Raw genomic sequence first — 42,500 nt, 5'->3', positions numbered from 1 at the left:
CGCGTCAGCCTGCCCAACGTGCCGGGCGGCGTACAGCTCCCGCCGGACGGACGGCCCATCCTGCTGCTGCCGGACGCCGGAACCCACGGCGGATACCCCACGCCGTTGGTGGTGGCGAGCGCGGACCTGCCCGTCCTCGGGCAACTGCGGGCCGGGGACCGCGTGACCTTTCGGGAGGTGACGCTGAGGCAGGCGCACGCGGCGCTGAGGCAGCAGGAACGGGACGTGCGTCAGGCAGAGGCGGCCCTGCGCCGGTGGTACGCCAAGCACACGGAGCCCTACACTGAAAGGACATGACCCCGCCGAGGAGGACGAGGTGACGCGCCGCCAGAAACGCCCTGACAGCCCCGAGGAGGAGACGAGCCGCCTGCGCTCGGCAGCGCAGCGACTGACCGAGGCGGTGCGGCGTGACCCGCGCGTGCAGGACGCGGCGGAGAGTTTGCGGGAACGCGCCCGGATGTGGCGTGAGACGGCCCGCAGCCGCGCCGACCTCCACCTTGAAGAGTTGGTGGAGCGCCGCTACCGGGGACAGCCGCCCGAGGCCCTCGGTGCGCTGCTCGCCCAGCGCCGCCGCGAACGGGAGGACCGCGCTGCTCGGCTGCGAGCTCGGCGGGCGCTGCTGGCCCTGGCCGAAACGCCCGAGCAGCGCCGAGTCCTGACCCGCGTGGCGGAGGCCACCCCGTGGGCAGGCGGGGAGGAGGCGGAGGTGCGCTATACCCTGCTGCTCGACGAGCTCGCCCCGTCAGGGAACGCAGAGGCGGAGATGGCCGTGCACCGCGCCATCTGGACGCTCGCCGAGCGCCGCGTGCTCGCCGTCTCCCCGCACGGGGTGGTCACCGCCTGCCCGCTACGGGTGTTGCCCGAGCGCGCGAGCTAAAGCCAGCTTGAACGCCTATCCTGCCCCCATGCACCGCATCGACCTCAATGCCGACCTCGGCGAGGGCAGCCCGCACGAGCCCGCCATCATGCCGTACGTCTCCAGCGCGAACATCGCCTGCGGAGGCCACGCCGGGGACACGGAAACCATGCGGGACAGCCTGCGTCTCGCCGCCCGGCACGGAGTGGCGGCGGGCGCTCACCCCAGTTTTCCCGACCGTGAGGGCTTCGGGCGCAGAGCCATGCACTTTCCCCCCGCTGAGGTCACCGCCTTTGTCCGCGAGCAGATCGAGACGCTCAAGGCGGTCGCGGCCCGCGCGGGCGTCCGCCTGCACCACGTGAAGCCCCACGGCATGCTCTACAACATGGCTGCACAGGACGCGGCGCTGGCGGGAGCGATTGCGCGGGCCGCCGCCGCTTCCGGCCTGCCCCTCTTCTTCGGGCTGGCGGGCGAGGCGTCGGTGATGCTGCGCGAGGCGCAGGCGCTGGGGCTGACGCCCGTGGGCGAGGGCTTTGCGGACCGGGGCTACGCGCCGGACGGTACGCTGTGGCCGCGCGGCCAGGCGGGCGCCCTGCTGCCGCACGCCCAGGCCGCCTTGCAGGGGGTGCGGCTGGCCCGCGAGGGCGTGGTCACGGCGGTTACGGGGGAAGAGGTGCGGGTCCCTGCCCAGACCCTCTGCCTGCACGGGGACGGGCCAGAAGCGGCCAACCTCGCCCGGAGCCTGCGGCGGGCGCTGGAGGCGGCGGGGGTGCGGGTGGTGGCTCCGGGCCTTTAGCCCGGCCAGCTCACGGTGGTGGGCGGCGGCACGAGGGCCGCGTGCATCTCCGTCGCATAGCGGTCGGTCATTCCGGCGATGAAGTCGCAGACGGCGCGGGGCAGGCCGTCCACCTCAGCGCGGGCACGGACCACGGGCGGCAGCATGGACGGGCGGGCGAGAAAGGCGGCAAAGAGCGTCTGGAGGAGCCGGCTGGCCTGCTCCACCTGCATCTCGACGCGCCAATGACGGTACAGGTTCTCGCGCAGAAAGGCACTCGTCTCCCGCAGCCGCTCGCGCATGGGGGCACTGTAGGTGATCAGACGTTCGGGGTGGGCGCGCACCGCGGCCGCGCTGGTCACGCCGCTGGCCCGAATCGCAGCGTCGCTGGCCGCCGTGAGATCCTGAATCAGCCACCCCAGCAGTTCACGGTGTAGGGTACGGCGGTCACGCTCCGTGAGCTGCGGCGACTGCGGCGGCACGCGGGCGAGCAGTTCCTGCCACAGCGGCAGCTCGGCAAGGTGTTCGGGGCTCAGCAGCCCGCTGCGCAGCCCGTCGTCCAGGTCGTGGGCCGTGTAGGCCAGGGCGTCGGCGGCGTCTACAAGCTGCGCTTCCAGGCTGGGCGGCCCCAGCCCCGACCGCTCGTGCTTGTTCAGGCCGTCCAGCGTGTCGAGCGTGAGGTTGAGTCCCGGAAAGTCGGGGTAACGGTCTTCCAGCCGGGTCACGATGCGCCGCGCCTGCGTGTTGTGATCGAAACCGCCCTCCTCCTCCATCAGCGCGTTCAGCACTCGCTCGCCCGCGTGTCCGAAGGGGGGGTGTCCCAGGTCGTGTCCCAGGGCGATGGCCTCCGCCAGCGTCTCGTTCAGGCCGAGCGTCAGCGCGACCGAACGGGCCACCTGACCCACCTCCAGGGTGTGGGTCAGGCGGGTGCGGTAATGGTCCCTCGGCGCATTCAGGAACACCTGCGTCTTGTATTCCAACCGGCGAAATGCCGTGGTGTGCAGAATACGGTCACGGTCTTTCTGAAAGGCGGTGCGCGTCGCGCTTTCGGGCTCCGGATACGCCCGCCCACGCGAATGCGCGCTCAGGGTGGCATAGGGCGCGAGCGTGGCGGCTTCACGTGCCTCCAGGTCGGCGCGGGTGAACATGGGGGGATTCTCGCAGAGCGCCGCGCAGGAGGGCAGAGAGCGAAAGCTTAACGTGCCCCCCTACCCCGCCCGCTTCAGCTTCCCGTTGCGTTTGGCCCAGCTCTCGGCGCGTCCGAACACGAACAGGCCCAGCGGAATGGTGATCAGGCCGAACAGCAGCAGGATGCCCAGTTCCGGCAGCACGCCCGCCAGGGTCACGCCGGGCTGGATCTCATCCCCGGTCCCGTTCACACCCAGAATCTTGCGGCAGGCGTTCAGGGCGTAGGTGGCGGGCGAGAGGGCGCTCACCGGCTGGAGCCAGGCGGGCAGCACGCTGACGGGGTAGTACACACCGGAAATCAGCAGGAACACGGCCTGGATGATGTTGGTGGCCTGCGCGCCGTTCTCGGTGCTCATGACCGGCAGCACCGCCGCCATCAGGCCGATCCCCATAAAGCCCAGGCTGGCGACCATGAACACGGCCAGGCACTCCAACACCTGCGTGAAGCTGGCTCCGATGTCCACGAACAGGCCCATGAACAGGAACACCAGCACGCCGCGCAGCAGCGCGTAGGCCCCCGCGAAGAGGCTCACGCCGACCAGATGCGTCAGGCGGCTGACCGGGGCCATAAAGGTGTATTCGATGGTGCCTTCCCAGCGTTCATAGCTGATGCTGTTGGCGATCTCGCCAAAGAGGCGGCCCAGGAAAGACCACATCACCGCCCCCAGCAGGAGCGTGAGGGTCAGGCGGGGGCTGCCCGCCGCCACGCCGATCAGCATGATGCTGGCCGCCGACACCATGTCGTAGAAGGTAAAGACCAGCACCCACGACCAGTAGCGCCGGGTGAGGTGAAAATCGCGGAACACAAAGGCCCAGGCCGCGCGGAGCTGGTGGGCGAGGGTGCCGGGCGTGGTACGCGCCGGATCGGGGACGGGGGTGGGGGGCATGGTCACGGTTTCTCCTCGCTTTGTTCTGCCAGGTTCTCGCCAGTGAGCTCGATAAAGGCGTCCTCCAGGCTCTTGCCCGGCCCGGCCAGGGCGCGCAGCTCATCGGGCGTGCCCTCGGCCACGAACCGGCCACCCGAGAGAAAGGCGATGCGGTCACACAGCCGCTCGGCTTCCGGCATGTCGTGGGTGGTCAGGATGATGGTGGCGTCGTGAACGTCGCGCAGTTCCAGCACGAATTCCTGCACGTCGCGCCGACTCTTGGGATCGAGGCCGGTGGTGGGCTCGTCCAGCAGCACAACCACCGGGCTGGTCAGAAATGCACGGGCGATGGCGACCTTCTGCTGCATCCCGCGGCTCATCTCCTCCAGCGGCTCGTAAAAGGCTTTCTCCTTCAGGCCCAGGCGCCTCAGGGTGCTCAGCGCGCGTTCCTCCGCCACGTGGGGTGCCAGGCCGTAGAGCTGCGCGGAGTACAGCAGGTTCTCGCGGGGCGAGAGCTTCTTGTAGAAGGCGGCGTCCACCGACACGCGGTTGAGCAGTCGCCGCACCTGCGCCTCATCGCGCACCACGTCCAACCCGAAGATGGTGACGCGGCCCGCATCGGGAATCAGGAGGGTGCTCATCGCGCGGATCAGGGTGCTCTTGCCGCTGCCGTTGGGGCCCAGCACGCCGTAGATCTCGCCGCGGCGCACCCCGAAGGTCACGCCGTCTACCGCCCGACTCTCGCTGAAGCGGGGGCGCAGCAGGGTGCCGCCCACCCTCTTGCGAAATCCCTTGACAAGCTGCTGCACGTCGATGGCGAGGGGGCGCCCGGTCAGGTCGCGGGGCACGGAGGACGGGGCGGCTTCCGCCGCAGGCGGGACGTTCAGGGTCACAGGAACCTCCGGGTTGGGGGCAGGCGAGGAGGCGGGCCCCCGCAACGTGGGGGCGCGTGGCGGACGAACTCAGCGCCGCTTCGTCATGCTCCAGTGCCTCGCATCACCCTCACCCTACCCCCACCCAGACGGGGAGGCGATACGCCGAACGGCGGAGGCGGGAGGTTCCGTTCTCGCCCCGCAACAGCGCTACAGTGCCTGCATGGGCAAGACCAACCCCGACACCCAGGTGATCTATGACGGGCACGTCGTGCGGCTAGAAAAGCTGGAGGGCAAGTGGGAAGTGGTGCGTCACGCGGACGCAGTCGCGATTCTGGCCCTGAACGAGGCGGGCGAAATGCTGCTCGTGCGCCAGCGGCGCCGGGCGATCGGGGGAGTGACGCTGGAGGCCCCGGCGGGCCTGATCGACCCGGGCGAGACTCCTGAGGCCGCCGCCCGGCGCGAGCTTCAGGAGGAAGTGGGCTTGGACGGCGACATGACGCTGCTGACCCGCTTCTACTCCAGCCCCGGCTTCTGCGACGAGGAACTGTACGTCTTCGAGGCGCGCAACCTGCGCGAGAGCCGGCTTCCCCACGACGAGGATGAGGAGATCGAGGTGACGTGGCTGCCGCCCGAGCAGGTGCTGGGCGGCCTGCGAGACGGCACCCTGCAAGGCAGCGCGAGCACCGTGACCGCCGCGCTCTTCGGCGTGCGCCGCCTGGCGGGGGACAGGCAGTGAAAACCTACGTCTCTCCCAGCCAGCGCCCGGACACGGAGACGGTGGTCGCCGTGGGCTCCTTTGATGGGGTGCACCTGGGGCATCAGGCACTTCTTGCGCAGCTCAAGGCCAAGGGCCGCGAGCACAAGGTGCCGACCGTCGTCTATACCTTCGACCCGCCCACGCGCGTGCTGACGCAAGGCGCCCAGTTCCTGTCCACCCTGCCCGAGAAGCTGGAGCTGCTCGCCCACTACGGCATCGACGAGACGGTCGCTGTGCCCTTTACCACCGAATTTGCCGCCCGTCCCAAGGAAGCCTTTCTGGAAGACCTGCGTGCCCTGCGCCCCCGCGCGCTTGTGGTGGGAGAAGACTTTCACTTCGGCCGGGGGCGAGCAGGGGGAGTCGCCGACCTGCGCGAGGTGGCGCGCGAGGTGGTGGCCCTCCCCATGCACCAGCTTGGCGGTGAGGACATCAAGAGCACGCGAATTCGCGAGTACCTGAAAGCGGGTGACGTGGAGGGCGCCGCGCGGCTGCTGGGCCGCTCCTACGGCGCGCAGGGCGTGGTGGTGCCAGGGGACCGCCTGGGCCGCCGCCTGGGCTGGCCGACCGCCAACCTCCGGGTGCCGGAAGGCAAAGCCCTTCCGCTGGGTGTGTTTGCGGTCATTGCCCGCACTGAGCGGGGACCACACAACGTCCAGCGCTGGCACGGCATGGCCAACGTGGGGTTTCGCCCCACCGTGGACGGTACCGAGCGCCGCTTTGAGGTTCACCTCTTTGACTTCGAGGGTGACCTCTACGGTGAGGAACTGGACGTCCAGTTCTTCGCCCGGCTGCGCGGCGAGCAGAAGTTCAGCGGCCTGGACGAACTCAGGGCGCAGCTCGCGCGGGACGCCGAGGCAGCGCGAGCCGCCCTGCGGGACGTGCGGTAGGGCGTCCTGCCGCCAGAGGAGGCCGGGCTGGGGCATGTGACCACCCACGCCAGGACTACCCTGAGCGCATGACCGGCACAGTCTCTGCCCTCGAGCTGGGCTATTCCTTCTGCCCGAACGACACCTTTATCTTCTACGCACTGCACGCCGGGCGGGTGCCCGCACCTCTACCGGTGCGCGAGGTGCTGGAGGACGTGCAGACGCTGAACGAATGGGCGGCAGCGGGCCGCCTCCCCATCACCAAGATCAGCTACCGAGCGTACTTTGAGGTGATGGACCGCTACGTCGCCCTGCGCTCGGGGGGCGCGCTGGGCCGCGGCGTGGGGCCACTGGTGGTGGCGCGGGAGGCCCTGGGTGACCTGAATGGGCGCCGGGTGGCCTCACCGGGGGCGCTCACGACCGCCGAACTGCTGCTGCGCCTCGTCTCCCCCGGGGTGCGGCCGGTCCGCATGCGCTACGACGAGGTGATGCCCGCCGTCGCGCGTGGGGAGGTGGACGCTGGACTCATCATCCACGAGTCGCGCTTCACGTACCCGCAATACGGCCTGATGCGGCTCCTGGACCTTGGCGCGTGGTGGGAAGGCGAGACGGGGTTGCCCCTCCCGCTGGGCGCGATTCTGGTGCGGCGCGACCTGCCGCAAGACGTGCAGCGCGGCCTGAATGCCGCCGTTCGGGCCAGCCTGGAGTACGCGTATGCCCATCCGCAGGAACCGATGAACTACATCCGCCGGCATGCCCTGGAGATGAGTGATGACGTGATGCGCGCGCATATTGATCTGTACGTCAATGGCTTGAGCCTGGACGTGGGCGCGGAGGGCGAGCGGGCCGTGCGCGAACTGCACCGCCGGGCGGTGGAGGTGGGCGCCGCACCGCCCTCGAACCTGCCACCCTTTGTGGATTTGGCCTAAAGCCTACCCGTTAAGAAAAAGCTGAGAAGGTAAGCGGGAGAAAGGTCAGCCCTTTTTCGGGCATGTGATGCTGCCCGGCGGAGGACTAGACCCCATGCGTGGATCCCTGCTTGTTGCCCTGACGGCGGCGCTGGCTGGCCTGGGGGCCGTGCTGGCCCAAGGCTCAGCGCCCCCGACCGGCCCCGCTCAGACGACCATTCCCACCCCGCGCCCGCTCCCTGCTCCCGAGCCGCCCGTCAGTGCCACGGTCACCCGCAATGAACCGCGCGCCCTGGGCTTTACCCCCGACAAGCTGGCCCGACTGAAGGTTCCGGCGGGCTTTCAGATCAAGGTGATGGCGACGGGCCTCGGCAACGCGCGGATGCTGCACGTGATGCCTGACGGCGGGATCTACCTCACCCGGCGTGCCCAGAACGACATCTGGTACCTCAAGGACGTGAACAAAGACGGCCTCTTTGACGCGGGTGAGCGCCGGATGGTCGCGCAAAACCTCCGGCTGGTGCACGGGCTGGACGTCAAGGACCGCAAGCTCTACGCCGTGGGCGAAAAGACGATCTGGGTGATGGACATGGCGCAGGACGGCAGCCTGGGCGTGCCGCGCGTCTTTGCCGACGGCTTTCCCGACGCCGGGCAGCACCCCGCGCGGGGACTGAAGTGGGGGCCAGACGGCTACCTCTACGCGTCTTTCGGCTCCACCAACAATGACACGCCCACCCAGAACCCGGAGGAGGCGAGCATCCTGCGCATTCGCCCGGACGGGCAGTGGCGCGAAGTGTACGCGCGGGGCCTGCGCCACACCATCGGCTTTGGGTGGCATCCGGTCACTGGGGTCTTCTACGGGATGGACCAGGGCAGCGACTGGCACGGTGACAACCTGCCGCCCGAAGAGTTGAACGTGCTTCAGCGCGGGCGCAACTACGGCTGGCCCTTCTGCTACGGTGACCGCCGACCCGATCCCTACACCAACTCCAGCCAGCTTCCCGGCCGGATCACCAAGGCCGAGTACTGTTCCCTCACCCAAGGGAGCCTGCTCAACTACACGGCACACGCTGCGGCCATCGGCCTGACCTTCTACACCGGCACCCAGTTCCCCGCCGAATACCGCAATGACGCCTTTGTCGCCTTCCGGGGGTCCTGGAACCGCTCGGCCCCCAGCGGCTACGAGATCGGCCGTATCAACTTTGACGCGGGGAACCGCCCCACCGCCATCGAGCCCTTTGTCACCGGCTTCGTGTACCAGGAGGGCGGCGAGTGGAAGCAGTTCGGGCGAGTGGCGGGCGTGGCGACGTACACGGATGGCAGCCTGCTCTTTACGGACGACCAGAGCGGCGTGATCTACCGCGTGCTGTACACCGGAGGCCAGCAATGAAGCTTCAGACCAAGCGTTCCCTCGCCCTGGCGACACTCGCCCTGGGCGCAGCGGTGGCGGGCGGGGCCGGTGCCCCCATGACGATGGCCCCGGCGAGCACCCCCCTCAGCGCGACAGCCACCCTGCGGGACCCCGCCGGACAGGTGCTGGGCACCGCCCGCTTCGTCCCGCAGGGGATGGGAGTACAGGTCACCGTGGAGGTGCGCGGTCTGACGCCGGGCCAGCACGGGATGCACGTCCACGAGTACGGGCGCTGCACCCCCGGCGTGGACGAGGCGACGAATACCGTCGTGCCCTTTGGCGGAGCGGGCGGGCACTTTGACCCCGGCATGAGCAAAAACCACGACGACCCGCAGGCAGACAACACGTACGGGCACGGCGGCGACCTGCCCATGCTGAACGTGGACGAGGGCGGGGTGGGCCGCGCCAGCTTCACCACCGACAAGATCAGCCTGAGTGGGATGAACGGTGTCCTGAACCGCACCCTGGTGGTCCACGCCCGTCCCGACGACTACAAGACCGACCCGGCGGGGATGTCGGGCGCCCGTGAGCGCTGCGGCGTGATCGTGCGTGACACCTTGAGGGCGACCGACTACACCCTGCCCGGTGCCCAGGACTTCCCGGAGGGCGTGGCCTACGACGCCCGCCGGGGCGTGATCTACACCGGCAGCGCGGTGAACGGCACCATCTACGCGATCAACGCGGCAACCGGGGCCGTCCGCAAGTTCCAGGAGGGCGGGGCGCTGGGCCGTCAGGCCGCGCTGGGGCTGAAGGTGGACGGGCAGGGCCGCCTGTGGGTCGCGGGTGGGGCACAGGGCACGGTGAGCGTCCTCACGCCGGACGGGATGACCCTGAAGGTCCTCCAGACGCCCCCGTCACCCAGTCCCTACATCAACGACCTCACGCCCGCGCCCGACGGCAACGTGTACGTGACCGACTCCACCCGTCCGGTCATCTTCCGGGTAGACCGCAACCTCAACCTGACCGCGTGGCTCGACCTCGCCGGGACGCCGGTCAAGTACGGCCCCGGCATCAACCTCAACGGAATCACGGCGACCCCGGACGGGCGCTCGCTGCTGGTGGTGCAGACGAACACGGGCGAGCTGTGGCGCATCGACCTGCGCACCAAAGCCGTGCGCCGGGTGATGACGGGCCTGATGAGCGGCGACGGCCTGCTTCTCGACGGCCGCACCCTCTACGTGGCCCGCAACAGGGATGGGGTCGTGAGCAAGGTGAGCCTCTCGGCGGATTACGGAACGGGACAGCTCGTCGCAGAAGAACCCGTGCGCGGCCTGCGCTTTCCGGCCACGCTGGCGCTGGTCGGCGGTGACCTCGTGGTGACGCAGGCGCAGCTCGACCGGCTGATGGCGGGGACCCCCCCGGAAACTCCTTTCCGGCTGACAAGGTTCCGAAAGTTCTAGGCGCGTGGTCAACAACCGGCGCGCGGAAAGAGCCCCGAAGACATTTTCGGGGCTTTTTCTCCTGGCCGCTCCTTATGGGGAGCCCCCACGCGCTGCGTTTACTTGTTTTGTGACAGCCGGTCCAACACCAGGCGGCTCACACTCTTGAGCGTCTCAAAGACGCCGTTTCCGGTGTGGGCGGTCGCCTCAAACAGCTGCAGTTCCTTTTTGGGGTCAACCACAGCGCGGATCATCTCGACGGGCAGCGCGCCCTCGATATCGCGCTTGTTGACCTGGAGAACGATGGGCACGTCACGGACGTCAATGCCGTACTCCGCAAGGTTCTCGCGCAGGTTGCGCATGCTTTCGGCGTTGGCGCGCAAGCGGTTGGGCGCAGAGTCGGCCACAAAGACGATCCCGTCTACGCCGCGCAGAATGAGCTTGCGGCTGGCGTTATAGAACACCTGGCCCGGCACGGTGTAGAGATGAAAACGGGTCTTGAAGCCCTGCACGGTGCCGAGGTCAAGCGGCAGAAAGTCGAAAAACAGGGTGCGCTCGTCTTCGGTCGCGAGGCTGACCATCTCGCCGCGCAGATGGGGAGGCACCTTGGAAAAGACGTGCTTGAGGTTGGTGGTCTTACCGGACATGCCGGGGCCGTAGTAGACGATCTTGCAGTTGATCTCGCGCGCCGCGAAGTTGATGGTGCTCATCTCTTTTCTCCCCCTTTAGCCCAGCAGGTCGTCCAGCAGGGCACTGGCGCCCTTGGAGAAGTCCTCGCTGAACTGCATGGGCGGCGCGTCCTGAAGCTCCTGAAGGATCGCGGCAACCTGCGCGATGGTCTTTTTGGTGTGGACTTTCACCCGGCCCAGCGGCACCGAGACGTCAAAGATCAGGGTGAGGAGGGCCTGGTCACCCACCGACTCCACGTATAGGGTGCCGTTCTCTCCCTGATGAATCTGCTCACTAAAGGTGCGCTCACCCAGCATGTTGGCAAGCGCTGCTGTCGCCGCAGCGTTGCTGGCCACAAGGGTCGCCACGCTGTCGAGGGCGGGCGGCCGAGGCGCCCAGAGGGCTTCTTTGTGCGAGAGCACAAACCCCTTGCGGTCGACGAGCAGGCAGTAGCGAACGCCGGTGGCCGCCAGCAGTTCTTCCAGGTGGCGGTCAACCCGGTCAAAGGCGTCGCCATACAGCGCGAGGGAAGGTTCAATCATGGCCAGGGCAGTATAGAAGCGGGTTTCACACGGCAATCTGACAAGCGAAGGGCCCTCACCCGGCAGCGGCCGAATGCGGGGTAAACTCCCGCGCGTGAACTCCGGACGGCTGGTATGGACGGCAGTGCTGGCGCTGCTCGCGGGGGCGGGGGCGCGTTCGGTCGCGATCGGCGGCGTGGTGCAGGCGGCAGCGGTGGAATCCAAAGTGCTTGGCGGCAGCGAGGCGCTGGCCGTCTGGACCCTTCCCCGCCTGGGGGTGGCCGTGCGCAACGACCCCCAGGACGTGCGTCTGTTGTACGGCGGGCGGGAACTGCGCTTTACGCCGGGCCGGGGCTGGCGGGCCGTAGGCTTCACTCTGCCCGCAGAGACCCGCCTCGGCACTCCAGAACTGGTGGGCGGCAGCCTGTATGTGCCGCTTGCAGCAGTCCGGCTGCTGGGCGTGCGGGTGGTGGTGGACGCACCGGACCTGCTGGATTTTGCCGCGCCTGCCGCCATCCCCCCCGAAACGCTGCCGCCCTCACCGGACGCTCCAAGCACCGGGAGCGCGTCTGCGCCTCCCCCGGTTGCGTTCCCCAGTGCCCATCTCGACACGGTACGGGTCAGCCGCACGATGTACCGCACGGTGGAGGTGCAGCGGGTGGTCTTGGAACTCAGCGGCCAGGTTCCGCACGAGGTGGTGCGCGAGTCGGGCGGCCTCCGGGTGATTCTGCCGGGCGTTCGCGCGACCCCTTCCCGGCAGACGCTGGCGAGCGGCGACATCCTCAGCATCGAGGCGGGGGGGCAGCAAAACCGCCCGCAGACCACCGTGCAGCTGTACACCGGCGGCGGCACCAGCGAGATTTTCACCCTGGAAAACCCCTACCGGGTGGTGATCGACACCACGACGCTGCTGAGCCGCAGCGTACCCCCGCCCATCAACACCGAGGCGCTGCCGGAGGGCGTCAGCTACCGCGTGCAGGGCGGACTGCACCTGCTGAGTTTTGACCCGGCCCGCTTTCAGCCGCGGGTCGTTACCGCACCCCTCGGAACGGCGCGGGATGTGGCTTCCCTGGTGCGGGAAGCGGGCGGTGTCGCGGGCGTCAACGGCGGGTACTTCGATCCGGTCAGCCGCCTCCCGGTTGACCTCGTCGCGGTCGGCGGCTTGATGACCGCGCCCAGTCTGGAAAAACGCGCGACGATCGGCTTCACGGCGCAGGGAAGCACGGTGTTCGGCTATCCTCGGCCCCGCTACGTGCTCCAGGGCTCTTTCGGCAGCGTCACGGTGAATACCGTGGGAACCAGGGTGCGGCGTGAGCTTCTGACCGCCTTTGTGGGGGACGGCCGCAACGCGGTGGGCGACACCGGGCTCACGACGCTGTACCTCACCCCGGGTGCGTCCACGGTCAGCCGCGTCACCACCGGACGGAACGTGCCGCCCCCCGGTACGCTCGCCCTCACCTTTGATCCGGCCCGCTTTCCGCAGCTGCCGCGAACCGCCGGAGCCCCCCTCACGACCACGCTGAACTGGCAGGCGGAGGACGCGCCCTGGAACGAGGTGCAGGATGCCCTGAGCGCCGGGCCGCTGCTGGTGCAGGGTGGGCGAGTCGCGCTGAATCCCCGCCGCGAAGCTTTTAACACCCTGTCGAGCGTCTGGCGGCCCACACGGCAGGTCGCTTTTGGGATGCTGGGCGAAAAACCCACCATCGCCTATCTGGAACACGGTACCCCGGAAGCTTTTGCCGCCGCACTCGCCGCCGCCGGAGTGCGTGACGCCGTGCGGCTCGACAGCGGTTCCAGCGCCACCGCCTACCTCACGGCCGGGTATGGGGACCTGGGCGGTTACCTGAATACCGTCTGGGGTCAACCGGTGCCCAACGCCATCGTGTTGGTGCCCAAGGTGCTGGGCGCCAGAAAATAGGCGCCGCTAACCGCGGACCTGGAGCCGCTCCATCAGCCGCACAAAGGCTTCCGCCGTCACCCGCACGTCGCCCAGCGAGCGGTGACGGCCCCCAGGCGCGAAGCTGAGGCCCAAGCGCCCGGCCAGCACGTCGAGGTTGTGGGTCCGCTCCTGGGGAAAGGCCCGGCGAGAAAGCTGCACGGTGCAGTACTCGGCGGGCGGCGCCCACACCAGGCCGTGCCGCCGAGCAGCGACGCGCATAAAGCTCCCGTCAAAGCCGATGTTGTGGGCGGCCACCGCCGAGTCACCCACAAAGTCCAGAAACTCGGGCAGCACCCGCGAGAGGTCCGGCGCGTCCTGCACCATCGCGTCGCTGATCCCGTGGACGCGCTGCGCTCGCCAGGGAATAGACAGCAGCTCGCCTGCCCCGTTCACCGGCCGCACCAGCGTCTCGAAGCGCTCGGCCTCCACCACCCGCCCGTCCACGACCCGCAGCGCGCCGATCTCCACAATGGCGTCCCGCTCGGGAGACAGGCCGGTGGTTTCCAGGTCGAACACGACGACATTCACGGACCCCAGGGTAACAGGCGCAGCGCCGGGGATGAGCCGTGCGGACCAACCAACCCCAGGTCTCCCGGGCTAGCCGGCCTCACCCGTCCCCTTCATCAACGCCGCAAGCGCCTCCTCCTTCCCCTTGGCTTCGACCTCGATCCAGGGCACGTCCCAGTAGGCACGGGGCACATGCGCGATCAGGTAGCTGTGCCGGCGGTCCTGGGGGCCCTGTAGACCGTTGGAGAGGTGAACCACCTGCCACTCAGGGGGGTGCCAGGTCCGGCGGGCCTGGAGCACCCACGCGCGCACACTGGGGTCTTCCTGATCGGGTAAGCCCTCGCGAACCACGTGATGGTGGGCGTCAAAGACAAAGGGCACGCCGGCCTGCTCACAGACGGGGAGGAGCTCGGCGGGGCCGTAGGCGCGCTCGTCGTTTTCCAGTCCCAGGCGCAGGCGGACAGCGTCGGGCAGGTCGGGAATCAAGGCGGCGAGGTCGGCTCCGCGCCCGCCCTTGCCACCGTGCAGAAGCAGGAGATTCCAGGTGGTGCGCTCAAAACCGAAGCGGTCGAGGGTCTCGGCATGCGCGGCAAGGGTGCGGAGGCTAGAGCGGCGCACCTCGGGCCGGTCACTGTTGAGCACGATGAACTGCTCGGGATGCATGAGCACACGAATCCCGGCCTCGCGGAAGGCCTGCCCGGCGGCCCGCAGCTGCGGCGCGAGGTGGTCCAGCACGGCCCGCCCGGTGTCATCCCCCTCCAGGTCGAACATCGGAAAGAGGCTGGAACTCAGGCGGTAGAGCCGAATGCCCCGGGCGGCACAGAAGGCGGCCGCCCGCTGCACCCGCGCCACGTTGTCGGCGTAGAGGTCAAGCAGTTTCGCCTCCCGCTCCGCAGGGGACAACACCTGATAGCGCGACAGGGTGATGGTGCGGAAGCGGATCTCTGGCCCGACCGTCAGGCAAACCAGGCCGTAGGCGGGGGCCCTCAAGCGCCTTCCCTTCCTGTCTCTCCCCAGCACATGGCTCACAGTCTGCGGCAGCGCTGGGGGCAAACCGTGGGAACAAGCGCAGTTTGCCTTTACCCTCGAAGGACTCCTGCTGGGGCTTTAGCTTGGGTGCCCCTCGAGCGCCGCGTGTGCCCAGAGCAGCAGCGCCTCTGTCTCGTCCCAGCCCACGCAGGCGTCGGTCACGCTCACGCCGGGCTGAAGCTGCGTGAGGTCGGCAGGGATGGGCTGCTTGCCGGGGCGCAGGTTGCTCTCCAGCATCAGCCCCTTCAGGGCCGTTTGCCCAGCAAGGCGCTGACCCAGCACGTCGCGCCAGACGAGGGCCTGGCGGGTGTGGTCCGAGCCGCTGTTGGCGTGCGAGCAGTCCACCATCACGGCGGGGATCAGACCGGCGGCGCGCATCAGCTCGGCAGCCTCCTGCACGAATGGAGGCGCGTAGTTGGGCCCCGATCGCCCGCCGCGCAGGATCACGTGCCCGTCGGGATTGCCCTTGGTGTGCACGATGCAGGCCCGCCCGTCATCGTCCACAGTGAAAAAGGCGTGGGGGTGACTCGCGGCCACAATGGCATCCACCGCGAGCTTGAGGCCGCCGCCGGTGCCGTTCTTGAAGCCCATCGGGGCGCTTACCGCGCTCGCCATCACGCGGTGGGTCTGTGACTCGGCCGTCCGTGCCCCCAGGCAGGCCCACGCCACCGCGTCAAAGAGGTACTGCGGCGCGAAGGGGTCGAGCAGCTCGGTGGCAACCGGCAGGCCCAGTTCGCAGACGCGGATCATCAGCTCGCGAGTGCGGCGCAGCCCCGCGTTCATGTCATTCGCGCCGGTCATGTCCGGGTCGATCAGGGCCCCGCGCCACCCCACGGTGGTCCGCGGCTTGTCCACGTACACGCGCATCTGGACTTCCAGACGGTTTTGCACCCGTGCCCGCAGACGGGCCAGGCGCTCGGCATACTCGGCGGCCTGCCCGAAATCATGAACCGAACAGGGGCCGACCACCACCAGCAACCGGTCGTCACGCCCGTGCAGGATGTCCTGTGCGGCCCGGCGCCCGGCCAACACGGTGCGCTCGGCCGCCGGGGTGAGGGGCAGAGCCCTTTTCAGCTCGCGGGGTGTCACCAGGGGCGTAAAGCCCGTGACGTTCAGATTCTCGGTGCGACCAGTCGGCAGGGGAAAATGGGTCATCACACACCTCAAAGAACAGGCCCGGAGGGTCGATTTCCTCCGGGCGGCTCGTGCTGGATAGCGCTCGCCTCAGACCCGGGGACACCCGAACCAAAAGAACAACGCGGCGCCAGGGAACATGGCAGGGAGTGTACGCCCGCTCCCCCCCGCGGTGGGGCAGGCCGTCTAGCCGGGGAACCGGCTCCTCTCCCAGCGCGTAACGGCTGCCATGAAACGCCTCCTCGCCCTGATGCTCACTGCCCTCGCGCTCGCGGCGGGTGTGGCGGACGCCCAGCGCCGCAGCGGCGGCAGCTTTGGCGGCAGCCGCGGTTCCGGCGGGTTCAGAGCTCCCCGCTCCCTACCTCCCGCCCACACGTCCACCCGCACCCCTAGCAGCGTGCAGCAGAGCGCCGCGAACCGGGCAGCGGTCCGTGTGACGCCCGCACAACGAGCAGCCTGGAACAACGTCAAGCTTCCGGCGGGAGTGCCGCGCCGCGCCCTCACCTACAGCACCACGAGAAGCGCCCAGTACCCCTACGAGCTCGCGCCGGGTCGGTACTTCCCGTATCCCCAGAGCGACTACCGCAGCTGGGGAATCGGTTCTGACCTCCTCAAGTACGCCCTGGTGTTGACTGCGGTGAGCAGCGCAGCGGACGCGCTCGACGGGCCGGACGTGGTGGGCCATCCGGTGCCCACCCCTGGAGACGCGAGTTCAAAACAGGAACCGAACCTGTGGACCTTTGCGGGCGTGGGGTTCTTGGCCGCTGCCGCCGCATGGTGTTGGGTGGGCCGTCGCCGCTAAGAGGCCGCGTTCGCTAGACTGGCCCCCGGTCGGCGGCACAACCGTGCTGGCCGAGGATGGAGGGCTGGAGGGGGACAGCCCACAGGCTGACGCTCGGCACCGCACCGTCCTCTTGGGGACGGAGGTGGTGTCCTGGAGGTGACCATGACCAAACAGCTCATCCCAGAGGGGGGTACAGGATGACGCTCGCCGTCTTCCTCCCCTTTCTGCTTTCTGCTCTGGCGGCCTGGCTGGGGCCACGCCTGGGCCGCCGCACCGGATACGTTGCGGCGCTCGCCTTCCTGCCTGCGCTGCTGCTGGCCGCGCCGCTTGTCCGGCAGCCGGGAGTTGAGCCCGCGCTGGAAGTGACACGCTGGGTCCCTGATCTGGGCCTCGAGCTCGCCTTTCGGGGAGACGGCTTCTCGCTGCTGTTCGCGGTCCTGATCGGCGTGATCGGCACGCTGGCGAGCCTGTACTCGGTGGCGTACCTGTCGGAGTGGGAGCGCTTTGGACGCTTCTACGCCTACCTGCTCCTCTTTGGCGGCTCGATGCTCGGGCTGGTGCTGAGTGACAACCTGCTGGCCCTGTTCGGCTTCTGGGAGATGACCAGCGTGACGAGCTTTCTGCTGATCGGGCTGTGGCATACCCGTTCTGCCGCGCGTGACGGAGCGGTCAAGGCGTTTTTGGTGAGTGCGCTGGGTGGGCTGGGACTGCTCGCGGCAGTGGCCCTCCTGAGCATTGCGGGCGGAAGTTCCTCTCTGTCCGGGCTGGACGTGGAGGCGCTGCGGGCTTCGCCCCTCTTTGTCCCCGCGCTGCTGCTCACGCTGCTGGCGGCCTTCACCAAAAGCGCGCAGCTTCCGTTTCACCTGTGGCTTCCCACCGCGATGGAAGCGCCTACGCCCGTCTCCGCCTTCCTGCACTCCGCCACGATGGTGAAAGCGGGTGTGGTGCTCGTCGCCAAGCTGGGGCTGCTCTTTGGCACCTCGCCGCTGTGGCCAGGCATCACCGTGCCCCTCGGGCTGGCCACGCTGGTGTGGGGGGCCTGGCTCGCGCTGCGGCAAACCGACCTCAAGGCGCTGCTGGCCTATTCCACCGTCTCGCAGCTCGGCCTGCTGATGAGCCTGTATGGGCTCGCGAACCCAGCGGGCAACTTTGCCGCGACCGCACACCTGCTCAACCACGCGGCCTTTAAGGCGGCCCTCTTTTTCGTGGTGGGCATCATCGACCACGAGACGGGCACGCGTGAGCTTCCCCAATTGGGCGGCCTGCGCAGACAACTGCCCGTCACCTTTGCCGTGACCCTCCTCGCGGCCCTGAGCATGGCAGGTCTGCCGCCCCTGGGGGGCTTTGTCAGCAAGGAGCTGTTTTTTGAGGCGATGCTGAAGCAAGGGCCCGCCTGGATCGCGGTCGCGGTCCTCGGCAGCGCGCTGACCTTTGCCTACACCTTCCGGCTGCTGCGGGTGTTCCTGGGAGCACCCCGCGCTCCGGCAGGTGCCCAGCCCCACGAAGCCCCGCTTGGCCTGACCCTGCCTGCCGCGGGGCTAGCGGCCACCGCGCTGACCTTTGGACTGCTGCCGAGCAGCGCCGAGGCCCTGACCCGCACGGCACAACACGCCCTGAACTTCGCCACCTTTTCCGGGCACCTCCGCTTGTGGCACGGCGTGACGCCCGCGCTGCTGGCGACACTGCTCACCTGGGGGCTGGGGGGCCTGCTGGTGTGGCAGGCGCGCCGCCTTGAGTCCTGGCAACGGCGGCTCACCCCGCGCTGGAACGCCAACAGCGTGTACTACAGCCTGCTTGAGGCGGTCAATGTCCTCTCCTCGCGGCTGATCGCACGCACCCAGGGGCTGGCGCTCCCCGACCAGTTGAGAATCATGCTGACCGCTGCGGCCCTCATCGCGGGCGTGGGCGTACTGCGCGCCCCGCAGGTGTTTCACCCCATCGGCACCCTCCCGCTGGGCGTGCTGCCGGTCGCCGCCCTGCTTGTCACCGGGGCCATCGGCGTGCTGCTGGCCCGCAACCGGCTGACCGCCGTGGTGGTCACCGGCCTGACGGGGTTCGGAAGCGCCGCCGCTTTCCTGGCCTTCCGCGCGCCCGACCTGGCCCTCACACAACTGCTGGTGGAGGCCGTGACGGTCATTCTGTTCCTGCTGGCTTTTCGCTACCTGCCGGGCGGGCGCGACCTGCCGCGCAGCCCCCTGCGGTACGGGATAGACCTGCTGCTGGCGGGGCTGGCCGGGGTGGGGGCAACGCTGCTGGTGCTGTCCAGCGTGCGCTTTCTTGCGCCGCCCATCTCGCCGTACTACCTGGTCAACAGCTACACGGGAGGCGGCGGCAAGAACGTCGTCAACGTGCTCTTGGTGGATTTCCGCGGCTTTGACACCCTGGGTGAAATCACCGTGGTCGGCATCGTTGCCCTGGCCATCCTCAGCCTGGTTCGTCTGGGAAAACGCGGCCACACCCCCTCCGACCGCCTTCCGCCCGAGGGGGAACGCCCATGAGCCCAAAACGCAAGCACTCGGCTGCGCCCTCCACCGCCCCCCTGACCAACGATCCGGTGCTGCGCAGCGTAAGCCGCGCCGTGTTCGCGCTGGTGCTCCTGTTCGCCCTGCTGCTGTTGTGGCGCGGTCACAACGCGCCTGGGGGCGGCTTCATCGCCGGACTGATGACCGCCTGCGCACTCATTCTGCACCGCATGGCCACGGGTGAAAGCGCCCTGCGCCTCGACCCCATCCGCCTGCTGCCCTGGGGCCTGGCCCTCTCCTTTGGTACGGGCTTGGTGCCCTACCTGCTGGGCAAACCCTACCTCAAGAGCGACTACGGCTACATCAAGACGCCGCTGACCGGCGAGTTCGAATGGGCGACCGCGCTGCTCTTTGACCTCGGCGTGTACCTCCTGGTGGTGGGAAGTAGCCTCGCTATCGCCTACGCCCTGACCGAGGTCAACCCGCAGGAGACGGTGGAGGGGGACGAATGAGACGGCTGGCTGCTTTTCCGGGGGTCCGCTGATGGAAACCCTTTTTGCCCTGCTCATTGGCCTGCTGGTCGCGGCGGGCGTGTTTCTGCTGCTGTCCCGCAAGATTGTGCGGGTGGTGCTGGGGCTCTCCTTTATCGCCTACGCGGGAAATCTGGCGATCCTGACCGTGGCGGGGCTGGGCGAGAAGAGCCCCCCCCTGCTCACGTTGCCGGGACCGTACATGGACCCCCTCCCCCAGGCGCTCATCCTGACCGCCATCGTGATCGGCTTTGCCACGACGGCGCTGCTGCTCACGGTGGCGCTGCGGGCCTATCAGGTGGCCGGGCATGACGACGTCGCCGCCTTTGGGGACAATCTGGCCCGCGAACCGCAGGCCCACGACGGAATGACCGCCGATCCCGAGCACCAGGGACCGGACCTCCCCGACGTGCTGCAGGCCGACCCCGAAGACACGCCGCCGGGGAGGTCCGGATGAGTGACCTGTCCTGGCTCCCCCTCGCGCCGGTTCTCACCCCGCTGGGGACTGGGCTCATGCTGTTGTGGCCCTGGGCCCGGCGGGTGCGCGTCACCCTCTCGCTGCTGGGGACGCTGGCCACGCTCGCTTTTGCCGCCGCGCTGCTACTCGCCACCGCAGACGGTCAGGTGCTCGTCAGCGCTCTGGGGGGCTGGCCCGCGCCCTTTGGCATCGTGATGACCGCCGACCGCCTCGCCGCCTGGATGAGCCTGCTGGGCGCGGTGACGGCGGTGCTCACCGTGTGGCAGGCGGGCGCCGAACCCGACCCGGTGCGTGAAAAGCACCACCTCTTCGCCCTCCTCCAGTTTCTGTTTGCGGGCGTGCAGCTCTCCTTCCTGACCGGCGACCTCTTCAACCTCTTCGTGGCCTTTGAAGTCATGCTGGTTGCCTCCTACGCCCTGGCCGTGCTGGGCTCCACCCGCGAGGGGCTGCGCGAGGGCTTTCGCTACATCGTGATGAACCTGGCGGCGTCGGCGCTGCTGGTCGTGACCTGCGGCCTGGCCTACGGGGTGCTGGGAACGCTGAACTTCGCGCATCTGGCCCAGCGGTCCACAGCACTCGGACCCAACGCCACCGTGACAAGCGTGGGCGTGCTGCTGCTCATCGTGTTTGCGGCCAAAGGTGCCCTCTTTCCGCTGGGGTTCTGGCTGCCGGGCACCTATCCGGCGCTGCCGCCCGCCGTGGGGACCTTCTTCGCGGCGGTGCTCACCAAAGTGGGGGTGTACGCGCTGCTGCGGGTCTTTACAACGGTGTTCACCCAGGAGGCGGGGGTCACGAATCCCCTGCTGCTGCTCCTCGGCACCGTCACCATGCTGTACGGGGCGTTGGGCGCCGCCTCACAGCACGAGTGGCGGCGCGTCCTGTCCTTTGTCGTCATCAGCTCGGTGGGCTACCTCGCCTTCGGGCTGGGGGTGGGAACGCCCGAAAGTGTGCGGGCCACCGTGGCCTACCTCGCGGTGAGCGTGCTTGTGACCGCCGCGCTGTTCACCATCGCTGCTGTGGCAGAACGCGCGAGCGGCACCCGGCGGGTGCGGGTACGGGGCATGCTGGAATTTCTGCCCCTGCTTGCCGGGTGCTTCCTGCTGTGCGCGCTCACGGCCGCCGGCTTGCCGCCAAGCGGGGGCTTTCTGGCCAAGTACGCGCTGGTGCGCGCGGCCCTCGCCCAAGGATCCGCCCTCGCCGTCTTGGCGGTGGCCAGCGCGCTCCTGAGCAGCCTGATCACGCTCTACGCGCTGCTCAGCGTATGGCGCGGCTTTTTTTGGGGGAGGCATCCGGCTGCGCTGCCGGTTCTGCCCGTATCGCCGCTTTTGCGCTCGGTCGCCTATGCCGCCACAGGCCTGGTCGCGGGGCTGACCCTCTTGGCCGGGCCGCTCTTCGGCTGGGCACAGGCCACCGCTGCCGAGCTCAGCCGCCCCGAGGGGTACATCCAGGGCGTGCTGGGTGATGAGCCCGTCGTGATTCCCCCACCACCCACCGAACAGGAGAACGCACCATGAAGGGCTTCACGCTGAACCTCCTGCTGGCCGCCGTGTGGGCCCTGTTTGCCGGCGAGGTCAGCACGCGGGAGCTGGCCGCCGGATTCGTGCTGGGGTTTGGCATCCTGGCCCTCTTCCCGCAGGCGCTGGGCACGCGGGGCTACGTGCGGCGGACGCTGGCTGCCCTGGGCTTCACGCTGTTTTTCCTGCGTGAACTCACGCTGGCCAACGTGCAGGTGGCCCTCTTCGCCCTCCAGCGCCGCCCGCGCCTCAACCCCATGATTGTGGCTGTCCCGCTACGGGTGTCGGGTGACCACGCGCAAACGCTGCTGGCCGCGGCGATCACCCTGATGCCCGGCACCGTCGCCCTGGGCTTCAGCGCGGACCGCCGCCTGCTGTACGCGCACGCCATCGGGGCAGAAAGCGCCCAGGCCGCACGCGCCAGCATTCTCAAGGTCGAAGCCCACCTGCTGCGCTGTCTTACGCCTGTCCCCCAAGGAGCTGCCCTATGATCATCCATCTCGCCCTGGGCATCGTCACCCTGTCGGTCCTGCTGGTCACGTACCGTGTGCTGCGCGGTCCCTCGTGGGGGGACCGTATCATGGCCTTTGATTTCCTCAGCGTAAACCTGGTGGTGCTCTTTGCGCTGATCGCCGTCAAAACCCGCCTGCTCGTGATGCTCGATGCCGCGCTCGTCCTCAGCCTGCTGGGCTTCCTGTCCACGGTGGCCCTCACGCGGTACCTGCTGCTTGGAAGGGTGATGAAGTGAAACAGCTTTCGGTGGAACCAGGACGCCATCCTTGTCAAACCCGACCGAAGGGAGAAGAAAAAAGGACGGATTCCAGAAGGGTGTTCGCCTTTGGCGCTTTGCTGCAGGCTACGGCTGGAGCTGGAATCCGTATGCAGCGCCCCGCCAGCGGCTGGCCCGGGTTTGCGGGAGCGCGTCATGGCTGACGTTCATCCGCTGCGGGATATTCCCATCCTGATCGGGGCGTTTTTCGTGTTGACGGCGGCGATTGGGGTGCTGCGTTTTCCCGACCTGTACTCGCGGCTGCATGCGAGCAGCAAGCTGGTCACCCTGGGCTCGGCGGGCATCTTCCTGGGGGTAGCGCTCGAACTCCGTGACACGGCGGCCTTTACGCGGCTGGCCGCCGTGCTGCTGTTTCAGTTTCTGACCACGCCGCTCACCGCCTACCTGATCGCGCAGGCCGCCTACCTGCGGGGTCTTCCGCCCGCCCTAGGAAACGGCAGCAGGCGGGGCATCGACGAGTGGGGCGCGCTCGGCCAAGCGCCCCACGTCGCCCAGGCCGACCGCAACGCGCAACAGGCGATGACGGCGGAGGGAGAATAGGGCGGTTTCTTCCGCCAGGGCCGCAGGCCGAGCACTGGGCGGCTGGGCTCCGGCCCTCTCTGCTAGGCCCCGATCTGCCGCAGCTTCTCCACCCGTTCCGCAAGGTCGGCCAGCCCCAGGCCGCGCAGAGCCTTGGCCGCCCGCCCCACGCCCGCCGCGTCCACCCGGCTTTCGTTCCAGCCCGCGATCAGCATCGCGCAACCCTGAAGCGCCTCCGCAACCTGCTCCTTGTGAAACATCGCAGCGAGGTTGCCGGGCCGCTCGGGTCGCGTCTGCTGCACCTGGGCCTGAACGTCGAGCACGACCTGCATAAACACCTGATCGAGCCGTGCGCGGTCCTCGCGCGAAATGGTCTGGTCCTGAGCGTCCGGTTCCTGCGTCATGGCTGCAGTCTAGAGGACCTCCCTCCCCGGCCGCTTAGCCCCGTACGAAGGGCGCAAGAATGAGCGCGGCAAGGAAGGCGCCGACCACCCAGTACGCCACGCCGGACAGCAGCAACGTCACGGCGGCACTCACGCTGTCGCGGAGGTTCATGCTGGACTGCACGGCCAGGTAGCCAAAAAAGATCAGCAGAGCGGCGATCACCACGCCAACAATCCAGCCCAGGATGGGGATGATGCCCAGCAGGGTTCCCAGAATGCTCAAGGGCACAAAAAACAGGGCAAAGGTATAGGCCACCTCGGGATAGGTTCCGGTACCGCGGAACAGCGAGCGCCCGATGAGATAGACCGCTCCGGTAAAGATCACGAACTGGAGGGGAATCAGGATCAGGCGCGTGACGAACTGGCCCAGAAAGGTCACGCCCTCGTGAAAGGGCGCGAACAGGGCACCGATCACGGCGGACACCAGGGCGGCAAGCAGGACGTAGGTCAAGGCCTGCCCCACCCCGCCCCGGCGCTCAAACAGTTCGAAGGTGGCGGGCGCAGGACGGGTCAGGACCGCAAGGCTCTGGCGGAACATGTCTCCAAGACTGGCCTGCAAGCGGGTCGGGGTCGTCATGCTTTAGGGTACGGGCGAGTGGGCCCGGCCGTTCCCGGAGGCCAGCACCCTAAAGAGAAGGTGAAGCGGCAGCTCGGCTGGGGAAGGGTGAACGGCCCTTGCGTCCTGCCCGTGAGACAATTGTCAGCATGACGGATCAGATGCCCTCCCCCGAATCCGGCGAGACGCCGACCCCCAGCGAGACGCACAGCGGGTTCGTCGCCATCGTCGGCAAGCCGAACGTCGGCAAGAGCACGCTGCTCAACAGCTTCCTGAACACCAAGGTCGCGCCGACCAGCCCGCGCCCGCAGACCACCCGCCGGGGCGTGCGCGGCATCTACTCCACCGACACGCACCAGATCGTCTTTGTGGACACGCCGGGCCTGCACAAGCCCAAGGACGCGCTGGGCAAGTACATGAACCAGGAAGTGCAGAGTGCCCTCGCGGACGTGGACGCGATCCTCTGGGTGGTGGACCTGCGCCACCCGCCGACCGAGGAGGACGAGCTGGTGGCCCGCCAGGTGCGCGACCTCCCCAAGCCGCTCTTTTTGATCGGCAACAAGACCGACGCCGCCAAGTACCCCGACGAGGCGATGAAGCTCTACCGCGCCCTGCTGGAGGGCCGCACGGGCGAGACGCAGGACGTGATGCTCAGCGCGCAGAACAACCCGCAGGCGGTGGCGACCCTGCGGGAACAGGTGCTCGACACGCTCCCCGAAAACCCCTTCTTCTTCCCGCGCGGCGCGGCCTCGGACCAGACCCGCGAGCAGTGGGCCGCCGAGATCATCCGCGAGGAGGCGATGAAGCGGCTGCGCGAGGAGCTGCCCTACGCCGTCGCCACCCGCGTCACGAGCTGGACCGAGCGCGAGGACGGCCTTCAGCGCATCGAAGCCGAGCTGATCGTGGAGAAGAACGCCCACAAGGGCATGGTGATCGGCGCGGGCGGCAAGATGCTGCGCGAGATCGGGCAGGCGGCCCGCAAGCAACTGGAAGTCTTCCTGAGCCGCAAGGTGTACCTGGGCCTGGAAGTCATCGTGATCCCCGGCTGGCGCGAGGACGAGGAGGCGCTGCGCGAACTGGGGTACGAGTAAAGCCGTCAGCGGTCAGCCGTCAGCTTTCAGCGAGAGGAGGGGCGGGCGCTCAGGCGTTCGCCTTTTCGCCGGGCTGGTACAGCTTCGCCCACTCGCGCAGGGCATCCTCGTAGAAGAGTTTCGTCTGGTACATGCGAATCTGTCCGGCCACGTACAGCGCCCCGAACTCCTCGCGGCTGACGTAGCGGGCTTCGGCCACCTCATGCGCGAAGGTGGGGCGGAGGGTCTGTCCGGGAAGCGGGTCAGCCAGCCAGACCGTGCGGAGAATGTGGGCCCCATCGGGAAAGCGGCCCAGGTAGGTGTTCAGGTACTTCACCAGCCGGACGCGCAGGCCCGTTTCCTCGTAGGCTTCGCGGACGGCGGTGTCCTGCGGATTCTCGCCGTCCTCCACGCTGCCGGAGGGGATGTGCCACAGCCCGGCCTTTTGCATCTGGCCGGGCGTTCCAAGTTCCCGCACCAGCAGGATGTCACCGCGTCCATTGAGAATCACCACGCCGCTCGCGCGAAGGGTGACGGGTATATGCGTCTTCTCACCGTGCTGCATCAGCCCGTCACCCGCCGGATGTGCGCCAGGTGGTGTTGCCCGTGCCACGCGTACATGGCGGCGAGGGTATCCACGGTGAACGTCTGTCCAGACGCGGGATGCGTCCACTCGCGTGCCCACTGCCCCGGCGTGAGGGCTCCCAGCAGGGCAGTCCAGCGAGCATGCAGGCCGTCCAGCAGGCTCAAACTGGGGCCGAGGGGCAAACCCATGTCGGGCAACTGCGCCCAGTCCCCCTCCTCGTAGGGTTTCACGGTCGGGTTCACCTCGGTCAGAGCGAGCTTCAGGCGCACCACCGCGTTCATGTGGCTGTCCGCCAGATGGTGAACGACCTGCCGCACCGTCCACCCGCCGTCCCGGTACGGGGTGTCCAGCACGGCATCCGGCTGATGGGCAACGGCGGCGCGAAGCTGGGCGGGAAAGGCACGAATGGCCTGGACAGCCTCCGCCCGCTCCCGGGGCGTCAGCGTGAGGGGCTGCGGCAGCGGGCCGAGGGGGTAACGGGTGTCCGTCACTCGCCCGCCTCCTTCCGCGTCCACCGCTCGGCGTCCCGGGTTTCGATCTTCTGCATCATCCGCTCAAAGCCGCGTTCCAGGCTGAGGCCACGCTCGTTCGCCAGGCAGATCATCACGAACAGCAGGTCCGCCAGTTCCAGTTCCAGGTCGCCCGCGTCCTCGCCGGGCTTGGGCGTCTTGCCGTGCTGGTGGGCAATAACCCGCGCGACCTCGCCGGTTTCCTCGGTCAGGCGGGCCATCAGCAGGAGGGGCGGAAAGTAGCCTTCCTCAAACTGCCCGATATAGGCGTCCACCCGCTGCCGCGCTTCCTCAAAGGTCAGACTCATGCCCCCAGCCTAAGAAAAAAACCAGACGCACGGAGACGGCTGGTCGCTCAACGAATGTACAGGTATGTCTCCGCCACGTCCCGGTCAGCCACCGCGTACGGCTGGACGTACTGGGTGGTCACGGTATTCCAGCCGTTCACGTCATAGGTGCCGCTCAGCACGAGTTCGGTGGCTGGACGCACTCGGGTAAAGATCGCGCGGACGCGCTGGAGGCCGGTGGGCGGGGCGACGTTGTAGGTGACGCCGTCCTGCGGGCGAGGGAAGACCGTGGTGCCGGCGGGGACATAGGCCCCCCGGATCAGCGTGCTCGCGTACCCGTTGGGCTGAAGTGCCACGAGCGTGACGTAGCCGGGCGTGCGGGTGGTGAGGCGGAAACGCACGGCCTCGCCCACCCGGTAGGTCGCTCCTTCTCCCCGGTCAGGGCGTAGGTCGGCGATCAGGTTGCCGCCCCCCGCGAGCGCAAGATTCGAGCGAACAGAAAGGGTGCACGAGCTGAGGCCCAGGGCCAGCCCTCCGAGGAGAAGTGCAGTACGGCGCATAGAGGCAGCTTAGTCGTCTCGCCTGACGGGCTCCTGAGGGAAAAGGCAACGTCTCCCCCGGTTCTTCCAAACCCGCTGGAAGGTCACGCAAGGCAGGATGCGGCTTGTTCGCTGCGGAGTAGCATAGGCCTATGCCCCGCCCGCTGCGTCTCCTCGCTGCGCCCGTGGTCACCCTGCTGCTGTCAGTGCTGGCACCCGCTGGGGAAGGGCAGGTGCTGCCGCCCGCCCACCCCGTGCTGCCTTCGGTGGCCACCGCCCGGCCCCCAGCGGCTCTGTCCACCAGCGGGGCCTATACCATCGACCGTTTCTTCGCCGACCTGAAAGCGGGCCATGTGGAACTGGTGACGCTGGACGGGGCGGGCAACGCCTCGGTCTACCTGACGGGCGGCGGGCGTCCCCAATCGGTCGTCGTTCCCCCGGACGCGGCGACGCTGGCTCGGCTGCGGGCGGCCAACGTGCCCGTGCGGGTGCTGGCGGGTGGCTCGGCCTTCGGCTGGATCGGGCAGGTGCTGCCCCTCATCGTCACCGCTCTTATCCTGCTGGTGCTCTGGCGCACGCTGCGCGGGACGTCGGGGGGCAGCTCGGCGGGGGCGTTCGGCAAATCGAAGGCGGCGGTGATTGCGGAAGGGCAGGTGAAGCTGACCTTTGCGGACGTGGCGGGCTGTGACGAGGCCAAGCAGGATTTGCAGGAGGTCGTGGATTTCCTGCGTCACCCCGAGCGTTACCACCAGCTCGGCGCCCGCATTCCCCACGGCATCCTGCTGGTCGGCCCCCCCGGCTCCGGCAAAACCCTGCTTGCCAAAGCGGTCGCGGGAGAAGCCAAGGTCCCCTACTTCTCCATCAGCGGCTCTGACTTTGTCGAGATGTTTGTGGGCGTTGGCGCTGCTCGTGTCCGCGACCTGTTCGAGCAGGCCAGAAAGGCCGCGCCCTGCATCGTCTTTATCGACGAGATCGACGCGGTGGGGCGCAAACGCGGCGTCAACCTCCAGGGCGGCAACGACGAGCGCGAACAGACGCTGAACCAGCTGCTGGTGGAGATGGACGGTTTTTCCAGCGGGCAGGAGGTGATCATCCTGGCGGCGACCAACCGCCCGGATGTGCTGGACGCAGCGCTGCTGCGTCCGGGCCGCTTTGACCGTCAGGTGGTGGTCGACGCCCCCGACGTGCGGGGACGGGAGCTGATTTTGAGGATCCACGCGCGCAAGAAGCCGCTGGACGCCAGCGTGGACCTGGGGGTGATCGCCCGCAGGACGGCGGGAATGGTGGGCGCGGATCTGGAGAACCTGCTGAACGAGGCGGCGCTGATGGCGGCGCGCGAGGGACGCAACCGGATCGTGATGCGGGACGTGGAGGAGGCGCGGGACCGCGTGCTGATGGGACCGGAGCGGCGCAGTCTGGTGGTGCGGGAAGCCGACCGCAAGGTCACCGCCTACCACGAGGTCGGCCATGCCCTCGCTGCTCAACTCCTCCCGCACGCACACCGGGTGGCGAAACTGACGGTGGTGCCACGCGGACGGGCCGCCGGGTTCATGCTGCCGGACGCGGACGACAGCCTGCACGTCACGCGCCCGGCCCTGGAAGACATGATCGCCGTGGCGCTGGCGGGCCGTGCGGCAGAGGAGGTCGTGTACGGCGAGGTCACCACCGGCGCCCAGAACGACTTTCAGCAGGCGACGAACCTCGCGCGGCGCATGGTCACCGAATGGGGGATGTCCGCTCGCATCGGCAAGGTCGCCCTGGCGCAGCAGGACGCGGGCTTTCTGGGCGGGGGGCCACACCTGCTGCCCATGAGTGAGGCGACCGCCCGGGTGGTAGACGAGGAGGTCAGCGCTCTGATCGGTGCCGCCTACGACCGTGCTCGCTCCCTGGTGCGCGAGCACCTTCCCCGCGTCCACGAGATCGTCAACGTCCTGATGCACCGCGAGACCCTCAGCGGCGAAGAGTTCGCCACGCTGCTCGCTGGAGGCACCCTGGACGAGCCGCCAAGCGGCCCGGCCCCCGCGCTCCTGCCCGCCTAGGGCTCAGGTCACCTCCTCTTCTTCTGGGTCGCGGGTGAGGCTGGGCTTCACGGGAGCATGGGTGCGCTCCTGCGTGTCCCGCGGATCGAGGCTTTCCCCCTTGCCCCGCGTCAGGCGGATCTCAAGAGGTGTCTTGCCGCCTGCCAGCGTGCGTTGCGGCGAAGGAATCTCGATTCCAGCCTGATCCAGCGCGATCTTGATGCGGCGGTTAAACTCACGCCCCAGAGCGTACTGGCTCTTGGGCTGCACCTTGAAAAGGGCCCGCAGGGTCACGCCGTCCGGCCCAAGCTGCGTCACGCCCTGCAGTTCAGGCTCCTCCAAGAAAAAGTGGCCCCACTCCGGATCCGCGTACAGTTCGCGGCTCACCCGCTCCAGCACGCGCAGCGCGTCGTCGATGTTGGCGGCGTAGGTCACGTCCACAGTGGCCACCACACGCGACCAGTCCTTGCTGCTGACACTGACCGTCTGAATCTGGCCGTTGGGGATGATATGGACCGTTCCGTCCAGGGCGCGCAGGACCGTCACCCGCAGGTTGAGTCGCTCCACGCTCCCGGAGAGCTGGCCGGTATTCACGGTGATCACGTCCCCAACGCCGTATTGATCTTCAAGCAGGATAAAAAAGCCGGTGAACACGTCCTTGATGAGGCTCTGCGCGCCAAAGCCCACGGCCAGGCCCACCACCGACACCCCGGCGAGCAGGCTGGAGGCATTCACGCCCAGGGCCTGGAGTCCCGCGATCAGGCTGATGATGACGACGACCACCTTGAGGGTGCTCTCCACCACCCCTTTGAGGGTCTGCACGCGCACGGTGCGCCGGTTGAACTCTTCCTCGGCGACAATCCGGCCGCTGAGGCTGCCGATCAGGTTCCAGGCAATCAGCGCGAGGGCCACGATCACCAGTACTTGGCCGGCACTGTTGCGGAACCCGTTCATGATGTCCTGCCCCAGGTCAAACAGAACGGGGACGCTGGGGAGGTACGCCACATGGGTGGCGACCGCCAGCCAGGCAACCGTGACGATCAGGCCCCACAGCCAGGTGAGGCCGACGGTCCAGCGGCGGTTCATATGACGCTCCAGGCCACACAGCAACAGGCGCCCGAAGCGGTACAGCGCGTAGGCGACGAGGAGGGTCAGGCCCAGCCCCAACCACACCTGGGGTTTTTGCAGTTGAAAGGTCAGCTCGTCCAACATCGCCCCAGCCTCTCATGAGGAGATGAGAGGGGCGCGACCTAGCTCGGGGACACCAGCGCCGTTTCCAACCGCTCCAGCAGCCTCGCCTCGTGGGCACGTGAGGCTCGCAGCAGGGCGTTCTTGACCGCGCGGGCGTCGGCGCTGCCGTGCCCGATAAAGGCGAGGCCACGCACGCCCAGCAGAATGCTCGCGCCGTAGGTGCTGGGGTCCATCCGCTCGGCCAGACCGCGCAGCGCTCCCCGCACCAGAAGCGCACCCAACTTTGTCCGGAGGCTCCCCCCCAGGGCTTCCCGCACCCAGCCGAACAGCACCTTTGCCTCTCCCTCAGCCAGCTTCAGGACCACGTTCCCGGTAAAGCCGTCCGTAACGACGATGTCGGTGGTGCCCTGGAAGATGTCGCGGCCCTCCACGTTGCCGTGAAAGCGGATACCCCGGCCGTCCAGCTCCCGCAGCAGGGCATGTGCCTCCAGCACGAGCGCGCTCCCCTTGTGGTCCTCCTCGCCGATGGAGAGCAGGCCCACCGTAGGGTCGGCCTGATCCTCCACCACCCGCAGGTACACCGTGGCAAGCCGCGCCCACTGCGCAAGGTACTGCGGTTTGACGTCGGCGTTTGCGCCCACATCCAGCAGCGTCACAAAGCCCTTCTTGCTGGGCAGGTGTGTCAGGATGGCCGGGCGATCTACACCCCTCAGCCGCCCCAGTGTGAGCAGGGCCGAGGCCATCGTCGCGCCGCTGTGGCCCATGCTGACGACTGCCGCGGCCTGCCCTTCTTTCACCAACCGGGTGCAGACATTGATGCTGGCCCCGGTGCGGCTGCGGACATCGCTGGCGTGCTCGTCCATGCCGATCACATCGGGCGCGTCCACCACCGTGAGGGGCAGGCTGCTGCTGCCCGCATGTTTCCCCAGCTCCGCGTGCAGGGCCACCCGCGGCCCGACAAGCAGCACCGGCACCCCGACGCGGGCAGCCTGCACGGCCCCCTCCACATTCGGAGCGAGCCCGCGGTCTCCGCCAGCAGCGTCAAGCGCGATGGGGCGCATTCCCACCGGCCGCTCAGCGCTCATCGCCGTCCGTCAGGGGCACGGTCACGTAGTAGGGGCGGCTGTCTGTGCCGCGCTGCTCGCTGGGGAGGCGGTAGCCGGGACGCTCCACCTGCTCGCGGATGCCGCCCAAATCAACGTATTCGTCAGCGGCATTCCGCAACTCATAGCTGGTCATCTCGGGGATGCTCGCCACCACCACCCGCTTGCCCCGCGCCCGCAGCACCTCTACCGGTCGCTCGAAGTCGCCGTCACCGGTGAGCAGGATCGCCGTGTCATACCGGTCGGCGGTGGTGAGCAGATCAGTCACGATCTCGATATCCAGGCTGGCGCGGCGGTGCGTATCGCCGTGTTCGTCGGTGCTCTCCCGCAGCGGGCGGGTGCGGACGGTATAGCCCATATACGTCAGCGCGTCGATGAACCGCTTCTGTTTGTCATCCACCGGCAGGGGCACCGCCGTGTAGTAGAAGGCGTTATGCAGGGTGCCGTAGCTTCGGAAGAACTCCAGGATCTTGCGGTGGTCGAAGTTCCAGCCCAACCGCTTGGCAGCGGCATAGACGTTGGCTCCATCAATAAAAAGTGCGATGCGTTCTGTCATCGATCTTTGACCTTTCAGCAGCGCGCGGGTCTGAATGTGGACCGGCGGACATCCTCAGCATACGTGGGCCGGTCCGCCGGTCTCAATCCACCCCCTCTTCATCCGCCCCGCGCACCTGGGGCCGCAGGGCGGGGTCATGCAGGGCAGCCCACACGTCGGCTCGCAAGCGGGCCAGATCGACCCCACCATACACGTCCGGCAGCCGGTCCAGGTAACGTCCGGCCTTGTGGTAGTTGCGGTGCGTGAGGCTGCCGTGGTGCCAGCGTTTGTGCAGCGCCGCCGCCAGCAGGATCAACGCCTGGAGAAAGTGCCGCTCATCGCCGCTCGCGCGCTGCCAGGGGCCCTCCCACGCCTCGTGCGCCTCCCACCACTGCCCCGCGTTAAAGAGGGCCGCACCCGCCCGCCACACCTCGTCTTGCTCCTGGGTCATGGGTGCAGCGTACGCGCTGAGGGCATGAAAGGCGGGTTAGGCCACCCCCATCTCGTCCATATCCGCCCCCGCTCCGGGGCGCTAAACTTCAGGAATGAAGCCTGTGGAACTCACCGACAGCAACTTCCAAGCAGAAATCGCCCAGGGCCTCACCCTGGTGGACTTCTGGGCCCCGTGGTGCGGGCCTTGCCGCATCATCGCCCCGGTGATCGAGGAGCTTGCCAGCCAGTACGAGGGCCGCGTGAAGGTGGGAAAGCTCAATGTGGATGATAACCCCACCGTGTCGGGCCAGTACCGCGTGATGAGTATCCCCACCCTGATCCTGTTCAAGGACGGCCAGCCGGTCGAAGGCATGGTGGGCGCACAGCCCAAGCGGGCCTTTGAGGCGCTCCTCGACAAGTACGCCAGCCCCGTTGCCACCCACTGAGATTGCCGCCAGGGGGGGCCGCATCCAGGATGGGTGTGGCCCCCCTCGCCTATTGAGAGGCCCGGCCTCCCCCGCGGTGATCAACCAGGGCCTGCGCCCACTCGAACGCCGCGTAGCGACCGTTCTCGCTCGCCACGCCCAACGCTGAGAAGAGAAGGCAAAGCGGCGCACCTCCTCGGGGGCGGTCTGCATCGTCCTGCCGCACACGTACTGCGCCGAATTTGTGCTTCCAGAGCGTCTACCAGTGCCCGCCCCACAAGCAAAAACCCCTGCCGAAGCAGGGGAAGGCCCACGGACTGGAGGAACACCGGCGATCTTCTTCTCCCGCCGGTCGGGTTCATCTGCGACTCACCGCAAGTTCGTATTACACCAGTTCGATCAGGGCCATCGTGACGCCGTCGCCGCGGCGGGTGCCGACACGCAGGATGCGGGTATAGCCGCCCTGGCGCTCGGCGTAACGGGGGGCCACCTCGTCCATCACCTTGCGCACGACGTCCTTATCATGGATGTCGCGGGCGATCAGGCGACGGGCGTGCAGGTCTCCGCCCTTGGCGGTGGTGATCAGCTTTTCAACGTAGGGGCGCAGCTCCTTGGCCTTCGTGAGGGTCGTCTGGATGCGGCCCTCGCGCAGCAGCGCAGTCGCCTGGGCACGGGCCAGGGCGACGCGGGCACTGCTGTTGCGGTTGAGCTTGCGACCGGCTTTGCCGTGACGCATGGGGGTCTCCTTGGGGGTTCAGGCGGGGATGAGCCGCCGTAAAAGTCGTGGTGAGGGGCCCGTCACCGGTGCACTCCGCTCCGGCAGGGCCAGCTCCTCTGCCGTCTTAGTCTCGCAGCGCCAGGCCGAACTGAGCGAGCTGCTGCTTGATCTCATCGAGAGAACGCTCGCCGATGCCGGGCACCTTCTTCAGGTCGCGGTCGGAGAGGGCACACAGAGCGTCGACCGAATCGATGCCTTCCTCCTTGAGGGAGTGCAGCACGCGGGTCGTGAGGCCCAGGCCCTCCAGCGTCACGCGGGGCGTGTCGAGATCATTCGGGAACGGCTGGGGATTGATGCTGAGTTCCGGCTGGCGCGGCAGATCATAGCTGCCCGGCGCGGGAACATACACCGGAGCCACATCGGGGGTGGCGGCGGGCAGCGTCTCCACGTTGCCAAACACCGTCAGCTCGTCACGCAGGATCTCGACCGCCTTGTCGAGCGCCTCCTGCGGCCCAATGCTGCCGTCGGTCCAGACCCGCAGGATCAGGCGGTCAAGGTCAGTCTGCTGGCCCACGCGGGTGTTTTCCACGTGGTAGGCCACACGCCGAACCGGAGAAAAGACGGCGTCCACCGGAATCGAGTTGATGCGGTCCTTGGTGGAGTGCTTGTCGGCGGGGACATACCCTTCGCCCTCCTCGACACGCACCTCCATCACGAGTTTGCCGTCCTCGGCCAGGGTAGCGATGGGGAGATCAGGGTTGACAATCTCGGCGTCGCTGGGCACCTCAAAGGCGCTGGCCCGGACCACCCCTTCACCCTGCGCGCGCAGCGTCAGGGTCTTAGGGCCGGGCGCGTGGAATTTCACCACGAGCTCCTTGAGGTTCAGGATGATCCGAATCACGTCTTCCTTGACGCCGGGGATGGTGGAAAACTCGTGCAGGACGTCCTCGATGTACACGCTCGTCACGGCGGTGCCGGGGATCGAGGACATCAGGATGCGCCGGATGGGGTTCCCGATGGTGACGCCGTAGCCACGCGCGAGCGGTTCGAGCACGAACTCGCCGTAATCGCCGTCCACGCGGGCCTTGAGTTGAGGGCGCTTCTGATCCACTGGGGCCTCCCTGATTAACGCGAGTAATACTCGATGATGAAGTTCTCGTTGATGGGGAGCGCGAGATCCTCGCGCGCGGGGAGACGCACAAACGTGCCGCTGAAGGTATCGGGGTTCAGTTCGATCCAGGGGCTCACCCGGCGGCGCTTCTGCGCTTCCATGTTCTCCTGGATAAAGCCCATGCTTCGGCTGCCTTCGGCCACGCTGATGACGTCACCGATACGAACGCGGTAGCTGGGGATGTCCACGCGCTTGCCATTCACCAGGATATGGCCGTGGCCCACAAACTGCCGGGCCTGGCGGCGCGTCGAGGCAAAGCCCATGCGAAAAACGACGTTGTCCAGGCGGCGCTCCAGCAGCTGCAGGAACACCGTGCCGGTCACGCCGGGCACGTTCGCCGCTTCCTCAAAGAGGTTGCGAAACTGCTTCTCGTTCACGCCATACAGCCGCGCCAGCTTCTGCTTTTCACGCAGGCGCACGCTGTAGTCGCTGGGGCGACCGCTGCGGCGGCGCTGGCCGTGCTGACCGGGCGCGTAGGGGCGGCGGTCCAGGTACTTCTGGACCTTCTCGGTCTCCGCCAGGTTGATGCCCTCGCGGCGGCTGAGCTTGGTGATGGAACCACGGAAACGACCCATGTACTTCTCCTCTTGGTGGCGGTTAGGTTCAGCCTAACCGGGTCATGCGGCCCTCTGGGGCCCGCCTCCTCGCCGGTGGTGGCGGCTCTCTCCCCGGGAAGAGGGGGGGCGGAGGCGGGACAGGTGAGCACGCGCACGCGCTTTAGGCGCGGAACTTCTTCTTGGGACGGCAGCCGTTGTGGGGCACCGGGCTGTCGTCCATGATGGACTTCACTTCGATGCCCGAGGCCTGAATGGCGCGGATCGCCTGCTCACGGCCCGACCCGGTACCGCGAACAATCACGTCCACAACGTTCATGCCGAAAGCCTGCTGGGCCTTTTTCACCGCGTCGGCGGCGGCGAGCTGAGCGGCATAGGGCGTCCCCTTCTTGCTGCCCTTGTAGCCGATGGTGCCGCCCGAGGACCACGCAACGGAGTTGCCGTCCAGATCGGTAATGGTGACAATGGTGTTGTTGTAGCTCGCGTGGACGTACGCGCGTCCCGCGCTGATGTTGCGCCGGGCACGGCGCGGCGTCTTGCCTTTGGTGCTCTTCGCCATGGCTTACTTCCTCGTCGCTTTCTTCTTGCCAGCGACGGTCTTGCGCGGACCCTTACGGGTGCGGGCGTTCGTCTTGGTGCGCTGGCCGCGCACGGGCAGCCCGCGGCGGTGACGCAGGCCGCGGTACGCCCCGATATCCATCAGGCGCTTGATGTTCTGGCCCACTTCGGAGCGCAGGTCGCCCTCCACCTTGTAGGTCCGCTCGATGGCGTCCCGCAGCGCCGCCTGCTCCGCCTCGCTGAGGTTCTTCACGCGGGTGTCGGGATTGATCCCGGTGCGCGCGAGGACTTCCTTGGAACGGGTCAGCCCGATGCCGTAGATGTAGGTCAGGGCGATCTCAACACGCTTCTCGCGCGGAAGGTCAACACCAGCAACTCGCGCCATGCTTAACCCTGCCTCTGCTTGTGCTTGACGTTGGTGCAGATGACCAGCACGCGCCCATGGCGGCGAATCACCTTGCAGTTGTCGCACATTCTCTTGACACTGCTGCGAACTTTCATGCTTCCTCCTCGCGCCGCCTCACGTCACCGCCCCTACCCATCTCCACAGTGACGGCGCGCCCGGCAGCGCTCGACCCCCCAGACGCGGGGAATCTGTTGGGTACCCGCCCAGGCCGGTTACTTGCGGTAGACGATACGCCCGCGCGACGTGTCGTACGGGCTGATCTCCAGAACCACGCGGTCACCCGGCAGGATGCGAATGTAGTGAATACGCATCTTACCGCTGATGTACGCCAGGATGTCATGCCCGCTGTCAAGCTTCACACGAAAGGTGGTGTTGGGCAGCGCCTCTTCCACCACGCCCTCGGCCCGCACCACATCGGACTCTTCCTTCTTGCGCTTTTCCCGCTGTTCCGGCATCTTTCGTCTCGCCACGTAACCTCCAGGCTTGATACAAGCCAAAGAAAAAGTTAGCATACCCCCCGCAAACGAGACAAGTGCCGGCCACCCGTGCGAGCCAGCGAAGACCCTCCCAGATCCTCCGGCGCTCCCTAACGCATCGCTTGCAGAATGCGCTCGTACACCTCGTCGAGCGTACCCACGCCGTCTACCGGGCGCAGGTGGCCGCGCGCCCCGTAGTAGTCGATGAGGGGCTGGGTCTGCTCGCGGTAGACCTCCTGGCGCTTGCGGGCCACCTCTTCGGTGTCGTCGCTGCGAACCGGCTCGCCCCGCAAGGCGGCCTGTCGCCCCCGCTCGACGATACGCTCGATCAACACCTCGTCGGGCACCTCGAGCAGCGGCACCGCCGTCACCGGCGCGCCAAGCTCCTCGAGCAGCATGTCAAGCGCCTCAGCCTGAGCGCAGGTGCGCGGAAAGCCGTCGAAGATCACCCGAACGGGCTCCATTCCCGCGAGACGGTCACGGATCAGCGCGATCAGGATCTCATCGGGCACGAGTTGCCCGCTGTCGAGGAGAGGTTTGACCTTCTGCCCGAGCTCCGTGCCGCGCGCCACGTGGTCGCGCAGGATATCCCCGGTGCTGATCTTGGTCAGATTCTGCTCGCGAGCAAGGCGCTCGGCCTGCGTGCCCTTCCCGGCACCCGGCGGGCCGAGGAAAATCACGACCTTGTTTCTGGGTTGAGTCATTCTGCCTCCTCTAGGGTGTACAGCATAGAGGCCCAACGTGCAGAAGAGCACGGTCCTGCCCAGCCCTGTTCCCGAGAAGGTGACGTGAAGCGCGAAGCAAAAACCGCCCACCACGTGGGTGAGCGGCCCTAAGCAGGGAATCTAGTGCTGCAGGCGGCCCCGAATGCGGCCTTTGCTGATAAACCCGTCGTAGCGGCGAACGGTGAGCTGCGCTTCGAGCTGCTTCAGGGTCTCGAGCGCGACGCCCACGATGATCAGGAGGCCGGTGCCGCTGAACTGGAACGTCGTGATGCCGGTCACCCGCTGCACAATCTGCGGAATAACGGTCAGGACCACCAGAAAGATCGCGCCCCACAGACTCAACCGGCTGCTGATGCCGCCCAGGTACTCGGCGGTGGGCGCCCCCGGCCGCACACCAGGAATGAAGCCGCCCGCCTCACGCAGCTGCTCGCTGATACGCCGAGGGTCGAACTGCACACTGTTGTACAGGTACGTAAACCCAAAGATCAGCGCCGCCTCCAGCGCGAGGTACCAAGGGCTCCCAAAGGTGAGGTACGTCTGAATAAAAGCATTCACTTCAGGCGCGCGGGTCTGCGTGGCGCTCGCGATGAGGTTGGGAAGAATAAGCATCGCAGAGGCAAAGATCACCGGGATCACGCCGGCCTGGTTCACCTTGATGGGCAGCCACGTGGCTTGTCCACCCAGGTTACGCGCGGCCCCGCCGGGTGCTCCGCCGCGCGCGCGCGCATAGGTCACCGGCACCCGCCGCTCCCCCTGGTAGACGTACACAATCCCCGCGATGGTCACCAGAATGACGGCCACAAAGGCCAGAAGTTGCAGCAGCGACACCTGCTCGGTGCGGAACAGCTGGGCAGTCGCAGCGATCTCCCGCGGGTAGTTGGCAATGATGCCCGCCGTGATAATCAGGCTGATCCCGTTGCCAACCCCCACCTCGGTGATGCGCTCACCAATCCACATGGTAAAGGCGATCCCGGCCACCTGCGTCAGCACCATCACCAGCACGGTAAAGAGCCCAGGGTCCCAGCCGATCGCCACAAAAGCGGGATTGCTGGTGATGTACAGCGAGAAAAACAGCGCCTGCACCGCGCCGAGGCCAATGGCCGCGTAACGCGTGTACTGGTTGATCTTCTTGCGACCTTCCTCACCCTCTTTGCTGAGCTTTTCCAGCGTGGGGATGGTGGTGGTGAGCAGCTGAATGACGATGCTGGCCGTGATGTAGGGCAGCACGCCCAGCGCAAAAATCGAGAACTGCGAAAGATTGCCCCCCGAGATCAGGCTGATCAACCCGAAAAGGCCACCCGAGGTGGCCTGTTCCAGAGCTGCCGTGTTCACGCCGGGCGTCGGAATGGTGCTTCCGAGGCGGTACACGGCGAGGAGCAGCAGGGTGAAGACAATCTTCCGCCGCAGGTCCGGAATGCGGAACGCGTCGCGGAAGGCGCGCAGCATGTTACTCCGCCTGCTCGGTCTGAGGTTTGCCCGCGTTCTGCGCGATCACGACGCGGCCGCCCGCCGCCTCCACCGCCCGCACGGCTGCCTCGCTGGCCGCGTCCACGTGCACCGTCACCGCACGCGTGACTTCACCGCGAGCCAGGAGCTTCACCGGACGGTTCTTGCGGCGCACCAGGCCCGCCGCTTCCAATGCGGCCCGGTCAAGGAGATCCCCCTCGACACCGGCCAGTTGGCTGAGGTTCACCACCTCATAGGTCGTGCCGACGTTGTTAAACCCGCGCTTGGGCAGGCGGCTGATCAGCGTGCTGCGGCCACCCTCAAAGAACTGGCCTTTGCCCGCGCCGCTGCGCGACTTCTGCCCCTTGTGGCCACGGCCCGCCGTCTTGTCTGTGCCGCCGGGACCACGTCCCACACGCTTCTTGGCCTTGCGGCTGCCGGGTGCGGGCGTCAAATCGTGGAGCTTCACGCTTCCACCTCCACCAGATGCTGAACGGTCTTGATCATGCCGCGAATCGCGGGCGTATCCGCCAGCTCACGGCTGTCACCAATCTTTTTCAGGCCGAGCGCCTTGACGGTCTCCACCTGGTTCTTGGGACGACCGATCACGCTGCGCTTGAGGGTCACCTTCACGGTCGCGCCGTTCGCCGGAGCACTCACAGAGCACCTCCCACCTCGGCCACCGGCTCGCCCACCCGGGGATCAGTGCCGCGAATCGCCCGCACCTGCTTGGCGGTGCGCAGGTTCTTCAGGCCGTCAAACACCGCGTAGGCGACGTTTACCTTGTTGCGGCTGCCGAGCTCCTTGCTGAGCATGTTGGTGATGCCGGCCAGCTCCGCGATGGAGCGGGGCACTGTTCCGGCGATCACGCCCGTACCGGGGCCGGCGGGCTTCAGCAGCACGCGGCTGGTGCTGTTCTCGCCCACGACGTCGTGGGGAATGGTGCCGTTCTCCACCGGTACCGTGATCATGTTCTTGCGGGCGATCGCCTTGGCCTTCTCGATGGCCACGGGCACTTCTTTCGCCTTGCCAATGCCCATGCCCACACGGCCATTGCGGTCTCCGAGAATCACCAGAGCAGCGAAGCGGAACCGGCGGCCGCCCTGATAGGTCTTGGACGTGCGGTTCACAAACAGCATCTTCTCTTCGAATTCGCTGGTTTCCCGCTCGCGGTCATTCCGACGGTTAAAAGTCAAGGCCACCCTCCCGCGCCGCCTCTGCGAGCGCCTTTACGCGGCCGTGGTACTTGTACTGGCCGCGGTCGAATACGACCTGCTTGACACCCTTGGCGGCGGCGGCTTCAGCGAGCGCACGGCCAACCGCAGCAGCGGTGTCGGTCTTGGTGCCCGTCTTGACGGCGCTGCTGCTGGCCGCCACCAGCGTGGTGCCGGAGCGGTCGTCAATAATCTGGGCATAGATATGCTTGCTGGAACGGAACACGCTGAGGCGGGGGCGCTCCCCGGCGGCCTCGCGCACCTTGCGGCGAGCGCGCAGCTTGCGCCGAATGGCGGTCTGACTGGCCATTACTTCTTCCCTTTCCCGCCCGTGGCGCCGGCCTTACCGGCCTTGAGGGCGATCTGTTCGCCAACAAAGCGCACGCCTTTGCCGTGGTAGGCGTCAGGCTTGCGGACCTTGCGGACATTCGCAGCCACCTGGCCCACAAGCTGCTTGTCGATGCCCGACACGTCGATCCGGGTGGGCTCGGGCACAGCAAAGGTCACACCGGCCGGCGGCTCAATGACCACTGGATGGCTGTAGCCGATGGTCAATTCAAGGTTCTTGCCAACAAGGCGAGCGCGGTAACCGACCCCACGCAGCTCCAGGTTGATGGTGTAGCCCTCGCTGACGCCCTTTACAGCATTGGCGACAAGCGTCCGCGTCAGGCCGTGCAGGGCCCGGTGCTCTTGGCGGTCACTGGGCCGCGTCACCAGCAGCTGGCCATTCTCATTCACGATGTTGAGGGCCGTGTTGTAGGGAACCGTCAGTTCACCCTTGGGCCCCTTGGCCGTGAATACACCGTTCTGGGCATTCACAGTCACGCCGCTCGGCACGGCGATGGGTTGTCTACCGATACGGGACATGGATGTCCTCCTTCATTCCTTAAGTCGTGAGCCGCTGGTGTGCGGACTCCGAGGTCAGGTCACTGCCTGCGTCTTACCAGAGGACGCAAACGACTTCGCCGCCAACACCCTGCTTGCGGGCTTCGCGGTCGGGCAGCAGCCCCTTGCTCGTCGAGACGACCGCTAGACCCAGACCACGCTGGATGCGGGGGAGGTTTTCTGCACTCACGTAGGCGCGGCGGCCAGGGCGGCTGACGCGCTCGATGTGCTTAATCACCTGCTCGCGCTTCTGGCCGTACTTGAGGGTAAGGCGCAGCACGTCGAACTTCTGGCCCTCAGGGCGCACGCGCTCGACGCCCGCGATGTACCCTTCGCGGACCAGCAGCTTGGCGAGTTCCTCCTTGAACTTGGAGGCCGGGATGTCGACGCTCTCCTTGTAGGCGCGCGTCGCATTGCGAATGCGCGTGAGCATGTCGGCGATGGGATCACTCAGCATGATGCCTCCGGGGGCACGGGGCCCCGGGCGGGGGGGAAACTGCCACAACAGCAGCCTCCCCAGTCTTCCCAAAGAACGTAGTCCTGCCCATAGGCGGGCACTTCTTCTGTTGGGTCCTAGCTCCCTGGTCCGGACGATCACCCTCCAAAGCGGAACGGTTCGTATCCGGGGGAGGTCTTACCAACTGGCCTTTTTCACGCCGGGCAGTTCGCCCTTGTGCGCCAGTTCACGGATGCAGATGCGGCACATCCCGAAGAAACGGTAGTACCCGCGGGCGCGTCCGCAGCGGCTGCAACGGTTGTAGTTCTGCACGGCAAACTTGTGACCGCGCGCCGCCTTTACAACTTTAGAGGTATTCGCCATTTGCCTGTCCTTACTTGCGGAACGGGAGACCCATCGCCTGGAGCAGAGCGCGGGCTTCCTCGTCGGTTTTCGCGGTAGTCACGATGGTGATGTCCATCCCGCGGACCTTGTCCACCATATCATAGGTGATCTCAGGGAAGATCAGCTGCTCCTTGATGCCGAGGTTGTAGTTGCCGCGGCCATCAAAAGCGTTGGGGCTGACACCGCGGAAGTCGCGGATACGGGGCAGACCAATATTGATCAGCTTCTCCAGAAACACGTACATGCGCTCACCGCGCAGCGTGACCTTGACGCCCACGGGCATGCCCTGCCTGAGCTTGAAGTTGGAGATGCTCTTCTTGGCCTTGGTGACGACGGGCTTTTGCAGCGCAATCAGGGCAAGTTCCCGGGCTGCCTTCTCGATGGCCTTGCTGTCATCCTTGGAAGAGCCCAGGCCCTCGTTGATCACGATCTTCTCGATGCGCGGCACGGCCATGATGCTGGAGTAGCCGAACTGCTGCATCAGCTGGGGCCGGACCTGCTCGTTGTACTTCGCTTTGAGCGTCTGCATGCTTGCCTCTCTTCGGGCGGACTTCGTCGCCCGGGTTCACGCCTTACACGTGGCCCTTGTGCTTAGTCGATGACCTTGCCGCTCTTGACCGCGACGCGGACCTTTTTGCCGTCCACGATCGCCTTGCGCACGCGGGTGGGCTTACCCGTCTCGGGGTCGACCAGGGCAACCTTGCTCGCATGGAGGGCCGCTTCACGCCGCTCGATGCCGCCCTGCGGGTTGGCCGCAGAGGGCTTGACGTGCTTGGTGACGAGGTTCACGCCCTCGACCACCACCTTCGCGTCACGGGGCAGCGCGAGCAGCACCTTCCCGGTCTGACCCTTGTGCTTGCCGCGCAGCACGATCACGGTGTCACCCTTCTTGACGTGCAGCTTGTCGTTATGATGGCTACCGGCGCTGGGACGGGGCATTACAGCACCTCCGGGGCCAGGGACACGATCTTCATAAAGCGGCGATCACGCAGCTCGCGGGCGACCGGTCCAAAGACACGGGTGCCGCGCGGCTCACCCTGGTTGTTGATGATGAC

The 42,500-nt window shown here is 67.3% G+C and carries 57 protein-coding genes (2 of these 57 running past the window's edge); 20 read left to right on the top strand and 37 right to left on the bottom strand.

The features are described from left to right. The 3 genes in view from EI73_RS12310 to pxpA are tightly spaced (at most 28 nt apart) and all read left to right on the top strand, a layout consistent with a single transcriptional unit that may run on beyond the window. On the top strand, window positions 1-297 hold the 3' end of the coding sequence (locus EI73_RS12310; RefSeq protein WP_034387091.1) for a biotin-dependent carboxyltransferase family protein. 669 nt of this gene lie to the left of the window's left edge; the window shows 297 of its 966 coding nt (coding positions 670-966); its start codon lies off the left edge, out of view; its stop codon occupies window positions 295-297. Window positions 298-316: 19 nt separating this feature from the next. After that, window positions 317-877 carry a hypothetical protein gene (locus tag EI73_RS16340; RefSeq protein ID WP_034387089.1) on the top strand — a complete coding sequence of 187 codons (561 nt, stop codon included), beginning with the start codon at window positions 317-319 and terminating at the stop codon, window positions 875-877. 28 nt (window positions 878-905) lie between these two features. After that, on the top strand, window positions 906-1,652 hold the full coding sequence (pxpA, locus tag EI73_RS12300) for a 5-oxoprolinase subunit PxpA (RefSeq protein ID WP_034387088.1): 747 nt from the start codon (window positions 906-908) through the stop codon (window positions 1,650-1,652). On the opposite strand, the gene EI73_RS12295 is transcribed toward pxpA, so the two are convergent. Genes EI73_RS12295 through EI73_RS12285 form a run of 3 tightly spaced genes read right to left on the bottom strand, consistent with a single transcriptional unit; the run spans window position 1,649 to window position 4,578 of the window. Further along, a complete protein-coding gene (locus tag EI73_RS12295) occupies window positions 1,649-2,779 on the bottom strand; it encodes a deoxyguanosinetriphosphate triphosphohydrolase (RefSeq protein ID WP_034387086.1) in 1,131 nt (376 codons plus the stop codon). The two genes, pxpA and EI73_RS12295, sit on opposite strands and share 4 nt — an antisense overlap. A gap of 60 nt (window positions 2,780-2,839) precedes the next feature. Next, complete coding sequence (locus tag EI73_RS12290; protein ID WP_051935517.1) at window positions 2,840-3,706, bottom strand: ABC transporter permease; 867 nt, start codon at window positions 3,704-3,706, stop codon at window positions 2,840-2,842. Window positions 3,707-3,708: 2 nt separating this feature from the next. Beyond that, window positions 3,709-4,578, bottom strand: a complete 870-nt coding sequence (locus tag EI73_RS12285; protein WP_231557330.1) for an ABC transporter ATP-binding protein — start codon at window positions 4,576-4,578, stop codon at window positions 3,709-3,711. 202 nt (window positions 4,579-4,780) lie between these two features. On the opposite strand from EI73_RS12285, the gene EI73_RS12280 reads away from it, so the two are divergent. From EI73_RS12280 to EI73_RS12260, 5 genes are all read left to right on the top strand, one after another. Next, complete coding sequence (locus EI73_RS12280) at window positions 4,781-5,296, top strand: NUDIX hydrolase (protein ID WP_034387082.1); 516 nt, start codon at window positions 4,781-4,783, stop codon at window positions 5,294-5,296. After that, window positions 5,293-6,204, top strand: a complete 912-nt coding sequence (gene ribF / locus EI73_RS12275; RefSeq protein WP_034387079.1) for a riboflavin biosynthesis protein RibF — start codon at window positions 5,293-5,295, stop codon at window positions 6,202-6,204. Before EI73_RS12280 ends, ribF begins: the two co-directional genes overlap by 4 nt. Before the next feature lie 68 nt (window positions 6,205-6,272). After that, the gene (locus EI73_RS12270; RefSeq protein ID WP_034387076.1) at window positions 6,273-7,112 is read left to right on the top strand and encodes a 1,4-dihydroxy-6-naphthoate synthase; all 840 of its coding nucleotides are present in this window, start codon (window positions 6,273-6,275) and stop codon (window positions 7,110-7,112) included. Between the two features lie 94 nt (window positions 7,113-7,206). Further along, the gene (locus EI73_RS12265) at window positions 7,207-8,481 is read left to right on the top strand and encodes a sorbosone dehydrogenase family protein (protein WP_034387073.1); all 1,275 of its coding nucleotides are present in this window, start codon (window positions 7,207-7,209) and stop codon (window positions 8,479-8,481) included. Further along, window positions 8,478-9,902, top strand: a complete 1,425-nt coding sequence (locus EI73_RS12260; RefSeq protein WP_034387071.1) for a superoxide dismutase family protein — start codon at window positions 8,478-8,480, stop codon at window positions 9,900-9,902. Before EI73_RS12265 ends, EI73_RS12260 begins: the two co-directional genes overlap by 4 nt. Window positions 9,903-10,000: 98 nt before the next feature. Here EI73_RS12260 and EI73_RS12255 read toward each other — a convergent pair whose 3' ends face one another. Next, entirely contained in the window at window positions 10,001-10,591 is a 591-nt protein-coding gene (locus tag EI73_RS12255) for an ATP/GTP-binding protein (RefSeq protein WP_034387068.1), read from the bottom strand. Between the two features lie 15 nt (window positions 10,592-10,606). Then, window positions 10,607-11,092: a roadblock/LC7 domain-containing protein gene (locus EI73_RS12250; RefSeq protein WP_034387065.1), complete on the bottom strand. Its 486-nt coding sequence runs from the start codon at window positions 11,090-11,092 to the stop codon at window positions 10,607-10,609. A gap of 73 nt (window positions 11,093-11,165) precedes the next feature. On the opposite strand from EI73_RS12250, the gene EI73_RS12245 reads away from it, so the two are divergent. After that, window positions 11,166-12,989 carry a phosphodiester glycosidase family protein gene (locus tag EI73_RS12245; RefSeq protein WP_051935516.1) on the top strand — a complete coding sequence of 608 codons (1,824 nt, stop codon included), beginning with the start codon at window positions 11,166-11,168 and terminating at the stop codon, window positions 12,987-12,989. Between the two features lie 6 nt (window positions 12,990-12,995). Here the strand turns inward: EI73_RS12245 and EI73_RS12240 are convergent, their stop codons facing one another. The 3 genes from EI73_RS12240 to EI73_RS12230 form a co-directional block, all read right to left on the bottom strand. Then, window positions 12,996-13,538 (bottom strand): PolC-type DNA polymerase III, encoded by a 543-nt coding sequence (locus tag EI73_RS12240; protein WP_034387062.1) that lies wholly within the window; start codon window positions 13,536-13,538, stop codon window positions 12,996-12,998. Window positions 13,539-13,607: 69 nt separating this feature from the next. Then, the gene (gene uvsE, locus EI73_RS12235; protein WP_034387060.1) at window positions 13,608-14,507 is read right to left on the bottom strand and encodes a UV DNA damage repair endonuclease UvsE; all 900 of its coding nucleotides are present in this window, start codon (window positions 14,505-14,507) and stop codon (window positions 13,608-13,610) included. A 117-nt stretch (window positions 14,508-14,624) separates the two neighbouring features. Beyond that, the gene (locus EI73_RS12230; protein ID WP_034387057.1) at window positions 14,625-15,701 is read right to left on the bottom strand and encodes a 3-deoxy-7-phosphoheptulonate synthase; all 1,077 of its coding nucleotides are present in this window, start codon (window positions 15,699-15,701) and stop codon (window positions 14,625-14,627) included. Between the two features lie 208 nt (window positions 15,702-15,909). On the opposite strand from EI73_RS12230, the gene EI73_RS12225 reads away from it, so the two are divergent. The 8 genes from EI73_RS12225 to mnhG all read left to right on the top strand — a co-directional run bounded on the left by EI73_RS12225 (window position 15,910) and on the right by mnhG (window position 22,778). Next, complete coding sequence (locus tag EI73_RS12225; protein WP_034387055.1) at window positions 15,910-16,482, top strand: hypothetical protein; 573 nt, start codon at window positions 15,910-15,912, stop codon at window positions 16,480-16,482. Between the two features lie 179 nt (window positions 16,483-16,661). Then, a complete protein-coding gene (gene mbhE, locus EI73_RS12220; RefSeq protein WP_034387052.1) occupies window positions 16,662-18,962 on the top strand; it encodes a hydrogen gas-evolving membrane-bound hydrogenase subunit E in 2,301 nt (766 codons plus the stop codon). Beyond that, on the top strand, window positions 18,959-19,438 hold the full coding sequence (locus EI73_RS12215) for a Na(+)/H(+) antiporter subunit B (protein WP_034387050.1): 480 nt from the start codon (window positions 18,959-18,961) through the stop codon (window positions 19,436-19,438). Before mbhE ends, EI73_RS12215 begins: the two co-directional genes overlap by 4 nt. A 31-nt stretch (window positions 19,439-19,469) precedes the next feature. Next, window positions 19,470-19,913 (top strand): sodium:proton antiporter, encoded by a 444-nt coding sequence (locus EI73_RS12210; RefSeq protein ID WP_051935515.1) that lies wholly within the window; start codon window positions 19,470-19,472, stop codon window positions 19,911-19,913. Beyond that, window positions 19,910-21,448, top strand: a complete 1,539-nt coding sequence (locus EI73_RS12205; RefSeq protein ID WP_034387047.1) for a proton-conducting transporter membrane subunit — start codon at window positions 19,910-19,912, stop codon at window positions 21,446-21,448. The genes EI73_RS12210 and EI73_RS12205 overlap by 4 nt, the downstream gene beginning before the upstream one ends. Further along, entirely contained in the window at window positions 21,445-21,939 is a 495-nt protein-coding gene (locus EI73_RS12200) for a Na+/H+ antiporter subunit E (protein ID WP_034387044.1), read from the top strand. The genes EI73_RS12205 and EI73_RS12200 overlap by 4 nt, the downstream gene beginning before the upstream one ends. Further along, window positions 21,936-22,196: a monovalent cation/H+ antiporter complex subunit F gene (locus EI73_RS12195; RefSeq protein ID WP_034387041.1), complete on the top strand. Its 261-nt coding sequence runs from the start codon at window positions 21,936-21,938 to the stop codon at window positions 22,194-22,196. Before EI73_RS12200 ends, EI73_RS12195 begins: the two co-directional genes overlap by 4 nt. A 177-nt stretch (window positions 22,197-22,373) precedes the next feature. Beyond that, complete coding sequence (gene mnhG, locus EI73_RS12190; protein ID WP_034387039.1) at window positions 22,374-22,778, top strand: monovalent cation/H(+) antiporter subunit G; 405 nt, start codon at window positions 22,374-22,376, stop codon at window positions 22,776-22,778. Window positions 22,779-22,840: 62 nt separating this feature from the next. Here the strand turns inward: mnhG and EI73_RS12185 are convergent, their stop codons facing one another. Both EI73_RS12185 and EI73_RS12180 read right to left on the bottom strand, forming a co-directional pair. Next, window positions 22,841-23,161: a hypothetical protein gene (locus EI73_RS12185; protein WP_034387036.1), complete on the bottom strand. Its 321-nt coding sequence runs from the start codon at window positions 23,159-23,161 to the stop codon at window positions 22,841-22,843. 34 nt (window positions 23,162-23,195) lie between these two features. Continuing rightward, a complete protein-coding gene (locus EI73_RS12180) occupies window positions 23,196-23,777 on the bottom strand; it encodes a YIP1 family protein (protein WP_034387033.1) in 582 nt (193 codons plus the stop codon). A 128-nt stretch (window positions 23,778-23,905) separates the two neighbouring features. Here EI73_RS12180 and era point away from each other — a divergent pair, with 128 nt between their 5' ends. Then, window positions 23,906-24,847, top strand: coding sequence for a GTPase Era (gene era / locus EI73_RS12175; protein WP_034387029.1), 942 nt, complete (start codon window positions 23,906-23,908; stop codon window positions 24,845-24,847). A 49-nt stretch (window positions 24,848-24,896) separates the two neighbouring features. Here the strand turns inward: era and EI73_RS12170 are convergent, their stop codons facing one another. From EI73_RS12170 to EI73_RS12155, 4 genes are read right to left on the bottom strand one after another with little or no spacing between them, the layout of a single operon-like run. Further along, on the bottom strand, window positions 24,897-25,391 hold the full coding sequence (locus EI73_RS12170; RefSeq protein WP_034387027.1) for a Nudix hydrolase: 495 nt from the start codon (window positions 25,389-25,391) through the stop codon (window positions 24,897-24,899). Continuing rightward, the gene (locus EI73_RS12165; RefSeq protein ID WP_034387025.1) at window positions 25,391-25,903 is read right to left on the bottom strand and encodes a YfiT family bacillithiol transferase; all 513 of its coding nucleotides are present in this window, start codon (window positions 25,901-25,903) and stop codon (window positions 25,391-25,393) included. The genes EI73_RS12170 and EI73_RS12165 overlap by 1 nt, the downstream gene beginning before the upstream one ends. Beyond that, a complete protein-coding gene (locus EI73_RS12160; protein ID WP_034387023.1) occupies window positions 25,900-26,229 on the bottom strand; it encodes a nucleotide pyrophosphohydrolase in 330 nt (109 codons plus the stop codon). The genes EI73_RS12165 and EI73_RS12160 overlap by 4 nt, the downstream gene beginning before the upstream one ends. A 47-nt stretch (window positions 26,230-26,276) precedes the next feature. Continuing rightward, window positions 26,277-26,768, bottom strand: coding sequence for a DUF4384 domain-containing protein (locus EI73_RS12155; RefSeq protein WP_034387021.1), 492 nt, complete (start codon window positions 26,766-26,768; stop codon window positions 26,277-26,279). 131 nt (window positions 26,769-26,899) lie between these two features. On the opposite strand from EI73_RS12155, the gene ftsH reads away from it, so the two are divergent. Beyond that, window positions 26,900-28,786, top strand: coding sequence for an ATP-dependent zinc metalloprotease FtsH (gene ftsH / locus EI73_RS12150; protein ID WP_034387019.1), 1,887 nt, complete (start codon window positions 26,900-26,902; stop codon window positions 28,784-28,786). Between the two features lie 3 nt (window positions 28,787-28,789). Here ftsH and EI73_RS12145 read toward each other — a convergent pair whose 3' ends face one another. From EI73_RS12145 to EI73_RS12130, 4 genes are all read right to left on the bottom strand, one after another. After that, window positions 28,790-29,977: a mechanosensitive ion channel family protein gene (locus tag EI73_RS12145; protein WP_034387017.1), complete on the bottom strand. Its 1,188-nt coding sequence runs from the start codon at window positions 29,975-29,977 to the stop codon at window positions 28,790-28,792. Window positions 29,978-30,015: 38 nt separating this feature from the next. Further along, entirely contained in the window at window positions 30,016-31,041 is a 1,026-nt protein-coding gene (gene plsX / locus EI73_RS12140) for a phosphate acyltransferase PlsX (RefSeq protein ID WP_034387015.1), read from the bottom strand. Further along, on the bottom strand, window positions 31,031-31,615 hold the full coding sequence (locus EI73_RS12135; protein WP_034387012.1) for an NYN domain-containing protein: 585 nt from the start codon (window positions 31,613-31,615) through the stop codon (window positions 31,031-31,033). The genes plsX and EI73_RS12135 overlap by 11 nt, the downstream gene beginning before the upstream one ends. A gap of 82 nt (window positions 31,616-31,697) precedes the next feature. After that, window positions 31,698-32,045: a DUF309 domain-containing protein gene (locus tag EI73_RS12130; protein WP_034387009.1), complete on the bottom strand. Its 348-nt coding sequence runs from the start codon at window positions 32,043-32,045 to the stop codon at window positions 31,698-31,700. Between the two features lie 94 nt (window positions 32,046-32,139). On the opposite strand from EI73_RS12130, the gene trxA reads away from it, so the two are divergent. Next, window positions 32,140-32,472 (top strand): thioredoxin, encoded by a 333-nt coding sequence (trxA, locus tag EI73_RS12125; RefSeq protein ID WP_034387007.1) that lies wholly within the window; start codon window positions 32,140-32,142, stop codon window positions 32,470-32,472. Window positions 32,473-32,836: 364 nt separating this feature from the next. On the opposite strand, the gene rplQ is transcribed toward trxA, so the two are convergent. The 19 genes from rplQ to rplN all read right to left on the bottom strand — a co-directional run. Then, window positions 32,837-33,187, bottom strand: a complete 351-nt coding sequence (rplQ, locus tag EI73_RS12120) for a 50S ribosomal protein L17 (RefSeq protein WP_034387005.1) — start codon at window positions 33,185-33,187, stop codon at window positions 32,837-32,839. A gap of 106 nt (window positions 33,188-33,293) precedes the next feature. Beyond that, the gene (locus EI73_RS12115) at window positions 33,294-34,280 is read right to left on the bottom strand and encodes a DNA-directed RNA polymerase subunit alpha (protein ID WP_034387003.1); all 987 of its coding nucleotides are present in this window, start codon (window positions 34,278-34,280) and stop codon (window positions 33,294-33,296) included. Window positions 34,281-34,294: 14 nt separating this feature from the next. Continuing rightward, window positions 34,295-34,915, bottom strand: coding sequence for a 30S ribosomal protein S4 (gene rpsD, locus EI73_RS12110; RefSeq protein ID WP_034387002.1), 621 nt, complete (start codon window positions 34,913-34,915; stop codon window positions 34,295-34,297). 142 nt (window positions 34,916-35,057) lie between these two features. Next, window positions 35,058-35,453 (bottom strand): 30S ribosomal protein S11, encoded by a 396-nt coding sequence (gene rpsK / locus EI73_RS12105; protein WP_034387000.1) that lies wholly within the window; start codon window positions 35,451-35,453, stop codon window positions 35,058-35,060. Window positions 35,454-35,456: 3 nt separating this feature from the next. Next, window positions 35,457-35,837 carry a 30S ribosomal protein S13 gene (gene rpsM / locus EI73_RS12100; protein WP_034386997.1) on the bottom strand — a complete coding sequence of 127 codons (381 nt, stop codon included), beginning with the start codon at window positions 35,835-35,837 and terminating at the stop codon, window positions 35,457-35,459. 2 nt (window positions 35,838-35,839) lie between these two features. Continuing rightward, window positions 35,840-35,953, bottom strand: a complete 114-nt coding sequence (rpmJ, locus tag EI73_RS12095; RefSeq protein WP_011530969.1) for a 50S ribosomal protein L36 — start codon at window positions 35,951-35,953, stop codon at window positions 35,840-35,842. A gap of 117 nt (window positions 35,954-36,070) precedes the next feature. Continuing rightward, complete coding sequence (gene infA / locus EI73_RS12090) at window positions 36,071-36,313, bottom strand: translation initiation factor IF-1 (protein ID WP_034386993.1); 243 nt, start codon at window positions 36,311-36,313, stop codon at window positions 36,071-36,073. A gap of 131 nt (window positions 36,314-36,444) precedes the next feature. Next, window positions 36,445-37,038 carry an adenylate kinase gene (locus EI73_RS12085; protein WP_034386990.1) on the bottom strand — a complete coding sequence of 198 codons (594 nt, stop codon included), beginning with the start codon at window positions 37,036-37,038 and terminating at the stop codon, window positions 36,445-36,447. A 141-nt stretch (window positions 37,039-37,179) separates the two neighbouring features. Continuing rightward, entirely contained in the window at window positions 37,180-38,505 is a 1,326-nt protein-coding gene (gene secY, locus EI73_RS12080; RefSeq protein WP_034386987.1) for a preprotein translocase subunit SecY, read from the bottom strand. Between the two features lies 1 nt (window position 38,506). Continuing rightward, window positions 38,507-38,974: a 50S ribosomal protein L15 gene (gene rplO, locus EI73_RS12075; protein ID WP_034386986.1), complete on the bottom strand. Its 468-nt coding sequence runs from the start codon at window positions 38,972-38,974 to the stop codon at window positions 38,507-38,509. Continuing rightward, window positions 38,971-39,138, bottom strand: coding sequence for a 50S ribosomal protein L30 (gene rpmD / locus EI73_RS12070; protein ID WP_034388233.1), 168 nt, complete (start codon window positions 39,136-39,138; stop codon window positions 38,971-38,973). The genes rplO and rpmD overlap by 4 nt, the downstream gene beginning before the upstream one ends. Window positions 39,139-39,161: 23 nt before the next feature. Next, the gene (rpsE, locus tag EI73_RS12065; RefSeq protein ID WP_034388230.1) at window positions 39,162-39,701 is read right to left on the bottom strand and encodes a 30S ribosomal protein S5; all 540 of its coding nucleotides are present in this window, start codon (window positions 39,699-39,701) and stop codon (window positions 39,162-39,164) included. Further along, on the bottom strand, window positions 39,691-40,029 hold the full coding sequence (rplR, locus tag EI73_RS12060) for a 50S ribosomal protein L18 (RefSeq protein ID WP_034386984.1): 339 nt from the start codon (window positions 40,027-40,029) through the stop codon (window positions 39,691-39,693). The genes rpsE and rplR overlap by 11 nt, the downstream gene beginning before the upstream one ends. Then, entirely contained in the window at window positions 40,029-40,586 is a 558-nt protein-coding gene (gene rplF / locus EI73_RS12055; protein ID WP_034386982.1) for a 50S ribosomal protein L6, read from the bottom strand. Before rplF ends, rplR begins: the two co-directional genes overlap by 1 nt. Window positions 40,587-40,659: 73 nt before the next feature. Further along, window positions 40,660-41,061 carry a 30S ribosomal protein S8 gene (gene rpsH / locus EI73_RS12050; protein ID WP_034388228.1) on the bottom strand — a complete coding sequence of 134 codons (402 nt, stop codon included), beginning with the start codon at window positions 41,059-41,061 and terminating at the stop codon, window positions 40,660-40,662. 177 nt (window positions 41,062-41,238) lie between these two features. After that, window positions 41,239-41,424: a type Z 30S ribosomal protein S14 gene (locus tag EI73_RS12045; RefSeq protein WP_011530979.1), complete on the bottom strand. Its 186-nt coding sequence runs from the start codon at window positions 41,422-41,424 to the stop codon at window positions 41,239-41,241. A gap of 10 nt (window positions 41,425-41,434) precedes the next feature. Continuing rightward, entirely contained in the window at window positions 41,435-41,974 is a 540-nt protein-coding gene (gene rplE, locus EI73_RS12040) for a 50S ribosomal protein L5 (RefSeq protein ID WP_034386980.1), read from the bottom strand. 62 nt (window positions 41,975-42,036) lie between these two features. Further along, window positions 42,037-42,345 (bottom strand): 50S ribosomal protein L24, encoded by a 309-nt coding sequence (gene rplX / locus EI73_RS12035; RefSeq protein ID WP_197050776.1) that lies wholly within the window; start codon window positions 42,343-42,345, stop codon window positions 42,037-42,039. Window positions 42,346-42,383: 38 nt separating this feature from the next. Continuing rightward, window positions 42,384-42,500 carry the end of a 50S ribosomal protein L14 gene (gene rplN / locus EI73_RS12030; protein ID WP_019588644.1) on the bottom strand. It continues 288 nt past the right edge of the window, so the window shows 117 of its 405 coding nt (coding positions 289-405); the start codon falls outside the window, past its right edge; it ends in the stop codon at window positions 42,384-42,386.

The sequence above is a fragment of the Deinococcus sp. YIM 77859 genome (assembly GCF_000745175.1).
Lineage (GTDB): Bacteria > Deinococcota > Deinococci > Deinococcales > Deinococcaceae > Deinococcus.
Note: the sequence above shows the minus strand (reverse complement) of the source record. Positions and strands in the feature narration are given on the sequence as shown.

Coding starts and splice junctions, on each gene's coding strand:
- EI73_RS12195 (WP_034387041.1), top strand. CDS start 21,936: ATGATCATCCATCTCGCCCTGGGCATCGTCACCCTGTCGGTCCTGCTG.
- EI73_RS12210 (WP_051935515.1), top strand. CDS start 19,470: ATGGAAACCCTTTTTGCCCTGCTCATTGGCCTGCTGGTCGCGGCGGGC.
- pxpA (WP_034387088.1), top strand. CDS start 906: ATGCACCGCATCGACCTCAATGCCGACCTCGGCGAGGGCAGCCCGCAC.
- rplR (WP_034386984.1), bottom strand. CDS start 40,029: ATGGCCAGTCAGACCGCCATTCGGCGCAAGCTGCGCGCTCGCCGCAAG.
- mbhE (WP_034387052.1), top strand. CDS start 16,662: ATGACGCTCGCCGTCTTCCTCCCCTTTCTGCTTTCTGCTCTGGCGGCC.
- ftsH (WP_034387019.1), top strand. CDS start 26,900: ATGCCCCGCCCGCTGCGTCTCCTCGCTGCGCCCGTGGTCACCCTGCTG.
- rpmJ (WP_011530969.1), bottom strand. CDS start 35,953: ATGAAAGTTCGCAGCAGTGTCAAGAGAATGTGCGACAACTGCAAGGTG.
- EI73_RS12170 (WP_034387027.1), bottom strand. CDS start 25,391: ATGCAGCACGGTGAGAAGACGCATATACCCGTCACCCTTCGCGCGAGC.
- mnhG (WP_034387039.1), top strand. CDS start 22,374: ATGGCTGACGTTCATCCGCTGCGGGATATTCCCATCCTGATCGGGGCG.
- secY (WP_034386987.1), bottom strand. CDS start 38,505: ATGCTGCGCGCCTTCCGCGACGCGTTCCGCATTCCGGACCTGCGGCGG.
- EI73_RS12225 (WP_034387055.1), top strand. CDS start 15,910: ATGAAACGCCTCCTCGCCCTGATGCTCACTGCCCTCGCGCTCGCGGCG.
- EI73_RS12045 (WP_011530979.1), bottom strand. CDS start 41,424: ATGGCGAATACCTCTAAAGTTGTAAAGGCGGCGCGCGGTCACAAGTTT.
- EI73_RS12265 (WP_034387073.1), top strand. CDS start 7,207: ATGCGTGGATCCCTGCTTGTTGCCCTGACGGCGGCGCTGGCTGGCCTG.
- EI73_RS12145 (WP_034387017.1), bottom strand. CDS start 29,977: ATGTTGGACGAGCTGACCTTTCAACTGCAAAAACCCCAGGTGTGGTTG.
- EI73_RS12160 (WP_034387023.1), bottom strand. CDS start 26,229: ATGAGTCTGACCTTTGAGGAAGCGCGGCAGCGGGTGGACGCCTATATC.
- EI73_RS12200 (WP_034387044.1), top strand. CDS start 21,445: ATGAAGGGCTTCACGCTGAACCTCCTGCTGGCCGCCGTGTGGGCCCTG.
- infA (WP_034386993.1), bottom strand. CDS start 36,313: ATGCCGGAACAGCGGGAAAAGCGCAAGAAGGAAGAGTCCGATGTGGTG.
- EI73_RS12230 (WP_034387057.1), bottom strand. CDS start 15,701: ATGACCCATTTTCCCCTGCCGACTGGTCGCACCGAGAATCTGAACGTC.
- EI73_RS12295 (WP_034387086.1), bottom strand. CDS start 2,779: ATGTTCACCCGCGCCGACCTGGAGGCACGTGAAGCCGCCACGCTCGCG.
- plsX (WP_034387015.1), bottom strand. CDS start 31,041: ATGAGCGCTGAGCGGCCGGTGGGAATGCGCCCCATCGCGCTTGACGCT.
- EI73_RS12280 (WP_034387082.1), top strand. CDS start 4,781: ATGGGCAAGACCAACCCCGACACCCAGGTGATCTATGACGGGCACGTC.
- EI73_RS12185 (WP_034387036.1), bottom strand. CDS start 23,161: ATGACGCAGGAACCGGACGCTCAGGACCAGACCATTTCGCGCGAGGAC.
- EI73_RS12250 (WP_034387065.1), bottom strand. CDS start 11,092: ATGATTGAACCTTCCCTCGCGCTGTATGGCGACGCCTTTGACCGGGTT.
- EI73_RS12245 (WP_051935516.1), top strand. CDS start 11,166: ATGCGGGGTAAACTCCCGCGCGTGAACTCCGGACGGCTGGTATGGACG.
- EI73_RS12180 (WP_034387033.1), bottom strand. CDS start 23,777: ATGACGACCCCGACCCGCTTGCAGGCCAGTCTTGGAGACATGTTCCGC.
- rpsK (WP_034387000.1), bottom strand. CDS start 35,453: ATGGCGAAGAGCACCAAAGGCAAGACGCCGCGCCGTGCCCGGCGCAAC.
- EI73_RS12255 (WP_034387068.1), bottom strand. CDS start 10,591: ATGAGCACCATCAACTTCGCGGCGCGCGAGATCAACTGCAAGATCGTC.
- rpsH (WP_034388228.1), bottom strand. CDS start 41,061: ATGCTGAGTGATCCCATCGCCGACATGCTCACGCGCATTCGCAATGCG.
- EI73_RS12130 (WP_034387009.1), bottom strand. CDS start 32,045: ATGACCCAGGAGCAAGACGAGGTGTGGCGGGCGGGTGCGGCCCTCTTT.
- rplE (WP_034386980.1), bottom strand. CDS start 41,974: ATGCAGACGCTCAAAGCGAAGTACAACGAGCAGGTCCGGCCCCAGCTG.
- rplF (WP_034386982.1), bottom strand. CDS start 40,586: ATGTCCCGTATCGGTAGACAACCCATCGCCGTGCCGAGCGGCGTGACT.
- EI73_RS12290 (WP_051935517.1), bottom strand. CDS start 3,706: ATGCCCCCCACCCCCGTCCCCGATCCGGCGCGTACCACGCCCGGCACC.
- rpsM (WP_034386997.1), bottom strand. CDS start 35,837: ATGGCGCGAGTTGCTGGTGTTGACCTTCCGCGCGAGAAGCGTGTTGAG.
- trxA (WP_034387007.1), top strand. CDS start 32,140: ATGAAGCCTGTGGAACTCACCGACAGCAACTTCCAAGCAGAAATCGCC.
- EI73_RS12270 (WP_034387076.1), top strand. CDS start 6,273: ATGACCGGCACAGTCTCTGCCCTCGAGCTGGGCTATTCCTTCTGCCCG.
- EI73_RS12260 (WP_034387071.1), top strand. CDS start 8,478: ATGAAGCTTCAGACCAAGCGTTCCCTCGCCCTGGCGACACTCGCCCTG.
- EI73_RS12205 (WP_034387047.1), top strand. CDS start 19,910: ATGAGTGACCTGTCCTGGCTCCCCCTCGCGCCGGTTCTCACCCCGCTG.
- rpsD (WP_034387002.1), bottom strand. CDS start 34,915: ATGGGTCGTTTCCGTGGTTCCATCACCAAGCTCAGCCGCCGCGAGGGC.
- EI73_RS12085 (WP_034386990.1), bottom strand. CDS start 37,038: ATGACTCAACCCAGAAACAAGGTCGTGATTTTCCTCGGCCCGCCGGGT.
- EI73_RS12215 (WP_034387050.1), top strand. CDS start 18,959: ATGAGCCCAAAACGCAAGCACTCGGCTGCGCCCTCCACCGCCCCCCTG.
- era (WP_034387029.1), top strand. CDS start 23,906: ATGACGGATCAGATGCCCTCCCCCGAATCCGGCGAGACGCCGACCCCC.
- rplQ (WP_034387005.1), bottom strand. CDS start 33,187: ATGCGTCACGGCAAAGCCGGTCGCAAGCTCAACCGCAACAGCAGTGCC.
- EI73_RS12135 (WP_034387012.1), bottom strand. CDS start 31,615: ATGACAGAACGCATCGCACTTTTTATTGATGGAGCCAACGTCTATGCC.
- EI73_RS12155 (WP_034387021.1), bottom strand. CDS start 26,768: ATGCGCCGTACTGCACTTCTCCTCGGAGGGCTGGCCCTGGGCCTCAGC.